We start from the raw sequence: 57,499 nt of genomic DNA on the forward strand, positions 1-57,499 counted from the left end.
AGAAATCTATGATCGCGCGCGAAGTAAAGCGTGCTAAAGCTGTCGCCAAGTACGCTGCCAAGCGCGCCGAGTTGAAAGCGATTATTGCGAATCCGGAAACTCCGGAAGAACAACTGTGGGAAGCCCAGGTTAAGCTGCAGAAATTGCCGCGTGACGCCAGTCCTGCTCGCCAGCGCAATCGCTGTCGTGTAACTGGTCGCCCGCACGGTGTCTACAGCAAATTTGGCCTGTGCCGCAACAAGCTGCGTGAAGCAGCGATGCGCGGTGATGTCCCTGGCCTGGTTAAAGCCAGCTGGTAAGCTACGGCAGAATTTAGGAGCATAAATTATGAGTATGCAAGATCCGTTGGCAGATATGCTGACCCGTATCCGCAACGCTCAGCTGGTAGGCAAGGTCGATGTTTCCATGCCTGCTTCAAAACTGAAGACCAATGTCGCTCGTGTATTGCAAGAAGAAGGATACATCGGTGGCTTTGCAGTCAGTGAAGACGCTCAGCCAGTGCTGACCATCGAGCTGAAATATTTTGAGAACAAGCCGGTTATTGCCGAACTTGATCGAGTAAGCCGTCCCGGCTTGCGTAATTACTCTGGTAAAGATGGCTTGCCATCGGTTCGTGGTGGTCTTGGTATCGCCATCGTATCCACCAGCAAAGGTGTTATGACTGATCGTGCTGCTCGCGCCGCTGGCGTTGGTGGTGAGGTTCTCTGCACCGTATTCTAACACTGGTTTAACGTTTGTAAGTTAACAGTAACAAGTAGTTTAAACGGGAATTCGTTATGTCACGAGTTGCAAATAGTCCGGTTGAAGTGCCCGCTGGTGTAACTGTTACCCTGGATGGTCAGGAGATTTCAGTTAAAGGCAGCAATGGTACATTGGCCCATACCATACATAGCAGTGTTGCAGTATCTCAGGAAGAAGGTGTCCTGAAATTCGCTGCTAAAGATGGCGCCAAGCAGTCTCGCGCATTGGCGGGCACCACACGTGCCCTGGTAAACAACATGGTTCAGGGTACAGGTCAAGGCTTCGAAAAGAAGCTGGTACTCCAGGGTGTTGGTTATCGTGCCAAAGCTGCGGGCAAAACTGTAGACCTGACTTTGGGTTTCTCCCATCCTGTCGTTTATACCCTTCCTGAAGGTGTAAAAGCAGAGAGCCCAAGTCAGACTGAGATCGTACTCAAGAGCGCTGATAAGCAGTTGCTCGGTCAGGTAGCCGCGGAAATCCGCGCATTCCGGCCACCAGAGCCTTATAAAGGCAAAGGTGTTCGCTACGCTGACGAGTTCGTCCATCGTAAAGAAGCTAAGAAGAAGTAGGGCCCAGGTCATGAACGCAAAGAAACAATCCCGTTTAAGGCGTGCGCGCCGTGCTCGTGCCAAGATCAGCGAATTGGGTGCCACACGTCTGTGTGTCAACCGCACTCCGCGACATATCTACGCACAAATTATTGCAGCCGATGGTGGCAAGGTTTTGGCCAGCGCCTCAACTTTGGACAAAGAATTACGTGATGGCAAGACCGGCAACAAAGACGCCGCTCAAGCCGTTGGCAAACTGATTGCTGAACGTGCCAAAGCTGCCGGTGTCTCTTCTGTGGCATTCGACCGCAGTGGTTACAAATACCATGGTCGCGTACAAGCTCTGGCTGACGCTGCGCGTGAAGCTGGTCTGGAATTCTAAAGGTTGAGATATGGCTTTTAACAAGAAAGAAGAACGTAACGAAGAAGGCTTCCAGGAGAAGCTGGTTCAGGTTAACCGGGTTGCCAAAACCGTTAAAGGTGGACGTATCTTTACCTTTACCGCCCTGACTGTCGTCGGCGATGGTAATGGCAAGGTCGGCTTCGGTCGCGGTAAGGCCCGTGAAGTGCCAGCCGCTATCCAGAAGGCGATGGAATCTGCCCGCCGCAACATGATCGAAGTCGAACTGAACGGCGACACGCTGCAGTACGCGACTACCGGTCGTCACAGCGGTTCCAAGGTTTTCATGCAGCCTGCATCCCAGGGTACTGGTGTAATTGCCGGCGGCGCGATGCGCTCCGTGTTTGAAATGGCAGGTGTCCAGAACGTACTGGCCAAGTGCTACGGCTCCACCAACCCGGTGAACGTCGTTCGCGCTACCTTCCAGGCGTTGAAGGAAATGGCTTCACCAGCGGGTATCGCCGCCAAGCGTGGCAAGTCCGTTGAGGAAATCCTGAACTGATTGGGCCTGCGCTGAGTGTTTGATGGTACTATGCCGCTCCGGCCAGTCGCCATCGAGGCAAACATCCAGTAACTATGCCGGTAATGATGAAAGGTTGGAAACACCATGGCTAAGAAAATGATTACGGTGACCCAGGTTAAAAGCACCGCTGGTCGCCTGAAAAACCACCAGGCCTGTGTGGCAGGTCTGGGTTTACGTCGCATTGGACACACAGTAGAAGTTGAAGATACTCCTTCCGTGCGCGGTATGATCAACAAGGTACAATACCTGATTAAGGTAGAGGGAGAGTAACATGCGCCTGAACACTCTGAGTCCTGCTCCAGGTAGCACTCACAGCAAGAAGCGAGTCGGTCGCGGTATTGGTAGTGGCCTGGGTAAAACCGCAGGTCGCGGCCACAAGGGTCTGAAATCCCGCTCCGGTGGTACGGTCAAGCCCGGTTTCGAGGGTGGCCAGATGCCACTGCAGAAGCGTCTGCCAAAATACGGTTTTACTTCCCGTGTTGGCCGCGTAACTGCCGAAGTTCGACTGGCTGAGCTGAACAATATCGACGCCGAAGTGATTGATCTGGAAGCACTCAAGCAAGCTGATGTGATCAACATCAACATGAAGCGTGCCAAAGTCTTTCTGTCCGGTGAAATTACCAAAGCAGTGACCGTTAAAGGTCTGGCTGTGACTAAGGGAGCCAAGGCTGCGATCGAAGCGGCTGGCGGTAAAGTCGAAGAGTAATCTCTCGATTGGACGAATAGCGAGGTACCAATGGCGACGGGCAACCTGCCATTAGGAAAGCAAAAAGGACTGGGCGAGCTTTGGGCTCGCCTTCGTTTTCTTTTTGTGGCGATAATTGTTTACCGGATCGGAACCCATATTCCTGTACCGGGCATCGATCCCGAGCGTCTGGCGTCATTATTTAACCAGAACCAGGGCACGATCCTGGGCCTGTTTAATATGTTCTCCGGTGGCGCGCTGGAGCGGATGAGTATCCTGGCCCTGGGCATCATGCCCTATATTTCGGCCTCGATTATCATGCAGTTGATGTCCGCCGTGACACCATCGCTGGAGCAGCTGAAGAAAGAGGGGGATGCCGGGCGTCGCAAGATCAGCCAGTACACCCGCTATCTCACTGTGGTGCTGGCGCTGGTACAAGGCATCGGCATGAGCGTGGGCTTTTCCGGCCAGGCGTATATGACCGGCTTTGCCTTTTACTTCGTCGCGGTAACGTCTCTGGTCACCGGTGCGGTGTTTATGATGTGGCTGGGCGAGCAGGTCACTGAGCGCGGTATAGGCAACGGCATCTCGATGCTGATTTTTGCCGGTATCGTGGCCGGTATGCCGAGTGCGGTCGGTCAGGCATTTGAGAGTGCGCGCCAGGGTGATTTGCATATCCTGCTGCTGCTCGGCATCACTGTATTGGCTATTGCGGTGGTCTGGCTGGTGGTTCGTATCGAGCGCGGCCAGCGTCGCATTACGGTCAACTACGCCAAGCGCCAGCAGGGTCGCAAGGTATTTGCCGCCCAGAGCAGTCACCTGCCATTGAAGGTGAACATGGCCGGCGTAATTCCGGCGATCTTTGCCAGCAGTATATTGCTGTTCCCGGCCTCGATCGCACAGTGGTTCGGCCAGGGTGGCGAAGGCATCGGTAGCGAAATACTGCAGGAAATGGCGCTGGCGATTGGCCCGGGCCAGCCGTTGAACTTTATCCTGTTCGCGGCATTGATTGTGTTTTTCTGCTTCTTCTATACGGCGTTGATGTTCAACCCGGCGGAAGTGGCCGATAACCTGAAGAAATCCGGAGCGTATATCCCAGGTATTCGTCCCGGCGAGCAGTCTGCCAAGTACATCGACAAGGTGTTGACGCGGTTGACTGTGGTTGGCGCGATGTACATCGCAGCGGTGTGTTTGTTGCCGCAGTTCCTGGTGGTCGCCACGAACGTACCGTTCTACCTGGGTGGTACATCACTGCTTATCGTAGTGGTCGTGGTAATGGACTTTATGTCCCAGGTGCAGTCGCATCTTATGTCTCATCAGTACGATTCACTGATGAAAAAAGCAAATCTCAAAGGCTATGGTTCAGCCCGTTAGGGTGCAGCCCGCTGGCCGTTGATTAAGGTGTAATGAGTCATGAAAGTTCGTGCTTCAATTAAGAAAGTTTGCCGCAAGTGCAAGATTGTACGTCGTAAGGGTGTAGTACGGGTTATCTGTGCCGCCGAGCCACGTCACAAGCAGCGCCAAGGCTAAAGTGATCTGTCTGCCGGGGCCGGTTTTTGCCAGCCCTGCAGCCAGGCCACTGTCTCAAAGCCGGAGTCGTTACTAAAACCCGGCCCAGCCAAGAGACATTGGCCCTCTAATTCACTGGTAACACTGGTAATTAGGCGGCCAAAATCAACCCTGCTGACTGAATCACGGGGTTGATCACAAGGGGGCGTTGACTGTCGTCAGAGGGGAAACTCTCTGGCTATTGCTTTTTGGGCGGAATGCCGTTATTCTTGCGCGCTTTTTCGAGGCGTACTGGATGGCGGTTTCTCGTCGTCAACGCTGCAATTTAAGATATACGTGGAGTAATCTGAATGGCCCGTATTGCTGGTGTCAATATTCCAGATAATAAGCATGCCGTTATCTCCCTGACCTATGTGTATGGGATCGGTCGCACAACTGCGAAACAAATTTGCGCTGCTTCTGGCGTTGCTGAGTCTACCAAAATTTCTGAACTCAGCGATGAGCAGATGGACGCTGTACGTGGCGAAGTCGCCAAGGTTGCAGTTGAGGGTGACTTGCGTCGTGAAGTTTCTATGAGCATCAAGCGTTTGATGGACCTGGGCTGCTATCGCGGTCTGCGTCATCGTCGTGGCTTGCCTGTTCGTGGCCAGCGTTCAAAGACGAATGCCCGCACCCGTAAGGGTCCGCGCAAGCCGATCAAAAGGTAAGCTGCGGAGCTGACGTTCCGGAGTCTCACAAGGTAAAGGTTAGGAAGAGTTGCTATGGCAAAGCCAAGTAATAAAGCAGTTAAGAAAAAGGTTAAAAAGACGGTAGTCGATGGTGTTGCACACATCCACGCCTCTTTTAACAACACGATCGTGACCATCACTGATCGTCAGGGAAACACCCTCAGCTGGGCAACATCCGGCGGTTCGGGTTTCCGTGGTTCACGTAAGTCCACCCCGTTCGCTGCGCAGGTCGCCGCAGAACGTGCCGGTGAAGCCGCCAAGGATTACGGCCTGAAGAACCTGGACGTGGAAGTTAAAGGTCCTGGTCCTGGTCGTGAATCTGCCGTTCGTGCGTTGAACAATGTTGGCTACAAAATCACCAACATCACTGACGTCACGCCAATTCCACATAACGGCTGTCGTCCGCCGAAGAAACGTCGTGTGTAAGGGGGCTTGAAGAAATGGCACGTTATATAGGACCAACATGTAAACTGTCTCGCCGTGAAGGAACCGATCTGTTCCTGAAGAGCGGGTCACGTCCACTGGATTCCAAGTGTAAAGTTGAAAATGCACCGGGTCAGCACGGTATTCGCCGTGGTCGTCTGTCCGACTATGGTGTTCAGCTGCGCGAAAAGCAAAAAGTTCGCCGCACCTACGGTATCCTGGAAAAGCAATTCCGCGGTTACTACAAAGAAGCTGCTCGTCGCAAGGGCGCTACTGGTGAAAACCTGCTGCAACTGCTCGAATCCCGTCTCGATAACGTCGTTTATCGCATGGGTTTTGGCTCAACACGCGCAGAATCTCGCCAGCTGGTATCTCACAAGTCGATCACTGTTAACGGCCAGACCGTTAATATCGCTTCTTACCAGTTAAAAGCCGGTGACGTTGTTGCCGTACGCGAAAAGGCCAAGAACCAATTGCGTATTCAGCAAGCGTTGACGCTGGCTGCTCAGCGCTCAGAAGTAGAGTGGGTTGATGTCAACTCGGACAAGAAAGAAGGCACCTACAAGCGTGTGCCTGATCGTGCCGACTTGCCAGCCGAGATCAACGAGAACCTGATCGTTGAACTTTACTCCAAGTAAGAGATAACTCATTAAAGGTGTGACAATGCAGACTGCTGTAAACGAGTTTTTGACACCGCGTCATATCGACGTCACGGAAATTGGCCCGACGCGTGCGAGAGTGGTTCTGGAACCGCTTGAGCGTGGTTTTGGTCATACACTGGGTAACGCGCTGCGTCGAATTCTTCTCTCTTCCATGCCCGGCTGTGCCGTGACCGAAGTCGAGATCGATGGCGTGCTGCACGAATACAGCGCTATTGAAGGTGTGCAGGAAGACGTAATTGAAATCCTGCTCAACCTGAAAGGTGTTGCCGTGGTAATGCACGGTAAGGACCACGCCGTGTTGACCCTGTCCAGCAAAGGACCGGGTGTGGTAACGGCCGGTGACATCCAGGTGGATCACGAAGTTGAGATCACCAACCCGGATCACGTAATTGCCAACATTACCGGTGACGTGGCGCTGAACATGAAGCTTACTGTTGCACGTGGTCGTGGCTACCAGCCAGCCGATGCGCGTCGCAATGATGAAGAAGAAACTCGTGCAATTGGCCGTTTGCAGCTGGACGCATCATTCAGCCCGGTACAGCGGTTGGCTTATCAAGTGGAAAGCGCTCGTGTAGAGCAGCGGACCGACCTGGACAAGCTGATCCTCGACCTGGAAACCAATGGTACTATCGATCCTGAAGAGGCTATCCGCCGCGCTGCCACTATTTTGCAGCAGCAGTTAGCTGTCTTTGTCGACCTGGAAGGCGAGAAAGAAGCCGAGCCGGAAGAGAAAGAAGAAGAGATCGATCCAGTATTGTTGCGCCCGGTCGACGACCTGGAGCTGACAGTGCGCTCAGCCAACTGTTTGAAGGCAGAGAACATTTACTACATTGGTGACCTGATCCAGCGCACCGAAGTAGAGCTGCTGAAAACACCGAACCTGGGTAAAAAGTCTCTTACCGAGATCAAGGACATCCTGGCCTCGCGCGGATTGTCACTCGGTATGCGTCTGGAAAATTGGCCGCCAGCCAGTCTCGCAAAAGACGACCGGTTAGCGTAAACAAGATTGTCACCGCCTGGATGTAGTCGGGCAGTGGTTTAAACAGGATTAGTTGCTCCGTGTGAACGGATCCAGCAATCGCAAAGTAAGGGTTTAGAGTTATGCGTCATCGTCATAGTGGCCGTCAACTGAATCGCAACGCCTCGCACCGTAAGGCCATGTTCAAGAACATGACCGTATCCCTGGTCGAGCACGAGCTGATTAGAACAACACTGGCTAAGGCTAAAGAGCTGCGCTCTGTGGCCGAACCACTGATCACACTGTCGAAAAACGACAGTGTCAGCAACCGCCGCCTGGCTTTCAGCCGCATGGGTAGCAAAGCTGCAGTGGGCAAGCTGTTCAACGAACTGGGGCCTCGTTACGAGTCCCGCCCGGGTGGTTATATCCGTATCCTCAAGTGCGGTCTCCGCGCTGGCGATAAGGCACCTATGGCGTACGTTGAGCTGGTTGACCGCCCAGTGGCTGCAGAAGCAGTTGAAGAAGATTGATTTCGGTCAGTTTTCACCAATAAAAAGGGCGCTTTAGACGGCGCCTTTTTTATTGCCCGCAATTTCTGTCACAACTTCTGCTGCACATCTTTCGCTCCCCAATGGTCAGCCGCAATAGCCAGCCCCTTTTGGCCAGCCCCTTTTAACCAGCCCCTTTAACCCGCCCCAATGGCCAGCGGCTAAAGCCAGCTGCTATAGCCAGCGCTCGCCACTGGCGTCATTCATTTCGATATGCTCGCCCCAGTGGGGTGGGTAGAGGCCGCGTTTGACGTAGGCGTGAAAGCTGGACCAGGGCCACTGGGCCGCGCGGCTGGCGAGGCCGTGCTTGACCGGGTCGAAGTGGACGTAATCCAGGTGCCAGTCTAGCTCTTCCGTCCCCTGCAGGGGGCGCTCGCAATAGTCCGGTTGCCATACCACGCTGCCGCCCCGGTAGTATTTGGCAAACCAGCTGTGCAACAAGCGCCAGCGGGTGGCGTGATCGCAGTCCCCGGCGGGCAACTCCCAGATGCAGTGCAGGTGATCGGGCAGCACGCAGATGGCGCTCAGGTTAAACGGGCGGCGGTCCATGGCGAAGCGAAAGGCAGAGCGCAAGAGCTGGATTTCATGGGTCCGGCACAAGACCGGCTGACGCTTGCTGGTGGCGAGGGTAAAAAAGAAATGGCTGCCGCCGGTGGTTGCTTGTGGTTGCACGGTGTCTGGTTGCACGGTGTCGGTCCAAATCCATTTGGGTTGGTCCACTTTACGGCAAGCCCGGTGCAGCGCCATCAGGCAAAAGTGTGATTGCGAACGCGCTATCCATACTGCGCATTACATAAGGTCAGGATTGGCACCGAACTACCGTTAATGCCATTGGCAGTGACCTATGCAGCTGAGGCATAATGGCCATTGACGATGGACTGTAGAAATTTCATGGATGGACGCGACTTGAATACTCGCTGGCAACAAACACTTCTACCCTGGCGCTTGCTGGCTGGGCTGGTACTGATGGCTATTTTCTGGGCTGGGCTCAAGGAAAAGCCACTGCCGCAGTACGTGGATCGCTTTGACCTTTGGGCCCACGGCTTGGGCTTTTTTCTATTGACCCTGGTGCTGCACATGGCTTTTCGCCGCCGGTCGCCCCTGCTGCTGACATTGCTGTGCCTGCTTGTGGGGCTGGCGATCGAGATAAGCCAGCACCTGTTGCCGACCCGCTCCTTCGACTGGATCGACTTTGCCATGGACAGCCTTGGCGTGATGGCCGGGCTAGTGGTCATGCTCTGTTGGCAACGCGGCGCGGCGGCGACTGCGGTCCGAACGCAGTGAGCGCGAGCCGTTTAGCCTACTCCGTCAAGGTGTCGAACTTGCTGTTGTTGTTGGCCTTATCTGGATTACCCGCTTGATGTTTCCGATTCCGGGAGAAGTCCCGCGCAATTAATCAAAGGCATAACAATTGCTTCGTAACCGCTGGACACACCGGGTGCGGCGGACAAAACAGGATTTTTCCGCCGCTACAGGCTAAAATCTCACCATTAGACCTTCATTTATGCTTACCTCAAAGGACTGCTCAATGATTATACCCGTCATTATGGCCGGCGGCTCAGGCACCCGCCTGTGGCCCATGTCGCGCTCGCTTTACCCGAAACAGTTTCTGCCGCTGGTGAATGACAGCACCATGCTGGAGGACACCTGCCAGCGACTGCAAGGGCTCAAGGCCAGTGCGCCGCTGGTTATCTGTGGTGAAGATCACCGTTTTACCGTGGCCGAGCAACTGCGCGAAGACGGCGAAAAGGCCCAGATTATTCTCGAACCGGCCGGTCGCAATACGGCGCCGGCAGTGGCGCTGGCAGCCCTGCAAGCGCAAAAACAGTCCAGCAGCGGTGACCCGCTGCTGCTGATCCTGGCCGCCGACCACGTGATTCGCGATGTGCCGGCGTTCCAGAAGGCGGTTATTACTGCGGCCAGTTTCGCAGAAAAAGGCCAGCTGGTGACCTTTGGCATCGTGCCTACCGGCCCGGAAACCGGCTACGGCTATATTCGCACCGGCGAAGAACTCTCCGGCTTGGCCCACAATGTCGCCGAGTTTGTGGAAAAGCCCAATCTCGCCACCGCCGAACAGTACGTCAGTTCCGGTAACTACCTGTGGAACAGCGGTATGTTTATGTTCAAGGCCAGCCGCTACCTGGAAGAATTGCAGTCTCACCGGCCGGAGATTCTCGCGGCTTGTGAACAGGCCATGGCCGAGACCCGCGAAGATGTGGATTTTGTGCGCCCCGGCAAGGACGCCTTCCTCGCCTGTCCGGACGATTCCATCGATTACGCGGTGATGGAAAAAACCGCCGATGCGGTGGTAGTGCCCATGTCCTGTGGCTGGAACGATGTCGGCTCCTGGTCGGCCCTGTGGGATGTCTCCAGCAAGGACGACGCCGGCAACGCCCTGCACGGCGATGTGCTCACCGTGGCCACCAAAAACAGCTATATTCGCAGCGACTCCAAGCTGGTCACCACCGTAGGTGTCGAGGACTTGGTGATCGTTGAGAGCGATGACGCCATTATGGTGGCGCACAAGGACCAGGTGCAGGACGTCAAGCAGATTGTCGCCCAGCTCAAGGCTGAGGGCCGCAGCGAGGCCCAGTTGCACCGCAAGGTCTATCGCCCCTGGGGTTACTACGACTCCATCGATTGCGGCCCGCGCTTCCAGGTCAAGCGCATTGTGGTGAAGCCGGGCGGCAAGTTGAGCCTGCAGATGCACCACCACCGCGCCGAGCACTGGATCGTGGTCAGCGGCACGGCGAAAGTGACCAAGGGTGAAGAGACTTTCCTGGTGACCGAGAACCAGTCCACCTATATTCCCCTGGGCGTCACCCACAGGCTGGAAAACCCCGGTGCTATCGCGCTGGAAATGATTGAAGTGCAGTCGGGCTCGTATCTGGGCGAGGACGATATTGTGCGCTTTGAGGATACCTACGGCCGCGGCTGAGGGCGTTTTTGCGGGTTATTAGTGTGCTGCCAGAGTCAGCCCAATAGCTGGGTAAGAGTCATCCCCGCGCAGGCGTTAGTCATCCCCGCGCAGGCGTTAGTCCTCCCCGCGCAGGCGTTAGTCATCCCCGCGCAGGCGGGGATCCACTGCTATGAACTTTATGGATCCCCGCCTTCGCGGGGATGACTTTAGAAAAAAATAAAGAAGGGGATGACTTTAGAAAATAAAGAAGAGGATGACTTTAGAAAATAAAGAAGAGGATGGCTGTAGAGAATAAAGAAGGGGATGACTGTAGAAAATAAAGAAGAGGATGACTTTAGAGAATAAAGAATAGGGTGATTCTAGAGAAGAAAAAAGGGGATGACGGCCGGAGGTAGTTACTACCTCCGGCCGACCTCAATCAACCCAGCGCTTCGTCCAGCGCCTTGTACAAGGCGATCATCTGGTTGTCGCTCATACCGTCAACCTGACCGGCAACATCCTGCAGCTTGGCTTTCAGGTCGCGGCGCAGGTCTTCGTTAGATACCCCGGTATCCAGTCCCTTCAGGCTCAGTTCGCTGACAATCATGCCGGCACCCACGGTGCCATTGGTGAGGCGGTCGATAATGATAAAGGCACCGGTAATGCGGTTGTCCTTGTAGCTGTCGAAAATCACCGGCGTATCAAAGCTGATATCGCACAGGGCAATCTCATTCAGGGCCAGGCCGTCCGCCGGGCTGGTTGCCATGGTGTTGACGTCGATCTTGTGCTCAATCGCGGCCACGCTGCCCAGTGACTTCTTACTGACAAACTTGATCGCGTACTGCTTGTGCAGCTTTAGCGGGTCTTCCGCCATCCAGATCACGTGCGCCTTGACGCCCTTGCCGACGTGGGGCAGGTCGCCTTTCTTCACCAGCATGTCGCCGCGGCTGACATCGATCTCGTCTTCCAGGGTCAGGGTAACCGCCTGTTGCACAATGGCCTCGGGCTGGTCGCCGTCGAAGGTGGAGATGGTCTTAACCTTGCTGGTCTTGCCCGAGGGCAGGGACACCACCTCGTCACCGGGCTTGATCACACCGGAGGCAATGGTGCCGGCAAAGCCGCGGAAATCCAGATTCGGGCGAATCACGTACTGCACCGGCAGGCGGAAGTTATCCAGGTTGCGGTCTTTGGCGATCTCGATATTTTCCAGCACGTGCATCAGCGGCTCACCGCTGAACCAGGGCATATGCTCGGACTTGTTCACCACGTTGTCGCCGCGCAGGGCGGAGATCGGCGCGAACTGGATATCGGGAATATCGAGGTCCTTGGCGAAGGCCATGTACTCTTCGACGATTTCGTTATAGCGCTCTTCGCTGTAGTCCACCAGGTCCATCTTGTTGATGGCGACCACCACGTGCTTGAGGCCCAGCAGCGAGACGATAAAGCTGTGACGCTTGGTCTGGGTCAACACACCGCGGCGGGCATCGATAATCACAATCGCCAGGTCGCAGTTGGAGGCGCCGGTGGCCATGTTGCGAGTGTACTGCTCATGCCCGGGGGTGTCGGCGATAATAAACTTGCGCTTGTCGGTGGAGAAATAGCGGTAGGCCACATCGATGGTGATGCCCTGCTCGCGCTCGCTCTGCAGGCCGTCCACCAGCAGCGCCAGGTCGAACTCGCCGTCGGTGGTGTTAAAACGCTTGGAGTCGTTTTTGATAGCCGACAGGTGATCTTCAAAGATCATTTTTGAATCGTGCAGCAGGCGGCCGATCAGGGTACTTTTACCGTCGTCGACGCTGCCGCAAGTCAGGAAGCGCAACAGCTCCTTGTTCTCGTGCATGTCGAGGTATTTGATGATGTCGGTTTCGACAAGTGATTTAGCTTCAGTCATAACATTCTTCCCACTCTATCTCTGCGCTGGGGTCGATCGCTCGGCGATCCACCCGGCAATAATTTGATTTCTGAATTGGCCGCCGCTTAGAAGTAGCCTTCCATCTTTTTCTTCTCCATGGAGCCGGCAGAGTCGCTGTCGATCACGCGGCCCTGGCGCTCGGAGGTCTTGGTCAGCAGCATCTCCTGGATAATCTCCGGCAGGGTAGCCGCTTCCGACTCCACCGCACCGGTGAGCGGGTAGCAACCCAGGGTGCGGAAGCGCACCTTCTTCATTTCCGGCACTTCGCCTTCTTCCAGCGGCATACGGTCGTCGTCCACCATGATCAGTACGCCATCGCGCTCCACCACGGGGCGCTCTTTGGACAGGTAGAGCTCAGGAATCTGGATGTTTTCCTTGTAGATATACTGCCAGATATCCAGCTCGGTCCAGTTGGAGAGGGGGAAGACGCGGATGCTCTCGCCCTTGTCGACGTTGCTGTTGTAGATGGTCCACAGCTCGGGGCGCTGGTTTTTCGGATCCCAGCGGTGGTTCTTGTCGCGGAACGAGTAGACCCGCTCCTTGGCCCGGGACTTCTCCTCGTCGCGGCGCGCGCCACCAAAGGCGGCGTCAAACTTGTAGTGATTGAGCGCCTGCTTTAGGCCTTCGGTTTTCATCACGTCGGTGTGCTTGGCGCTGCCGTGGGTGAAGGGGTTGACGCCCATGGCCACACCCTCGGGGTTGATGTGCACCAGCAGGTCGAAGTCGTACTCCTTGGCCATGCGATCGCGGAACTCGATCATCTCGCGGAATTTCCAGGTGGTGTCCACGTGCAGCAGCGGGAACGGGATCTTGCCCGGGTAGAACGCCTTACGCGCCAGGTGCAGCAGTACGGAGGAGTCCTTGCCGACCGAGTAGAGCATGACCGGGTTGTCGAATTCGGCCGCAACTTCGCGGAAGATCTGGATGCTCTCGGCTTCCAGCAGCTTCAAGTGAGTGAGTTTTTTCGGATCCATAGTGCCACCTGTTGTGTTTGTTACTTTGCTAATCCAGACGCTTAGAGTGCATGCAGACTGGTTAGATGTTTAAAATAAATGTTAATAATGAACGGTATTTGGTTGTGTAGTTAGTGCCTGTTCTTTCGTCTTGCTGCGCGTGTCTGTTTTTTCGTCATGCTGCGCGTGTCTGTTTTTTCGTCATGCTACATGTGCCTGTTATCTCGTCATTCCCGCGCAGGCGGGAATCCATTGCTCGATTAAACATCTGGATCCCCGCCTGCGCGGGGATGACGATACTTTGATTTTTGGTCCCCAATCCCCGCCTGTGCGGGGGTGACGATACTTTGACCACCGCCGCTGCACTGTTAAACATCAAATTGAATAATCAATTACCGCGGCTTTGGGTTTTGGTGCCGGGAGCAAACCCAGCTCCTTTAATTTATCAATCACAATATTGACCGCGTCGGTCATGGAATACTGCGAGGTATCGATCACCAGCTCCGGGTTTTCCGGCGCCTCGTAAGGGTCATCAATGCCGGTAAAGCCCTTTATTTTACCCGCTCTGGCCATGGCGTACAGGCCCTTGCGGTCGCGGCTCTCACACACCTCGATGGGGGTGGCCACGTGAATCTCTACAAACGCGCCCACCTCATCGATCATGCTGCGCACGGACTTGCGGGTGGCAGCGTAGGGCGCGATGGGGGCACAGATAGCGGCGCCGCCATTCTTGCTGATTTCACTGGCGACGTAGCCAATGCGCAGGATATTCAGGTTGCGGTGCTCCTTGGAGAAGGACAGCTCGCTGGAGAGATTCTTGCGCACCACATCGCCGTCCAGCAGGGATACCGGGCGACCGCCGATCTCGCGCAGCTTGACCATCACGCCGTTGGCGAGGGTGGACTTGCCGGAACCCGACAGGCCGGTAAAAAACAGGGTAAAGCCCTGTTTGGAGCGCGGCGGCAGGGTGCGATTGAGTTCATCGATCACTTCCGGATAAGCAAACCAGCTCGGCACCGACTCACCCTTTAACAGCATCTGCTTCAGTTCGGCACCGGAGATGTAGAGCCCGGCTTCACCGGACAGCAACTCGTGCTCCTCACAAAACTCGCCCCGCTCCTTGACGTAGCGCAGGAACGGCGCCTTCAAAACGGTGATCTTGAGCTCGCTCTGCAGTGACGCCACCAGCTCTTGGGCCTCGGTGGGGCCGTAGAACAAACCGCCGCGATTGTTGCGGCCGGGGCCGGCGTGGTCGCGGCCGACAATAAAGTGGCTAAAGCCGTAGTTCTGGCGAATGATGGCGTGCCACAGGGCCTCGCGCGGGCCGGCCATGCGCATGGCCAGCGGCAGCAAGCTGATCTGGGCGCTGTCCTGGGGGAAGTAGCCGAGGATCTTTTCATAGCAGCGCACCCGGCAAAAGTGGTCGATATCACCGGGCTTGGTCTTGCCCACCGCCGTGTGGATCACCACATTGGCCTGGGCCTTGGCCATCAGGCGCTTCATCATAATGACGTGGGCCTTGTGAATCGGGTTGCGAGTCTGGAAGGCAATGGCCTTGTCCCAGCCCAGCTCGTCAAACTTGGCGCGCAGGGCCCGCGGGTCGCGGCGGTAGTGAGCGAAGTCGTAGTGCAGCGGTGGCGTCACCCCGGTGAGAGTGCCTCCCAGGTACACCGGGTTGCTGTCGCGCAGCAGGGTGCAGACCCCCGGGTGAGTATCGTCGGTGGTCTTGAACACGTGCATGGCTTCCTGCTCGCGATCCGGTGTCCACAGGTCGGTAATCACCAGGTTGGCGATCACCACCCCCTCCGGGTCGCGCAGGGTGATCTCCTCGCCGATGCTGGTCTCCGCGGCAAACGCCTCGGTCACATCCAGGTTGACGGGAATGGGCCACAGGGTGCCATCGCTAAGGCGCATGGACTCGAGCACAGAGGTGTAGTCGGCCTGGGACAAATAACCCGTCAGCGGTGAAAACGCGCCGTTGAGCAGCAGTTCCAGGTCCAGCATCTGCCGCGCGTTCAAATCCCAGGAGCGGTTGGATTCGGCCTTCTGTTTCTCCTGCGCCAGTTGCTCACCCTCAACATAGAGGTTAATCAACGTGCCGCCGTGTGCGTTGCTGGTATCCATTATGCTCCCGGGCCTGTGCGATGAGTTTGTTGCTGTAATTGCGTGTACTTTATGCTAAATTAGATCTTCATTAAATCAGGATTAATTGAAGATTAATATCGATTTTATAGGAATAGATTTTATTTTCCTGGAATGGAGCCTCTTCAATTAAATAGGCTGGCTAGAGTCAATCCATTAACTGTGTATTATTTTAGCGTCATTCCCGCGGATTTTAGCGTCATTCCCGCGGACCTTAGCGTCATTCCCGCGGACTTTAGCGTCATTCCCGCGCAGGCGGGAATCCATAGAGTTCAAGCACCTACTGGATCCCCGCCTACGCGGGGATGACGTTCAAAAGCATAGCTTTCGGGGCGCCGAAACACCGCCTGCGCGGGAATGACAAAAAACATTTTTTTGGATGAACACTGGCTAGACTAAAAGTCTAGCCAGTTAATGAACCCCGGTTCACCGTTACGATATATAAGTATTTGGAGTTGAGGCCTGCCTCGACCACAGGCTCAACACTATGCGCTTCACCCTACGACATCTCCAGGTTTTTCTCGCGGTTGCCCGTGAGCAGAGCATCAGCCGCGCCGCGGCGGAGCTGCATATGTCGCAATCGGCCACCAGTTCGGCCCTGCAGGAACTGGAAAGCCGCTATAACACCCAACTCTTCGATCGCACCGGCAAGCGCCTGCGCCTCAACAGCTTTGGCAAAACCATCCGCAGCCGCGCCGAACGGCTGATGGCCCACGTCGAGGAGTTTGATCGCGAACTGCTCAACCAGGAAGACTTCGGCCACCTGCGGGTGGGCGCCAGCCTCACCATCGGCAACTACCTGGCGGTCAAATACCTGGCCGCCTACCTGCAGCAGCATCCCCAGGCAAAAGTGGAACTGAACGTCAGCAGCACCCCGGAAGTGGTGCAGCAGGTGCTCAACTTCCAGGTGGATATCGGCCTGATCGAGGCGGAAGTGCATCACGATGACCTGCGTCTGGAGCCCTGGCGGGAAGACAATATGCTGATCTTCTGCAGCCCCCAGCACCCGCTGGCGCGCAAGAAGAACCTCAGTGATGCAGACCTGCTGGCGGCGGACTGGATTCTGCGCGAGGCCGATTCCGGCCACCGGGTCACCTTTGACCGCTCCATGCAGGGCCTGCTGCCGGACCTGAATATCGTGCTGGAACTGACCCATAACGAAGCCATCAAGAATGCCGTCAAGGCCGGGCTTGGGATCGGCTGTTTGTCGTCCATCGCCCTGGTCGACGAGCTCGAGCAAGGGGTGCTGGTGCCCCTGCAGGCCGAGGGCCGCAGCATGCACCGCAACTTTTATTTCGTCATGCAGCGCAGCGCCGCGGTCAGCCAGGCGGTGGACTGGTGGTTGCAATTGTGCAACGACGAACAGATATAGGCGGGTGCTAGTGTAGTGCCTCGTATAACGTGTACATTCAGCAAGTCGCTAAAGGGCCAGATACTAGTGGTGCGGCATCCCGACGCGATTGCGAAGGAATATTGGGCATATTTCGAGCAAACGCAACGAAGTAGATGGCCCTTTAGCGGCTTGCCCTGCGGGTGGCTCTCAAATTTGCCACCACTGCGTTGTATTTCTTGGAAAGGTAGCCGACATTCCCGGCGAAATACGCCTTGTGGTGGCAATTTTGAGGGCCACTGAATGAACACGTTATACGAGGCACTACACTAGTGAACCCGTTACCAACACAGATTTTTGCCCTCGCGCCAGCGGCGACGTGGGGCGGCTTAGCAAGGAACACCCGTTAGATGGAAGAGTACGCCGCATATTACGTTGCCTGTAACCTGGTGGCCCTGGTGGCCCTGCTGGTATTCACCCGCATGCAGCCGTGGATGATATTCCTCGGCTCCAGCTGCCTGATGTATATGCTGGGGGTGATGCCGCTGGAAGAGCTGTTGTCGGGCTACACCAACCCCTCGCTGCTGGTGCTGGTGATGCTGTATTTCGTCTCCATTCCCATGGAGCGAACCTCGATGATGCGGCGCATGACCAGCTATGTGGCCTCGGCCTCAACCCGGCAGTCGGTGTTCCGGCTGGGCCTGTTCAGCGGCTGCTTCTCGGCCTTCGTCAACAACACCGCGGTGGTGGCGGCCATGCTCGGCCCGCTCACCCGCCAGCGCACCATCCCCGCCTCGCGCCTGCTGCTGCCATTGTCTTACGCCTCCATTCTCGGCGGCACCCTGACCCTGATCGGCACCTCCACCAACCTGATCGTCAACAGCTTCGTGTTGCAATCGGGCTTTGAGCCGCTGGGTTTCTTTGAATTTACCTCCATTGGCCTGCCGGTGTTTTTTATCTGCCTCGGGGTGATGACCCTGCTGGCGCCGACCCTGCTGCCAAAAAACAAACTGCAAGAGCAGGCCCAGGTGCAGGAGTACTTCCTGGAGCGGCGCATCATGCCCGGCTCGCCGCTGGCGGGGCGCTCGGTGCAGGAAAATGGCCTGCGCCAACTGGAGCGCATCTTCCTGGTGGAAGTGATTCGCGAGCACCACGTCATGGCGCCGGTGAGCCCGCAGGAAGTGCTGCAGGAAGGGGACACCCTGGTGTTTACCGGTGACCTGTCGGCCATCGAGCTGCTGGACGATTTCGACGGCCTGGGGGCGCTGGAGATGTTTGACCAGCAGGTGCGCGACAACCTGGTGGAAGTTATCGTTTCGCCCACCGCCGCCCTGGTGGGGCGCAGCATCAAGGAGGTGGACTTTCGGGCCCGCTTTGACGCCGCCGTGGTGGCGGTGCGCCGCGGCAACCAGCGCCTCGCCGGCGGCCTCGGCCAGCTGGAACTGGAAGCGGGCGACGCCCTGGTGTTGGCCGTGGGTGATGACTTCAGCCGCCGCCGCGATATCAGTGCCGACTTTATTGTGGTGGGCGGGGTCGAGTACAACCGGGTGCTGACGCGGCCGCGGGAAGTCGCCATTTTTGCCGCCTTTGGTGTGATCGTGGCGCTGGGCGCCACCGGCTTTGTGCCGCTGCTGAAAGGCTTGATCCTGCTGCTGGCGGTGCTGCTGTTTAGCCGCACCCTCACCCTCGAAGACCTGCGGGCGCGCTTTCCCTACCAGTTGTTTGTGGTGATTGGCAGCGCCCTGGCCCTGTCCCAGGCCATGTTTCAAACCGGCCTGGCGGATAACATCAGCCAGCTGGCCGGCGACATGTTCAGCGGATTATCACCGGTGGGCGCCCTGATCGGGGTGTTTATCCTCACCTGGCTGTTTACCGAGCTGGTCACCAATAACGCCGCCGCGGCCATTATGTTCCCCATTGCCATCGCCATCTCCGGCCAGTGGGGGCACGACTACCTGCCGTTCGTGATGGCGGTCGCCTTTGGCGCCAGCGCCAGCTTCCTCTCGCCCTTCGGTTACCAGACCAACCTGATGGTATACACCGCGGGTAACTACCGGGTGAAGGACTACCTCAAGTTCGGCTTGCCAGTTTTATTGGCCTACAGTACCGTGGCGCTGACCATGATCAGTTGGCTTTACCAGGTCTAGGGCCGTTAGTTGGCACTCGGCTAGAGGCTTATTTGTTGTCATTCCCGCGCAGGCGGGAATCCATAGAGTTCAAGCACTTACTGGATCCCCGCCTACGCGGGGATGACGTTCAAAAGCATAACTTTCAGGGCGCCGAAACGCCGCCTACGCGGGGATGACGTTCAGAAAGCGGCGTTTAAGAATAGAGACTAACTACCTTCCACGGATTGGGTATGACTTTTTTCGACATCAAACATCACGGCGCCGTCGACGGCGTCACCGGTTCCTGCCACGAACTGTCTCTGCGCCAGGGGCCGGGCATCCTCATTGACTGCGGCCTGTTCCAGGGGGCTGAGGTCTCCGGCAAGGGCGCCGGCGCTGAACAGCTGGCCATCGAATTTCCGTTCGAGCACATCGCCGCGCTGGTGGTGACCCACGTGCACATCGATCACGTCGGCCGCATTCCCTACTTGCTGGCGGCGGGCTTCAAGGGGCCCATCTACTGCACCGAACCCTCGGCGCAACTGCTGCCGCTGGTATTGGAAGATGCGATAAAAATAGGGGTGACGCGGGACAAGGCGCTGGTGGATAAATTCCTGCGGGTGGTCAAGCAGCGCATCAAACCGCTGCCCTACAAGCAGTGGCAAACGGTCAGCGACAACGGCAGCGGCAGCCTGCGCATCAAGTTCCAGCCCGCCGGCCATATCCTCGGCTCCGCCTACGTAGAGTGCGATGTGCGGCGTCAGGGGGAGCGCCACCGGGTGGTGTTTTCCGGCGACCTGGGGGCTCCCCACGCGCCCTTGCTGCCCGCGCCCGAGTCACCCTACCGGGCCGACACCCTGGTGATCGAAAGCACCTACGGCGACCGCCAGCACCAGGGCCGGCGCCAGCGCCGCCAGCAACTGCGGCAAGTGATCGAGCATGCGCTGACCGATCGCGGCGCGATCCTGATTCCCGCCTTCAGTATTGGTCGCACCCAGGAAATTCTCTACGAACTGGAAAGCCTGATCCACGACCTCAGCAAAAAGCGCCAGTTCAAGGACACCTGGCAAGACCTGGAAATCATCGTCGACTCACCCCTGGCCAACGACTTCACCGCCGTCTACCGCCAGCTCAAACCCTTCTGGGACCGGGAAGCCCTGGGCCGGGTCGAGCGCGGTCGCCACCCGCTGAGTTTTGAAAACCTCTACACCGTCGACGATCACGCCCAGCACCAGACCGCGGTCAACTACATCAAGAGCACCGGCCACCCCTGCGTGGTGATCGCCGCCAGCGGCATGTGCGCCGGCGGCCGCATGCTCAACTATTTGAAAGCTCTGGTGGAAGACCCGCGCACCGACATCGTCTTTATCGGCTACCAGGCCAAAGGCACTCCCGGCCGCGACATCCAGACCTACGGCCCCCGCGGCGGCTACGTCCACCTCGACGGCCAGCGCTTTGATATCAAGGCCCAGGTGCACTCCCTCAGCGGTTACTCCGCCCACGCCGATCAGCAAGACCTGCTCAAGTTTGTCAAACGCATGCGCTACAAACCGCAACAGATCCGCATCGTCCACGGCGATGACGAGGCCAAGGCCAACTTGAAGGAAGAGATGCAGGCGCTGGTGCCCGAGGCGGAGGTGTTGATACCGCGCGGGTAGTTAATGGTTTTGTTTTAAGGTCATTCCCGCGCAGGCGGGAATCCAGTTAGAGCAGAAGCTTATGGATCCCCGCCTGCGCGGGGATGACAACAAGACAATGGTGCTACCTGCTACCTGCTACCTACCCGCGCCGCGTTTGGCCTCCCCAGCGCGGCAAGAAATTCAACGGCGAGCGCAGCATTAAACTCACCAATTCATTCTGGCGGCCGGTCTCGGTTTTGGCGAACACCCGCTTCAACAAATTGCGCGACGTCGACACCGTATGCCCCAGGCTCTCGGCGCAACTCTCCAGTGATTTGCCCAGCATCATCTGGTGGGCAACTCGCGACTCCGCTGGGGTCAGGTCGTAGAGCATGCGCATGCGCTCGATGGGCGCGTCAAAATCCTGCTCGTGATCCTGCACTATGACAATCGCGGCGGGGTAGGTGCCACCGCTGTTACCCACGGCAGAAATCGGGTTCACCATCACGCTGTAGGAGCGCTTGCCAGAGGGGCGTGAGATCAACAGGTCGCCGCCCATCATGGGCACGTTCGGGTTTACGGTGGAATCAATAGTGGACTTGAGCAGGTGACGCAGCTGCTTGTTTTCCGAGCTGATATTGGCGCTCAAGTGGGTGTTGTGCAGCGCCAGGCCATCGCTGGCAAAGACCATCTGCTCCGCCGCCTGGTTGACGTACATAACCTTTTGCTGGTTGCTGAACACAATCACGCCGTAGGGAATGACCTTGAGCATTTCCCAGGCCTGGCTCTGGTGCAGATGCAAATCGTTGGTCTGTTGCTTTAAGCGGAAGGTGCGCTGCAGGTGCGGCATCACATGGCGAAACAGGGTTTGCTGGGACGCCTCGTAATTGCCTTGCGAGCGCTCGCGCATAAAATTGGCAGTGAGAGAACGGTTAGAGCCGTGTTCGATAAACAGGCAGTTGGCCTGCTCCAGCCCTTGGGGCTTTAAAAACCCGCTGTAGAAATTGGCGCTGTGCAATCTCTCACCGGGCAGAATGTCCTGGGTGTAAGCGATGCTGCCGGTCACCGGTTGCGGCGTTAAGTGGCTGCAAAAATCCCGGTGAAATTCCGAACTGCGCTCGAAGTGAGTCAGCGTCTCGGTAGAGGCGCCATAACTGCTGACAAAACCTTTTTGCGCGGTAGTGTCGTCCCGGGAAAAAATACCGCCGACAGTGCTGTCGGTTAATTGCGCTAACTGCTGGACAAATTGGTCCAGTGCGCCCTGGTTGACTGATGCATCGTAAAGCGTATCAATCAAATTTACGTAGCGTGATTCCATCACACGTTGCTCCCTTACCTTAAATGGATTCCTGCCGGTATTTCTTCCGTTTAGGTTCTTCCGTGACCGCCGCTGTAGCGGGTTATAGTGCTAGCGTTTTTCAGCTTGGCTTCAGCAAACTGCGCTGCACTATACCCGTTATTACGTCCCGCATCTAACCCATTTGGGTCATGAATTCACCCTTTTGGGTGAATTGTTTTTGCCGGTCGGCGGCTGCGCATCTGAATGGTGCGCGACAAGCATGCTTGCACAAACTTGTTACGGTTTTCTTATGGTGTCGGATGAAAACTGACCCAATTGCGTTAACCTGCCAATTGAGCAGCAATCGATGTGCCACGGAGGGCATTTAGGTAAGAAATTTACAAAAGAATTTCAGGCAGGGCAGTTTGCTTTTTGCGCGGCGGTGGTTAAATAACCAGTGAGCCAGGCCCGGTCAGCACCAGCTTGACCAGTTCCGATTGGCGTTTGGTGTGGGTCTTCTGGAATACCCGCTTTAACTGCGAGCGCAAGGTTTCCCGGCTTACGGCATTGCTCAGGGCGAGCTCGGTAAGGGTTTTGCCGTCGGCCAATTGCGTGGCCAACGCCGCCTCGGTAGCGGTGAGATCGTACAGCCGCTCGAGAATATACTCCTGGGTGTTTTGGCGTCGCTCCGGATCAAAAATAACCACCAGCGCCCGGCCGTTGCTGGCTGCGACGGTGCGTGAATCCAGTTTGTTGGCGTAGCTGCTGACACTGAGAGAGAGGGGTGGTTTGCCCAGGTTGTTGCGGGAGATTGAAATAAAACCGTCGTTGACCGCGCCTTTGATGTTGGCGGTTTGAATGCAGCGGGCGACCAGCTTGTTGAGCTTCTCGGTTTCTTCCTCACGTTCGCTGCGCAAGCGGCCGTCACTAAGGCTGATGCCGCCACTGGTTTTCAGCAGCTGTTTGGCGACGGGGTTGGTAAACACCGCCTTGCCGGCCTCATTTAACAGCACGATACCAATGGAAAACTGCTGGTAGCGCTCCTGGGTGACATCGTGCAGCAGGGTCAGCTCGTCCAGGTAGCGGTTTATTTCAAAGGCCTGTTTTATGTGCGGGATCAACAGGTGCAGGGTGGCCAGCTGCTGGGGTTCAAACTCGCCGCGGCCCTGCTTGCGGCAAAAGCTGAGAAAGCCGTAGCTGGATTTCTTCAGGTGAAAGTAGGCGGAAGCGCCCTGTTTGACCGCGTAATAATCGTACAGCCGCTTGCTGCCATTGAGCCGGCTCAAGTGCGGGTCGAGCTCGGTATGCCCGTAAACACGTTCGGGGTCGCGGCTTAAGGTGGTGTTGATCCAGGGCCGAAAAAAACTGTTGTAGTCAAACGTCGGTTGGGAATAGGTGGGGTGGTCGTCGGTTTCCGGCGGCGTAACCACCATAAAGCTGACCTCGCGCGTGACCCGGTCACCGAGCACTATGGCGCCCAAGTCGGCGTCGATATGATGGGCAATGGTATCCAGCACCATGTGCAGGCGGGTGGCATCCGTGGCAGCGCGGTAGATCTCGCTGATCAGGTTTGAAATTGTTTGGCTATGTTCCATCAACACTACGAGCGATCCTTCGTATTTATTCGACAAGAAGCTGGACAGCAGGAGAATGGGCCAGTTTGTGGGGCTTCTACGATTGCAGAATACGAGCTCGCAGGGATGCGGTCATGATCCATTTGGGATATGGCTGAAGAAGGGGGTATTGCGGGGCAAACAGCAATTTTGGCTATATAAAAGCCGGGCCACGTGTTTGCACAAGTGGCCCGCTGCTCGCAAAGGTTAAACGCTAACGAGCAACCTTACTGCGTTAGACCTTGTTGCGGCGGCGGCTGGCCAGCAGGCCGGCCAGGCCGAGGCCGAGCAGGGCGATGGAGCCGGGCTCCGGTACCACGGCGGCGCTAAGGCTGGTCAAGCTGAAGGTGATTTCGTCAAAGTCATCGTACACCTCCACATTGTTGATGTACTTCCAGCTGTCCTTGCCCAAATAGCCAATCATGGTTGCCTGCGCGTTGGTCAGTGAAAACACCTGCTCAAGGCTGCTGCCGTTGATAAAGTCAATGCCCACAGGATCGAGCAGGCCCACGTAGAGGTAGGAGTGCTCGCCACCGAAGTTACCGTTGCCGTCGTCGTAGTCTTCGTATTCGTCATCACCTACCTGGAAATCGTCACCGATGCCGCCGTGGTCGTCCAGCAAATAGACAAAGTCCCAGGAGGAGGGTGAGCTGGGGGCAAAGCCGGTCACAAAACCGCTGTCTTTACCGAGCCCCAGGTCATTGCCGTAGAACGCTTCCCCCGGCGCGCCGCCGCCAAAGACACCATAGTATTCACCCGGCGCCTTATTGGTATTGATAAACAGTGAGCCTGAAATCAGGTCGCCGAGGTTGTAGTTGCCGGTGTTGCTGGCGATAACATTGTCAACCACACCCTGGTATTTCACTTCAATGATCTTTGCCTGGGTAATGGTGCTGACGCTCAACAGCGCGAAGAGCGATAGCGATTGAATAACTGTTTTCATGGTAGATCCTCTTGCTGAAACTGAATAAAACGAAAAGTCCAAACTGGTTGCCGGGTTGTCAGTCGTTACCGGCTGCTCCCAGGCGGTGTTATCTCTCGATCAACAGGGGCGCGCACTGAACTTCCCGGAGCGCTCAAGCACTGCCTGCTAGCATGGTAGTCAGCGTATATTTTTTAAAAATTGTGAACCTGGTCACAGAGTAGTGGCGCGCCAAGACGGCTGCATGTACCATTTGGGATATGCCAGCAGGAAAACTATTTGCTCCCCCGCTCAAAATGTTCACTCATCACCGCCAGCGCCAGCAGCACCATAAATAACGCCGCGTTGGCCGGCACCTGCAAATTAAAATCCACTGACGAATGAATCATCAGCGCCAGGATGCCCATGGTGCTGGCAAAGGCCAGGCCTTGCATCAGCTTGTCGCGGCGTTTGAACAACGCCGTGAGAGAAGATTTTAGGGCCAGCACAACAATCAATCCGAGCAGCACAAAACCCACCAGGCCAAACTCGGCAGCAAACTCCACGTAGTCATTGTGGGCGTGATCATAGTAAGTACGAATCCCGCTGCTGCTGTATTGCGGGTAAACGCTGTAATAGCTGCCGGCGCCAATGCCGGCCAACGGGTAGTCGCTGACGATGGCAAGGCTGTCGCGGGTGACGTCGACCCGCTGTTCCGTGGTGGTGGTGCCCTGCAGGCGATCGACTACTTTTTCGACGCCGAAAAAATTCCCGACGATCAATAAGTCGACAAGCAACAGGCTGCCAAAAAATATCATGCTGCCGCGGGTCACACGCCTGCGGGCAATCAGGTAGAGCAGCCCACAGATCAACAGGCTGCTAAAAAAGGCACTGTTGCCCATGCGCGAATGGGTCAACACCAGGCCGATCACCATAATTGCCAGCGCCAGCCGGATCATGATCTTGGTGCCCAGCAGCGAACGCAATAAACGCCTTGCACTATCGCGCCAGTTGATGGCGCTGCGGGTGACCATCTCCCCCAGCATCAGGCCGATACCCAGGGCCAGGCTCATTTCCAGGTAGCCCGCCAAATGATTGCGGTTAACAAAGGTACCGGTGGCGACGCCAAGATAAGTGTACTTTTCGTAGAAGAAACCGTACTCCAGCCCGGTGAGTGTCATCAATGAACCGTAGGCGGCCTGGAACAAGCCGCTGAACACAATGACCAGCAGTAACTGCTTGAGCCGCTTGCGGTTAGTGACCAGCAATAGGGTCAGGCAAAAAATAAGCAGGTAACACAGGGTGTTGGTTGTGGCTTCCCGGGTGGCTTGCGGATTGAGCGACAGGCTCGGGTAGGAGTTGGCGGCGCTGTGCACAGCAAAGGCATTGGGAGACAAAAGCTCCAGTAACGGCAGCGGCAGGGGCCAGCTCTGCATGCTCACCCACAGCAGCAGCAGCGCCAGTGGCACCAGCAGCGGCCAGGCCTTGAGGAAAACAGCACTGACGCCAACCCGGCCGCGCAAATATTGCACCAGCCACACCAGTGACAGGCTGAGCACCGCGATCTGCATAATTGCCAATGACCAGGGGCGATTGCTGCCCAGCGGCAAAGGCAGCCAGGCTAACAGCACCAAAAGCCCGTAAAACAGAACTTTATCTGCAGCAGCACGAACCTGGGTGTGGGGTTGGGAGATAGCAGCGGTGAGCATCACGTTCCGGATTCAGTGTTTTCGAGTCCCGAAAAAAAGCCCATAGGTTATATGGGCTGTAGTAAGAGAGCTCAAGTAGCCAAAATTCAAAAGCTAATTACCGTAAATCAAATTGCGCGAGCGTAAACCAACCGACAAATCAGTCCGGGCTGGCACATTCAGGGTGGCCCACGCGTTTACCGGGCTTGTTGCAGTCGTGCCCATTACCCTTGCCGTTACCGTGCGCGGTGTGGCCCCTAACGTAATCAATTGCCTCGCCAAAACCAGCCGTCTCGCCATAATTAGTGCCGCCTGCGCTCACACCCACAGACAGTAACAATGCTGCCGCCAGTGCGCTTATCTTGAGTTGCGTTTTCATGGTGCTTACTCCGTTGAATCCAGTGAATTCCGTCAATCACAGTTTTACTCAAAACAAAACCCCACGCAAAGGCTAGTGTGGAATTGCTGCACCCGTTTGGGTGAAGCGGCGGGCAAATACTTTTTCAAGCCAGGCTTGTAGCCTATATGGGCTACGGAATTAGCCGTTAGTTGCTGCACCCGGCACTTGGCTTCCAACTAGCGCCCTCATTCTTTCCCGCCTCGCCGCCAAGCAATTCTCAGAAATTTGCGTTGATTCACATTTTAACCGCCTGTTCAGTCGAGGTTTTAACCCGTTTGGGTCAGCGTATACCCCATTACATCGGCTACGCCCAAACCGTGACCCAAGTGGGTCACGCTGCAACCCCTGCCGATATTTAAAACTAACAACCACAGGCACCCTGTTCTGCGTTCTTTGCAGCACGAAAAGTTTTTTAGCTCACCCAGTCTTGCTAACAGGCTTTAAACACAAGGAGTTCGTTACTCGATCATGGAAAGCACATCACTTCCACCCATTGAACTAGAGGCCAACGGGTTTATCCCGGTCAAGCGCCTGTTTCGCTACCACGACACACTTATGGTAAGAGCGCAGCTCTATATCAGTATCGTCGCAGCCGTAGTCTGCCTGTTGGGTTTGGCTTACTGGCGCATCGGCGAAGTGGACATTCTCTACCGTCAATTGGCGGTACTGGTGGCCCTGTTGATGTTTATCATCTACAAGCTGTTCGGCGTGTTTCGGCAATCCCGCGGTCGCCTGCTGGGCACCATACAGCTGGCTAAGGCCTGGTCAGTCACGGTGCTGCTGGTACTGACCCTGGGCTTTATCACCAGGACCACCGACGAATTCTCGCGGCTGGTGATTGGCGGCTGGGTTGCACTGGGCTTTTTAGTGCAAATGGCCGGCTACCTTGTGTCTTTCCGCTTGTGCCAAAGATTCCACATGCACTTTTGCGACCCGGTGCCCACCCTGGTGGTGGGCTCACACTGGCTGGCCAAGCATCTGGTGGAAAGCCTGAACAAAAACACCTGGCTGCCCGACGAAGTTGTAGGGGTAGTGGACAACAGTTACAAAGGGCGAGATAACTGGGATAACGCCCTGGCGCCCTGGCTTGGCAGCACCCACGATATTGTCGATATCGTCAAACAAAAGAACATTCGCCGCATCTATATCGCCCTGCCGCTCAGTTGCTCCGACATGATCGAAACCATCTACAAGAAGCTGGTGGATCACAATGTGGATATTATTTGGGCGCCGGACATCTTCGCCCTGAAACTTCTGAACCACGGCGTGCGGGAAGTGGCTGGTGTACCCCTGTTGACCCTTTCGGAATCACCACTGACCCGGGAAGGCCAGGCCTTTGTCAAGTCGGCCATGGACCACAGCATCGCCTTGATGATGCTTATAGTGTTAAGCCCGTTGATGCTCGCCACCGCCATTGCGATCAAGCTGACTTCCCCTGGCCCGATTATCTACAAGCAAAAACGCCACGGTTGGGATGGCCGCATTATCGAAGTGTGGAAGTTCCGCAGCATGTACGTGCACAAGGAAGGCGAAAACACCGTTACGCAGGCGACCAAGACCGACCCGCGTATCACCAAAGTAGGCCGGTTTATTCGCCGCACCTCAATCGATGAATTGCCGCAGCTGTTTAATGTGCTTAGCGGCAGTATGTCACTGGTTGGCCCCAGGCCCCATGCAATTCAGCACGATGAGTTTTACACACAGCACATCAAATCTTACATGATTCGTTTGCGCATTAAGCCGGGCCTGACTGGCCTGGCCCAGGTAAACGGCTGCCGCGGTGAAACGGAATTTGTAGAAAAAATGGAAAAGCGGGTTGAGTACGATATTGATTATATTAACCGCTGGTCGATTTGGCTGGATTTGAAGGTGCTGATAAAGACGCCGTTTACTTTGTTGAGGAAGGATATTTATTAGTCAAGTGCTAACGCGGTCTGATCAATTCTGCAGACTCGCTGTTGCTAGATTAGAAAAATCGACATTCTGAGGGTGTATAAGTGTGCATATACATATGAACTAACAAAATCGAAAAAGTGTGGCTAACAGGTAACTAACCATATTTCCTGGTTCACTTTAATAATCTACAGTTATCGGTTGTGCTCCTCATGAGGGCCGGTTGGTCGATCTCAGTCGTTACAAAAACTGTAAAAGTAAATAGTTTTCGCTCGGGCTTGTCTTGTTGGTCAAAAATACGAGTTGATTGGATGACTGAGTTGCTCCGATTGCGACAACCATTTATCGAGATTTTTTTGTGCAAAACTTCGCCGCTATGAACCCTAGCTTTTCGACATGAAGTTGACGGTATGTCCACTGACATCAAGCTGAGCTATTTTGCTAAGGTTTTCGGATTGGCAGTCCAGTGTAAGAAAGTAGAAGCATATGTCAAAAGTACCTTTAAAAATCGCTAGCATAGCCTCTATGTTATTTATAAATGTATTAAAAGGTCTGTTGTTAATGTGTGAGTGCCAATGCAATAGAATGTACAAATTGCTTAGGCTAATACCGATTCATTAGCGGATGAAATTGATTGTCGGATACGAATACATTTCGAAAAGAGACTGAAAATTTTATTGAGCAGTTTATTGATTGCTCTAAGCGAGGTGCGTATGTCTTTCTATGCTTTAAAAATACGATTAAATCAGTTGTCCGTTTGGTCCTCACTTTTGTTCAGGTATGTATTTCCGTTAGATAGCGGTTTAGTGGTAGTTACTGGGTTTCCAAAAAGCGGGACTACGTGGGTTTGTCAGTTGGTCGCGGCAGGCCTTAGTTTTAGATTCGATAATAAGCCTATACGACCGTACCTTCGAAATGCTGTTATTCATTGTCATAGATCAATAAAGTTTCTTCACTCTGGGTTTGGTAGAAAGAAAACAGTTATTTATGTTGTTAGGGATCCTCGAGATGTAATACTGTCAGCGTACCATGCAACTATTGATAGTAGGCATAGAGTTAATAATGTAAACGAACTTACTCGAAAGGTGAAAAATCTACTTTTAGATGTTGAGAGCTTTGAGGGAGATCGGTCTAAGATAGAATTTGTGAAAGCCGCCGTAAAAAGCTTTCCTGGTAGCCCTTTGCCTTGGGGTGAGCATGTTGATCAAGCTCTATCGAAAAAATGCGTAGTAATAGTCCGGTATGAGGATATAGTTGCAGGTAATAAGGATGAGTTGAAAAAAATATTTAATCTAATGGGGAAAGACCTAAGTGATCAAGTAGTTACTGCGATATTGGATGATTACCACTTCGATAGAAAACGAAATGAAACAAAGGGAGTAAAATCACAGAGTGGATACTATCGATATGGGCGCTCGGGAGGACATAAAAAAGATATGCCGCAGGAGGCTGTCGCGTTAATAGAAGAAAAGTTTGAATCGCAAATGAAGATCTTTGGGTACTTATAATATGAGTGTGTTTTTCTTAAAAGCACTCGGTGCAATAGGTGCTCTATGTTTTGCGCTTTTTGCAAAAAAAGTTTTGCCAATAGATGTTGTTGCAGATGTATTTTTAGCGTACTCAATTGTAAATATTTTGTCGGTCGCATATCGATTTGGTAGTGAGGCGGCATTGCTAAAAGTAATACCGTTATTGAATGAAAGAAAAGACTATCAATCAATAAGATACTATGCCGTACTAAGTTGCCGAAAGGTTTTCTATATCTTTATTGTGTGTGTAACTATTTGTGTAATATCAGGGGTATTCTTTTCAATTAGTTACACATATTATTATTCTATCACCCTAGCATTACTATGGTCATTGTTGTATGTGCTTGGAAATATTTTTCAAAGCATAAATAGACCGGTGCTCGCAATTTTCTGCATGAATATAAGTCTACCGTTTGTTTTTTGTTTATCGTTAACAGCATATTATTTTAATTTTATAAGTATAGCTCGTGAAATATTTTTGCTAACCGGATTATGTTTGCTCATTTTTCTGTTGGCAGCGATTAGAGTTTATATCCAAGTAATTCCCACCGTTATTGGTGACCGCAGCGAAATTCAATGTAGTGAAGATTATACATATATTAGTCGAAATACTTTCTTAGGCTCTGTATCACAGCAAGTAATTCAGTGGTTTACCCCTTTAATCGCAGGAGTGTACTTAGAGCCCGAAGCATCTTCTGCTTATTTTTTCTCACAAAGGGTTGCGTTTTCCGTTGGTTTTCTTCTTGTGGTTGCGAATTTTAAAATATTACCTTATGTCTCATTAGCGGTTGCAAAAGGGAATATCTATTTAGCGGTTCTAGAGCTAAAAAAAGCAAATTTTATAGTGGCGCTGCTAGGACTTATTTGTTTGATCGTGATTGGGTTTTCTGCTGGCGTCATATTGGATTTTGCAGGCTATCGTGCAGATGGCCTTGAGAAGGTGCTAATTGTTTTGCTGGGAGCACAGTTATTCAATGTTTTGACTGGTAGTATTTCAAATTTGTTGAATATGGTTGGGTTGTCTAAATATGGAATGTTTGCAATCGTAATATCGTCATTAGTTAACGTGGGATCGTGTGTCTTGCTAATAAATTTTTGGGGTGAAATTGGACTGGCTGTTTCTGTAGTAATATCTGTTGCGGTTTTAAATGTCACTCAAGTAATAATTCTTTATTGGAAAGAAAAAATATTGTTTAGTCCGTTTCTCATTGGGGGGAAGGGTCTTGCTCGATAGTAATTATGGTTTTCTTTGGTTTCTTATGCTCGCTATTGGTATTAGCGTCAATTTTTTTTGTATTGTTAGGTTTAAGCGTTTTGATCTGCTTTCGTTAAGTGTTGCGTTTATACTTGTGCAAATATTTATTTTTTTGGGTGGGTTCATAGTATACGCATTATTAAGCGATGATTTTTTTAACAGCCTAAGTTTTCCACTGTATGTATTGAATCGTCTTTTATTTGGTTTGTTTATATTTACTTTCGGTGTGCTTTGGGCGGGAAGAAAAGGAGGGCTTCCTTCGTTTTCTCTTGGTGTTGGGCTTGTAAGCCTAAACCCTGGGTTTGTATTTTTGTTGGCCATGGTTTTTTTAGTTGCTAGTGTGAGTCTGATTGGGGTTTCGGATATTATGCAGCGGGATGTTTATGAGACGGGTCAGAGTGTGAGTAATAAGTCGCTTAGAGCACTAGCCGAAATGCTGACACCTATAGCACCCTTCATGTTGGGATTTGTTTACGCAAAGGGCCCGCAGAGCCTTAAGGTTGGTGCCGTAATCATTTTCTCTCTTTACTTACTTTATTATATTGGTATGACTACCAGGTTTTTGGCGATCACGCCACTTCTCTTTGTTGTTGGTGCATGGTTTGCTAATCCGGAATGGAAGAATAAGGGGCGATGGTTGCTATTTGCCGTCGTGTTGTTCCCGTTGCTTCTGTATATACCGCTTAATAGTAGAGCTATGGATGAACAAGGTATTATTCCAGTAACAAATTGGCTGTTTAATGGGGCAGGAAGTCAATTTGGTATTGGTTATGATAGTGTTTGGTTTCGAATGCTAAGAAATTTCTTTCATGGGTTTTACGCTACTACAGAAACTTTTTCAAGTTGGCCAAGTATTCCGATTAAGTACTTTTGGGTAAGCGTCAATCCTCTGCCAGGAAGCGTTGTTGGTTGGTATGACTTAGCTCTAGATTTACGTGTAAATAAATTTGTTCCATTTAATGTTTATGGAGAGTTGATGGGGCGCGGGTATTTTTTGAGTTGTCTATTTTGGTTGGTGCTAGGCTTTGTTTTTGCTTCGATTGATATAAAAACTAGAGATGTAGATATAAATGCAATCATACGAATCTTGGCTTATATGAGTGTGATGATGTTTGTCATGCTTTCATTTCAATATAATTTAAGGTCTGCAGTTAGATTTATCTATATTTCGATATTTTTTATTACCATGGGGCATTTATGGGGGAGGTGGAGGCATGTATGAAGATTTTAGTTTTAACAAACGGGTTGTCTAGGAACGCTGGAGGGCTTTTTTACTCGGTAAGAAACTTATCAATTGAGATCAATAAAATCGAGGGTTTTGAAGTTGAGGTCGTTGGTTTGAAAGATGAGTATTTCGATGAAGATTATAGATCTTGGGATGGTGTTAAAGTAAGGGCGTTTAGAAGTATACGATTTTTTAAAAAATTTGATTTTTCCTTGAGCTTATTCTTTTATGTTCTTCGGTCAAGGGCTGATTTAATTCATTTGCACGGTGTTTGGAACTTTGCTTCTCTGACGCTGTTGGTTCGATCCTTGATCAGGAAAACAATATATGTAGTGTCACCACGTGGAATGCTTGATGAATGGATTTTTACGAAAAATCCATTGATTAAATCACTATATTGGCGCCTTTTTGAGCGTAAATTAGTCACTAATTCATGTTTTGTTCACGCTCTTAATAGAAGTGAGGCTAGTTCTGTAAAAAAGTTACTGCCATCGGTAAGCGTTGTTGTAAGTCCCAATGGAGTTGCTGGCTTAGCCAAGCTCGATAGAAACTTCGAATCAATAGAAAAGAAAATGATTTTTATTGGAAGAATTGATCGTAAGAAAGGAGTTCTAGAGTTAATTTACGCATGGTCAAAAATTTCTCAATACAATAACTGGTCTCTAGATATATATGGTTGGGGAAGTAGTAATTATATAGAGGAAGTTAAGGCCGCTATTAGTTCTTTGAAAGTCAATAATGTAAGGCTTTATGGTTCATTGTACGGTGATGAGAAAGTAAATGTTTTAAATAATTCTGACGCGTTTATATTGCCGTCTTTCAGCGAGGGGCTTCCCATGGCCGTACTTGAAGCTTGGGCTTATGGGCTGCCAGTTTTAATGACAAGGGAATGTAATTTGGAAGATAGTTTTGATTGTGGGGTGGCATTTAAATTGAGCTTAGGGGATGGGCTACATCAAGATATTTCGCGCTATTTGAATGCAAACCAGGAATTTCAAATGGAGATGTCAAAAAAGGCGTTAGCTTATGTAGAAAAGAGGTATTTGTGGTGTGAGATAGCCAATCAATTTTCTCGCTATTACTTGGAAGCAAAAGCAGCAGACAAATAAATAATATGGAATCTGGATGTAAAAAAGTCTTGCTTTTATAAGAGTGGCGAGAGGAACTATTGTGGATTTTTGTATAAAATATACTGCGTCTGATTAAATCCTGACTGAGTAATAAAGGGGCTTTATAAAAGGTAAAGCCAGAATTTATCTGCGCATTTTTATCTTTTTATTATACACATTTTGTAACTCATTTGGTTCACGATCTAATAGAGTTTTATCAGTACCCTCAAGAGCACTGAGATTCAATGGCAGTTTTTATTGTCGATAGTTTATACGGCTTCGGTATTTGGGGTAATGGCTTCGTGACAATATTGGCTTATGACTTAAATTGTTTGGCCGAACTGATTGGAATGGGTAAGTACGCTGGGAAGTTGCCTCGATGGCACGATAAGATGTATAGCGTATTGCATATCTTTGAAGCATTGATTGATCCCAAAAAATGGCAAGCGAGTAAATCTTACTGAGCCTGTCATTATACTAAAATGCGTTTTTTGATGCTGTGGTTCAGCATTAGACCATCTTATTGCTTGTGCGGTCTAGCATGTGAATCCCGCTGTTACTTGTAGCGAGATTTAACTCGTCTAGTGTTGTGCTATTGATTAGCAAGTTTCACTGGAGTGCAGTAGCTATTATCTTTATGGGGGGCTGCTCGCTCTGTAGTCAACTTATACAATTTTCAGAGAAGCTAACTGGTACGAAGTCGGCATTTCGAACTTGCAGATTAGCGATTGATAGTATGTTTGGTCTAGGAGTTATTTAGTTTCATGAGGTTGCGGCTTCCGCCAAGAAAATCTAAATGAAGAATTAAAGTATTTGTTATATTTGAAAAGTAAACAAAAGTTTGTTTTCAACAGTTAAAGCCCTTGATCGCTCACAGAGCCTAACGGTAGTAATTTGAAACGAAATTTAATAAATAGTTTCTGGTGTATATTGCCAGCTATTTCAATTTTTGCAGCAGCAGATGGCTAGATTAGTGATCAAGCGGTATGTTTATAGGCGTCTCCGGAAGTTAACTCAATATATTGTTTGCTGCGAGGCTTGATAGTTGTGGTCAAGAAAAAATCTAGCTTACACTCACCTGTATTTAGTCTTCGCAATAAGGCGGTTAGGGTTATTTGGGGGCTAATATATAGTACATTTTTTAGATGGAGCCCTCCGCCGCTATTTGGGTTTCGCCGCACTTTACTTCGATGTTTTGGCGCTAGGGTAGGCGCCAATGTTCTCGTTTATCCAACAGCTAGTGTCTGGTTACCTTCCAATCTTGCGGTGGGGAACGGAGCGACGTTGGGGCCAAGTGTGAAGATTTACAATCAGGGGGTTATAAAAATTGGTTCCAATGCCATTATCAGTCAAGGAGTCCACATGTGTGCAAGCACACATGATTACAACGACCCGCTTCACCCGCTGATTTTGGCACCAATTACCATTGGCGCTAATGCTTGGATCTGTGCTGATGCATTTATATGCCCCGGTAGTGCTGTAGGCGAAGGGGCGGTTGTTGGTGCCCGGGCTGTGTTAACAAAAGACGCGGCCGCTTGGGGGGTTTATGCAGGCAACCCCGCGGTAATGATTAAACATAGAAAGGTATTTTCTGATGACAGCAATGTTTGATATTGGCATTGTTGGTGCGGGGATCGCAGCTAATGCACTTCTAGAGGAAATTGTCCGTGTACCTGGTATTAGAATCGCAGTATTTTATGGCGGCAGCGAAACTGAGAGAGTTGATAGCAAGGATACAGTCACAGAGAATCATCACCCTTTAAGGGAGTGTAGCAATGCAGTCTTTGGAGGGACTTCAAAAACATGGGGCGGGCGTTGTGTTGACTACGACGACATAGATTTTATAGATAGAAGCTATATAAATGCAAAGTGGCCCATAACCAAGAGCGATTTAAAGCCCTTCTATTCTAAAGCATGTGAGTTTTTAGAGATTGGCAATCCTGAATTTAGTGCTGTTCGAGAAAGCGCCTGTACAGTCCAAGAGCATGGTTTTACTACTACTAAACTTGAAAGATGGAGCTTGCCTCTTCGTATACAGTCGCGCATGAAAGCTATAGGTAAGTGGGAAAATGTGACTCTAATTGGAGGGTTTCATGTAGCCAGAATTGAGTCGGTTTCGGATGGGTATAGATTAATATCATCAAAAGAATCACAGTCAGCGATAGTATGTAAGATATGTGTAGTTGCTGCTGGTGGGTTAGGCTCTACAAAGCTAGCAATTAATTCAATGAGAAATGAGGCGTTCCCTCTCCTTGGTAAATGCTATCAGGGACATCTGTCAGGAAAAATTGCTAATATTATCTTTAATCAGCCTGCCTCGGTAGATTATGGGTTTCGTAAGGATGGTGAGGTTTATACGAGGTGGCGGTTCCAGCCCACTGCGAAGCATGTATTAGATAATAAATTATTAAATTGCGCGCTTTGGGTCGATAACCTGCCTTTATATGACCACAAGCATGGCAACGCAATTTTATCATTTGTGTACCTTTTGTTTTCCGTGCCTATCCTCTCAAGATTTTTAGCGCCACCATCTATTCGCAAAGCTTTGCTTGGTGCGCAGAAGTGTTTATATAAGGCGCATATTCGTAATGTTTTTACGGGTTTTCCATCCGTTATATTTTTTGCAGTACCATTTTTTTTTAAGCGATATGTTTTTAGAAGGAAAATACCGGGGTTCTTCTTATTTTCACCCGGTGGGAAATATGCACTTCATTTCCACTCTGAGCAAGAGCCTCGATTAGATAATGAGATTATAAAAAATGAAAAAGATTATTTTGAAATAAAGTATAGCTTTTCAGATACGGATTGCGAGTCGGTACTTAGAACTCACAAGTTGCTTGAGAAATACTTGGTTGAATTAGGAATAGGTCGATTAGAATATTTTTCTGACGATGAGAAAGAGCTTAAAAATTTGATGAAAAAAAAATGCCAAGATGGTATTCATCAGATTGGTACCACTCGTATGGCTGAGAGTAAAAAAGATGGCTTTGTTGACAGCGATCTTCAGGTGTTTGGCTACGATGGTTTATATGTGCTGAGCTCAGCGGTTTTCCCTACATCCAGCCAAGCCAATCCCACTTTTCTTTTAGTAGTATTGGCAAAAAGATTGGGTGCATTGCTAAGTGCAAAAGTTATGAGTGGTGAAAATGTATATTGATAAGGTTGGTCTTGGTTGCGCCTCGATGTTAGGGCGGTATGGAAGGTCGGATTCTACCAGAATTTTGGAGCATGCTTACGGGAAAGGTATTCGTCATTATGATGTCGCGCGGTCGTATGGTTATGGCGAGGCCGAAGCATTGATCGGCAAGGTTTTGTTTAAGAAAGAAGGTGTTTTAATTTCAACAAAATTTGGGGTTTTACCTTCTCGAAGAGCTAAATATTTCTCCTTCGCTAAGCCTATCGTTAGGCCTTTTATTAAAAAAAATGTACCTGGATCGCTAGAGGTTAAATATCAAAATAGCAATATTATTGACAGGAATCTTTTGCTGAATAGTCTAGATAAATCTTTAAAAGAGCTTAGACTAGACTCTCTACATCGCCTGTATATCCATGAGCCTGCAGCTAATTGGGTTTTAAGCCATGACTTATTTGATGCTCTCGAATCCATAAAGCAATCGGGAAAAATTGAACAGTGGGGAGTGTCAGGATATTTAGATTCTGTTAATGAAATAGCAAAAAATGAAACCAACGGACGAGTTGGTTTATACCAAACTAATCTCAATGTTTTATCCTATTCCCAGTTTAGAGAATTTATGGTTAATCCTATAGAGTCTGTGTTTTCGCCATTTCATCGTGGTTATGTGATTCAGGTTCTAGAAGCGTTTCGAAAAAATAAAAATTTTGTTAGGAGATTTGATGCAAAAAATAATGTAGGGTTTTTGTCTAGGTCTTCAGCTTTTTGGGCAATTTCTTTGCTGGTCGCTGTAACGAGATATAGAATTATTCTGGCTACCGATAAAATTATATCTCTTGATGAGAATTTAACTGCGGTTGATTACGGTCTTAGTATTGAGGCTGACGATGCTCTTTATGCAATTGAGCTAATGTGGGAGCATTCTCATGCTTAGTGTGGTTGTTTTAACCTATAACGAAGAGATCCATATTGAACGATGTGTTCGCAGTCTAAAACCCATCGCTAAGAACATTTTTATTGTGGACTCTTTTTCCTCGGACAAAACGGTTGATATATGTGAATCACTCGGGGCTAAAGTATTTCAGAGAGCATGGAAAAATTATGCTGATCAATTTCAGTGGGGGCTGGATAATTGTCCAATAGACACTGAATGGGTCATGAGAATGGATGCGGATGAATATATTGAGCAAGATTTGATAGATGAATTGCCGCGGAAGCTTGCCGAAGTGTCAAATGGGGTTGCAGGATTCTATATTCGTCGAAAATATTTTTTTCTCGGGCGCTGGATAAAACGCGGTGCTGTATACCCTCTAAATTTAATGCGAATTTGGCGGACAGGTCAGGGCCGAATTGAAAATCGTTGGATGGATGAGCATATAGTCTTAAGTGGTACAGGTATAACCGCGCAGCTTAATGGCCATATAGTCGACGATAATTTAAACAATACTCGCTGGTGGACAGATAAGCATAATAAGTACGCAGACAGAGAAATGATAGATATCCTGGATCGAAAATATCTGCTTTTTTCTTCTGACGACGCTTTAAAGTCTAATCAGGAGAGTTCGCAGGCGAAGATAAAACGCGTGGTCAAGGAAGGAGTGTACAACCGACTTCCAGTATTCATAAGGCCCTTACTCTATTTTCTATATCGTTATTTTGTTCGTCTGGGATTTCTGGATGGGGTGCGAGGTTTTGCGTTCCATTTTTTTCAGGGGTATTGGTACAGATCTTTGGTAGACTTAAGAGTATTTGAAGCAGAAAAGATCCTGTCTGGCGCTTCGGATAATAATGAACGTATTGCTCGATTAGAGGTGCTAACCGGACTATCGCTTCGATAACCCGCTTCATTTGTTTTGATACTATTTGTAGCCTGTTTGGTACACGAAATCATTGAACTATATAGGTAATCTCGACAGCGTGGCCTTTTTATTGCCGAATTTGATGTAATGAGTCCACATAAAGGATTCAGTAATTCAGGACGACGCTCCCGTGAAGATACTACTCTATGGTTTGAACTACTCTCCCGAACTTACCGGTGTCGGCAAATACACTGGCGAGCTGGGCAGTTGGCTGGCCAGCCAGGGCCATGAGGTTCACGCCGTTGTTGCGCCGCCTTACTACCCGGAATGGAAAGTCAATAAGTCCTACCGGGTCTGGTGGTATCAGAAGGAAGATATCGATGGCGTTGCCGTTCATCGCTGCCCGATCTATGTGCCCAGCAAGCCCCACACCCTGACTCGCCTCCTGCATTTGATCAGTTTTGCCTTTACCAGCCTCTTTGTCTTGCTAAGAAAGTGGTTCTGGAAACCTGATGTCATTATCGTTATGGAGCCCACCTCGTTTTGTAAGCCAGGCGCATTGATGTTGGGCAAGCTCACTGGCGCCAAAACGGTACTTCATATCCAGGATTTTGAAGTCGACGCCATGTTGGGGCTCTGCATGATGAATCTGGGCAGGGTAGAGGGCTTGGTGCGGGGCATTGATAATTGGCTGATTCGGAAATTTGACGTGGTCTCCAGTATCTCTCTCAGCATGCTGGAAAATGCCCGCCAAAAGGGGGCCGCAGAAGACGCGCTCTATTTATTACCCAACTGGTCGGATACGGATTTTATCAACGCCACTACCAGTGGTGACGCTCTGCGGGCGGAGTGGGGTTTTGCTGCCAATGACCAGGTGGTGCTTTACAGCGGCAACTTGGGCCAAAAGCAAGGGCTAGAGATTGTGTTGGAGGCCGCCGGCGCATTGCGCAACCGACCGGAGATCAAGTTTGTCCTGGTCGGTGCCGGTGGTAACCTGGAACGGTTGCAAGCCCAGGCCCAAAGCCTGAATCTTGACAACGTGTTCTTCGAACCGCTGCAGCCCTGGAGTCGCGTACCCCAATTGCTGGCTATGGCCGATATTCACCTGGTGGTGCAGCGCAAGGGTGCCGCGGATGTGGTGTTGCCCTCCAAGCTGACTAATATTCTCGCCGCCGGTGGCCACGCGCTGGTGACCGCCGAGGCGGAGACAGAGCTCGGGCGCCTGGCAAAAATGCACCCGCGCATTTACACCCTGGTGGAGCCCGAGAATCCGCCCGCTTTTATCTCTGCCTTGAGCGATATGATCTATGCCAGTATCGAGCGCCGGCAAGTCAGTAGCCCTGGCGCCAGAGCCGTAAACTCCGTTGCCCGGCGCTATGCAGAAGAGTATCTCAACCAGGACAATATTCTGGCCGCATTTGAGCAGGAATTGCTGCGCCTGGTCTCAGCGGAAGCCGATGTGGCAGAGGCAAATATCCAGGTCTAGCGTAGGCCAAATGGTTCATGTATCTACAGATGTAAATTCATACACTCATAGCCAAGATTTCATTACAACGATTCGAATTCTCCGCTATTGGAGAGCGGGGATCCTGGAGAGTGAGTGAGCATGCAACCGAATAAAAAAGTGGCGTTAATCACCGGAGTAACCGGGCAGGATGGTTCTTACCTGGCTGAATTCCTGCTGGAGAAGGGCTACGAAGTGCACGGCATCAAGCGCCGCTCTTCCATGTTCAACACCGAGCGGGTTGATCATATCTACCAGGATCGCCACGACGGCAATGTCAACTTTCACCTGCACTACGGTGACCTGACGGACTCCTCCAACCTGACCCGCATTCTCAGCGAAGTACAGCCCGACGAGGTGTATAACCTCGGTGCCCAGTCCCACGTGGCCGTGTCGTTTGAAGCGCCGGAATACACAGCCGATACCGATGCGCTAGGCACCTTGCGCCTGCTGGAGGCCATCCGCTTTTTAAAGCTGGAGAAGAAGACCAAATTCTACCAGGCCTCCACCTCGGAATTGTATGGCCTGGTGCAGGAAATACCGCAGAAAGAGACCACCCCGTTTCACCCCCGTTCACCTTACGCAGTGGCAAAAATGTACGCCTACTGGATTACGGTTAACTACCGCGAGTCTTACGGTATGTATGCCTGCAACGGCATACTGTTTAACCATGAATCGCCGCGCCGTGGTGAAACCTTTGTTACGCGCAAGATTACCCGGGCCCTGGCCAATATTTCCCAGGGGCTGGAAAAGTGCCTGTATCTCGGCAATATGGATTCGCTGCGCGACTGGGGCCATGCCAAAGACTATGTGCGCATGCAGTGGATGATGCTGCAACAGGAGCAGCCGGAAGATTTTGTGATTGCCACCGGCAAGCAGATTTCCGTGCGCCAGTTTGTCACCATGGCGGCGCAGGAGCTGGGGGTTACCCTCAAGTTCAGCGGCACCGGGGTTGATGAGCAGGCAGTCGTCACCCGGGTTAGCGGTGACAAGTGCCCGGGTATCGCGCCCGGTGATGTGATCGTCAAGGTTGACCCGGAATATTTCCGCCCCGCCGAGGTGGAGACCCTGTTGGGCGACCCCACCAAAGCCAAGCAGAAGCTGGGCTGGGAGCCGGAGATCACGGTCGAGGAAATGTGTGCCGAGATGGTGCAGTCAGATCTACAAGTTGCCCGCCAGCACTCGCTGTTGCGCGCCAACGGGTTTCATGTGAACGTGGCGGTGGAGTGATCTTTTTCCGCTTGATGGATGCAGACTGACTGACTATGGCTAAGAAACGAATTTTTGTCGCCGGCAACAATGGCATGGTGGGTTCGGCACTGGTGCGCCAGTTGCAGATCCAAAGCGGGGTGGAACTGGTGCTGCGCGAGCGCAGTGAGCTCAACCTGTTGAACCAGGCCGCAGTGGCCGACTTCTTTAATAGCGAGCAGATTGACCAGGTGTACCTGGCCGCGGCCAAGGTGGGTGGCATTCACGCCAACAACACCTACCCGGCGGACTTTATCTACCAGAACCTGGTGCTGGAGTGCAATATCATTCACGCCGCCCACAGCGCCGGTGTCAATGACCTGTTGTTCCTAGGCTCATCCTGCATCTACCCGAAACTGGCTGAGCAACCCATGCGCGAGACGGCCCTGCTCACCGGCCAGTTGGAGCCCACCAACGAACCCTACGCCATCGCCAAGATTGCCGGCATCAAGATGTGCGAGTCTTACAACCGTCAATACGGTCGCAATTACCGCAGTGTTATGCCCACCAATCTCTACGGTGAGAACGACAATTTTCATCCCGAGAACTCCCACGTTATCCCGGCCTTGATGCGGCGCTTCCACGAGGCCAAACTGGCGGACGCACCGGAGGTGGTGGTGTGGGGCAGCGGCACACCCAAGCGCGAGTTTTTGCACGTGGACGATATGGCCGCCGCCAGCATCTATGTGATGAATCTCGACCGCGCCACTTACGAGGCCAACACCCAGCCCATGCTCTCCCACATCAACGTGGGCACCGGCGAAGACTGCACCATCCGCGAAATGGCCGAAACCATGGCGCGGGTGGTGGGTTACGAGGGCAAGCTGGTGTTTGACAGCAGCAAGCCCGACGGCGCGCCGCGCAAACTGATGAGTGTCGACCGCCTGGCGGACCTGGGCTGGCGCTACCGCATCGGCCTGGAGGATGGCCTGCGCGTCACCTACCGCTGGTTCCTGCGTCACCAGGATGATTTTCGGGGCTGAGTTAAGCCCCTTCCAGCCAGCCTGGTTATCGCTGCTCGTTATTAACCGCTAGCGTTTAATCCCCACAAAATGCACCACGGCTTCGGTGTCGGTGCTGTCAAACCCCGAGATGGACATAACCGTTTTGCCGCGGTCGAGTTGTGCCTGGTCGATGCGGATCGCGAAACCACACTGCTGTAACTCGGGGTCACAATAGTTGATGCGGCCAGTGATGCGACAGCCGGCATTGAGGTTGAGGTTGCCGCCGGTCAGGTTGACGGTGAACACGCCCTCAGGGACTCGGGCTTTGCAGGAGGAGGCGTTGCCAAGGATGGAACCGCTGGCATTGATTTTGATTTTGCAGAAATCCGTTTCTAAAAAGGAGGATTCCAGGGTATCACCGGAAAAACCGTTCAGGTACCAGATGCCGGCGAGATTGGCTTGCACGCAAACCGCTGCGCTCATATGGGAAAACGAGATAAAAAACAAAAGCAATAGTAGTTTTCTTGTTGCCGAAATGTAGTTATCCATTTGATTTTCTCCTCAGGAGTTAATCAAGGTCGGAGCAATCCCCTCCGTCAAAACTACATTGGCTATTATTGCAGGCTGTATCGCAAAAACTGTCGCCAATCTCAACTAATTCACACCCGGGCGCGCACCGACTCTGTTGCAGTTCGAGAATGACTTCCTGATCCAGGGAGTCACAGTCGCCATCGTCATAGTTGCACGTCGCCAGGTAGCAGTCAACGTCGCAAACCCCATTGCCGAGATCCTTCACCAGGCAGGCGGGGGAGCATTCAGCCTGGTCTACGGTTGTGCGCATATCCTGTGGCGCCTGTTGTTGTTTTTTGGCCCGGCGCTGCTCGCGCTTTTTAGCCGGCAGCTCGGCCATAACGCCGATGGGGCTGCCGTCAATATGGGCGGCTTGTTTGGCCTGCTGTTGGGTAACGGGCAGCAGTGGCCAGGCCTTTAGCTTGAGTTCGGTATTGATGCAGTCTGCGGAGTTGTTGCTGAGACTAAACATGGATTTTAGCGACACAGTTTGCATGGCGCTGTATTTCTCGATCTGCAGCAGTTCGCCGGAATGGGGTGATTGACCGATGCTGCCGGGAAACGGGTAGCTGAGTGTGGCCCCGGTCAATTGCGGATGAAAGAAGCGCCGGCCGCGGCAGTCTGGTTCGGTAAAATAGAGCCGCTCCAGCAGCGCAATGTGACCGCTGAGGGTTGCGCCAATCATATCGCCACCGTCCGTGATCAGCAGCACCCCCGGTTCGTAACCCGCCAGCCCCCGGATGCTGGTCATGCCGCCATAGAGCCCCAGTGTGTTGCCGGCGCGGTCGGTAATCACCGGCGCGGTTGGTGTGGCCGGCTTTTGTTTTTCTGTGGAGACCAACCCCTGCGCACCGGGGTGCTGGCTTGAGAGGCCGAGCAGTAGTAACAGGCATATTCGGTAACAGTACTTCATCTTGTGCGTACTCCCGGGCCGTGGCGCTTGGTGTGCTGGTAACGGTAGCGTAGTAAAAGTGTAATTTAATAATGGCATCTAATATAGCAAGTTGTCGCCTCCTGTTTTGACGCAGCGGACCCGGTCCCTTATCGTCACTGTGCTCGTCACTTTGGGCTTAAAACAGGGAATGGAAAAATGAAAATACAAACGGAAGTTGCAAATCGCCCCGCATACGGGCGCGGTGTTTTTTTTCTGGTGATGACTTTGGTGCTTATGCTGTGCGGATTCCAAGTCCAGGCAAAACCCGCCACCAGCAATGTCACTGTGCATTACACACTGGCGCCGGTTGACGACGGCAGCTGTACGATACGAGATAAAGACACCAATGAGGTGCTGGCGGGGCCGCTGCAGACTCACCGCGGCTCGGTTATGTTCAAGAAGTTGCCCGCCGATCTGCACTGGGTGTTGGTGCAATGTGAAGGTGGTCAGTATACCGACCAGGCCAGCGGCGAGCAGCAGGATGCGGTAATGTTGCGCACCTACGCCGATATTAGCGGCAAGAAGTCCTCGGTCTCTGTCACACCGCTCACTGAACTGGTGGTGCGAGAGCTCGAAATATACGGCCTCGATGTGGCCGCGGATTTCCTGGCGCTGCTGGCCAACCTGGCCGCGGCGTTTGGCTTGCAGGGCACCGACCTTGTGGCTACTGAGCCGCGGGACATGAATTTCCACAAGAACAATGGCCGGCCGCAGGATCGTTACGGCGCGATGCTGGCGGCCATTTCCCAGCTGCAAGCGGACATGGCGTCCAGCTCAGTGATTGATGCCATCGACCTGTTGAGTGGCGGCATCGCCAATAACGGTTTCTTCGATGACGAGTTTATCCGCAGTGCCCTGTTGGATGCGCTGGAAAATGCTCACCTCAATGATCGGCTCGCCAAAAACATCGGCTCAGATGATGAGTTTCATGAGTTGCATCATGAGATCCTGCTGGCGCCGCTGCTATCGCAAGTGGAATATGTGCACGCCGATCATCCCGATGCCGCAGTAGGGGAGGCGTTCACCAAAATCCAGGCCAATGAGCGGTCGTTGTTCGATGTTGTGGGCAAGCACCTGTCACTGCGGTTGAATATTACCCTGGGCGGAGAGCGCTGCCGGCTGCGCGATTTGCAGCATACACACACCAGCCACAGTGATTCAGAGCTGGACCTGCTCTATGCCCAGTGCCCTCCTCAGCCGGAAGGCACGGCCGACCTGGTAGTGATGGATGGGGAGCGGGTGGAAATCACGGTCCCAATCGAGGTGGTAGATTTCAATGCCCCGGCGCCGATGCTACAGAGTCGCAGCATGAGTTTTGCGACTGCGACTGCGGTCACCGGCAGCAGCACGGTTCATGGCCATATTAGCGCTGAGGCGCCCGGCGTTTTGAGCAATACCACCGGCGCGCATTCCTACAAGGCGGCGGACCTGGAAATCTTTAACGTCGCGGGCGTCACTGTGGAGTTGGTGGACCGCAATGGCACGGTGCTGGCGACCACGACCACCGACGATGCCGGTGCCTACCAGTTTGCCAATGCCCCGGCGGCCACGGATGTGGCGATTGTGGTGAAAGCCCATTTGCAAAAGCAGCGCACCACGCCCGGTGTGGGCCCGCAATACAATTTCTGGGTGCGGGACAATACCAGCAGCAGTCAGCCGCGCTCGCTGTACCAGGTGAAGTCGAGCTATGTGACCACGCTGACTGACGCCGGCAGCAGTAACACTATTGACCTGCGCGCCAAGATCGGCTTTGACGAAGCCGGGCATGTGACCAGTGAAGCCATGCGCCAGTCCGCGGCTTTCTCGATCCTCCGGGTTGTGAAAAGCTCGGTCAAGGCGCTGGAGAGTGCCAACCCCAATCTCGAGCTGCCGGAGTTAAACCTCTACTGGTCGGGCAAGAATATCGCCGTTAGCGGTGACAGGGCCAAAGGCCAGATCGATACAACCCACTACGATGCCAGCGGTTTGGCACCGGGTATCTACGTTCTGGGCAAGGCGGATGTGGATACGGACGAGTTCGATCGCGGGGTGCTGGGGCATGAGTTTGGCCACTATTTGCAAGCGCAGTTGGCGTTTTCCGACAGCCCTGGTGGGTCACACAGCGATAGTGAATTCAAGGATGCCAGCCTGGCGTTTGGCGAGGGTTACGGTACCGCACTGGGTGGGCTGCTTGCCGAAAGCAATATCTACTGTGATGCCTCTGGCTTGAAGCAGACCGATACCTATTGTATCGATTTGAACCTGCCCGTTGCCGCGAGCCATCCCAATGGTTTTTATTCGGAAGCCGCCAACATCCACCTGCTCTACGGTATTGGCAAGCTGCCTGGCAAGGGCGTTCCCGCTTTCTTTAACGCGGTATCTGAACTGAAAAACAATGTTCACTCGGCCACCGTGTTTGCGTTCTTGCACAACTACTTGAGTGCTAACCCTGACGTTGCTGGTAGTGTCGACCAGCTGATGACGGTGGCTAACATCAAGACATCGGACCCGTTCGGCACTCTGCCAGCCGGCACGGCGGCGGACCCGGCGATCAGTGCGACAGTTAACCAGGGTGAGGCAACGACCGGCGCAAATGATCTCGAGAAGATTTATCTACCCCTGGCGGTCAATAGCCCATCAGCCCCTGCTGCCAATAAGCCGGCCGTGGTGATAACTGCCAATGCGCCTTCATTTTGCATCAATCACAACTTGCAGGGCGCCAACAGTCACAACGGCCTCGGTATGAGCCGGCGTTTCAGTTTTACCCCCGCGTTTACCGGCGGCGTTGCCCTGCGAGTGGAAAACGGGCTTGGACATGAGTTCAGTATCCAGTCCTCGAGCTTTAGTGTGCGTGATGACGCCGGGGCAGACGTTCATGTTTGGGATTACAGTGGTCCTGACCAAAGCAACTACTATGGCGAAATTGACGTCACTGCCGGGCAGACCTACTCGGTGTTGTTTCATGTCTGGGAGCCCGATGTCATACCCAAGGGCAGCGCCTGTGGCTACAAGCCGGTGCTGGGCCGGATCTATTAGGGCTCGGTTGTTAGGGATTGATTGTTAGGGCTTGATTATGGCCAGCATGTTGTTTTTTGATTCACTGCGACGCCCGCTGAATGTAGTGAGACGACTCGCGCTGGGCACGCTGCTTTGTGTCGCCCTCGTCCCGGTTTACGCGGGGGAGGGCGATATTCCCTACGCCCGGGAGGCGGGCCAGTTAGAAGGTATCTGGCAGGGGGGCGCACCGCCCATCAACAAGCGTATGTCGGGCATCAATACCTACTACCGGATTAACTCGGCGGAGCAGCCGGAGCAGTTAGAAGTGCTGTTGCACTTTGAGGGCGCCGTGGCCAGTGATGCTTACGTGGAGATCAAAGCCATTGACGGCGCTGTTATTCAAGCGCCGGCCAAACACAGCCGTTGGAAATTAAAGCCCGGCGTCGCCTCTGAGATTTCGCTGCTGCTGCAGGTTCCCCCCCATGCCCCGAGCTACCTGGCGCTATACACTTATCAAAACGGCAAAAGCGCTGCACGCGCAATAGAACTTAAGGATCAGTGGCGTCGCAGTGATTGATTGTGATCAAGCTAAAACCTGAGTGGCCATCAAAGCCCGTGTTCTAAACAGGCGTTTTTAATGGCCGGGTAGCGGTCGGTAACCGCGCCGGTGCAGAGCAGGGGCCAGCCGTTGTATTGCCGCACCAGGTCGAGGATGGGTTTTGGCTGGCGCGGCAGGGCGCGGTCGATGGTGAGCAGGGCGCTTTCTTGGGTCGCTGGTTCCAGTGACTGCCAGGTTTCCAGGCTCAATTCCGTGACGAACAACTGGGCGTCGTAAAACCAGGGCCCGTATTTGGCGACATTCTGCAGGGCCTGCTGGTAGATGGGGCTGTGGAAGTGAAACAGCCGGTATTCGGCCAGCGCGATATCCCACCAGTAGTAAGCCCAGGTCGGCCTCAGTTTGGCGGCCTGCTGGTGGTGGTAGAGGGTTTCTCGCCCCAGCGCCTCGATGTCTTCGACGGTGAGGCTCTTGTCGTTCAGTTTGAAATCGTAAAGCCGGCCCAGGTTGGCGTAATAGACCGGGTTGCCGGGGGCGAGGGCCTGGGCGCGCACCGAGTTGTGCAACACCGCTTGCCATTGTTCGGGTGGCGGTACGAAAGTGGTTTCGGCACCGGCGTCTTCCAGGGCGTTGGCGCTGCGCTGCCAATCGTCCATCAGCTGGCTGGCGGGCAGGGCGTAGAGCCAGGCCATGCCTTCTTGCACCGCGCTGGTGAGCTTGTAGCCCAGCAACAGCATCAGCAACACCACGGCGCCGATGACCGCCGGTGATTTGCGCGTGGTTGGCAGTGCCGATGACCCGCGAGTGCGTTGGCTAGTGGGTTTCATAGGTGACTTGCTGCAGGTGTGCAATCAGGCCGCTGGTGTCCTCGTAGTTGTCCACCAGCTTGAGCAGGCCGATCAGTTCTTCCACCAGGCTTTTTTGCAGTGTGTGTTTGAAGCGGTTCCTGAATTCCTGGTAGGCCTCGTTGCGCGCGTCCTGGATGATGCCGGCGATTATGCTGCTGCGCACATCCATGGTTAGCGCTTGCTGCAGGCGCCGGGCGAGGTCCAGTTGCAGGCCATCGCCAAAGCTGCGGCGCATGCTCGGGAGCAGTTCTTTTTCCAGGTCGAGCAGCAGCTTGTCTTGGAGAAACTTCTCAATGGCGCCGGGCAGGGCCGCATCGATTTGCCGCTGGATTCGGTACTGCAGTTCATTGTCGGAGATGGCGTGGAAGCTCTGCTCGAAATCCGCCTGGGGGGCGGCATTTTCATTGCCCGCCGGAGCGCTTGGCCGGTAGGGTGGCGGCGCGCTTGCCGCCGGGTTCGCAGTTGCCGCCGGGTTTGGAGTTGGCGCTGGCTTCGGGGCTGCTGTAGGGGGCGCGATCGGCTGCGGCGCTGCGGCCGGCTGCTTTTTAAATTGCGACCGGACGATGGACAGTGGCAGCCGATTGACCATGTCATCCGCCGCCTTGTGGCCGACAATGGCGGTGGCGGCCTCCAGGCCTTCCCTCAGCATGGGGGCGCGACCGTTGAGATTGTGGGCGTCGGTGGCCAGTACGATCGGCGCGCCGCACTGCAGCAGCTGGATGGCCCGCTGGTACGCTTTGTCGCCAAAGCGGTTAGCCACGGAGGCGGCGGTCAGTTGCAGGATGCAGCCCATTTCAATAAAGGGGGTGATTTTATCGACGTTGCGCATCACGTCCTTGTTGCGCTCCGGGTGGGCAATAATCGGCCGGATCTTGTGGTCCAGTAGCCGTTGCACCAGGTTGTCGGCGCCGGGGGGCATGTGGCTGTGGGGGAATTCCAGCAGCATGATCTTGTAGCCGTCCAGCTCGCCCAAAAACGGCACCTGATCGCTTTCCACCAGTGACAGGGTCTCCGCGCCCAGTCGCACTTCTGCGGCGAAGCCGATGTGCAGCGGGATGCCCGCCTGCTTCAGGGCGCGGCGGAAGTTGGTGGTGTGGCGGGCGATGCCGGCCTTGGTGTTGTCGTGCCGGCCCGGGTGCAGGTGCGGGGTCATAATGGCGCAGTGGATGCCATTGGCCACCGAGGCCCGGGCCAAATCCAGGGCTTCTTCCATGGTGCCGGCGCCATCGTCTATGCCGGGCAAATAGTGACAGTGGAGATCAATCATAGTGTCTGTTCCGGCTTAGGCTGGTTGCGACTCATAGGACTCGTAGTATTTGCCATAGCCATAGTCACTGTATTTTTCGGCTTTGCGGATATCCAGTTGATTCAACACCACGCCAGTAATGGGGGCGTTGATGGTGTTGAGGTGGTCGAGGCCAACCTTGATCTGGTTGCGCGAGGTGGCGTCGGCTTTCACCACATAGACCACGGCGTCTGCCAGGGTGGAGAGCACCCGGGCATCGCTCACCGGCAGTACCGGCGGGCAGTCGATAATGATGCGGTCGTATTCGGCGCGCAGGGATTTCAGGGTGCTGTTGAGCTTGCGCGATGACAGCAGCTCCAGCGGGTTGTGGGGTATCAGGCCGGCCACCAGTACGTCGATCTGCTCGTCTTCCAGGTGCACTATGGCCTCTTCCAGGGTGGCGTTGCCGGTCACCAGCTCGGACAGGCCGGCGTGGTTGCGGGCGATGCTGAATTCCTTGCCAATACTGGGGCGGCGCATATCGGCGTCGATCAGCAGGACCTTTTCCATTTGGCCGAAGGCGTAGGCCAGGTTGACCGCGGTGGTACTCTTGCCCTCGCCGGAAACCGAGGAGGTCACCAGGATGGTTTTGTAGGGGGTGTCCAGGCTGGTGAGGGAAATGCCCGTGCGCACGGTGCGTATGGCCTCGCTGAAGCCGTGCTGCTTGCTGTCAAAAAACAGGTGGCCTGCGGATGACTCTTTGCCCTTCATTTTGACCAGCGGCACCATGCCCAGCAGCGGCTGTTTGATTTTTTCTTCCACGTCCTGGACGCTCTTGATGGTGTTGTCCAGCGCTTCCAGCAGGAAGGCGGCGGCCACGCCACCCATGAGGCTGACCATAAAGGCGAGCACCACGATCAGCTTTTTCTTCGGCTTGATGGGGTTGGTGGGTGTGATGGCCGGGGAGATGATGCGGGCGTTGGCCGACTTCAGGTCATCGGTTTGCGCGGTTTCGCGGATGCGGTTGTAGAACATGTCGTACAGGGCGCGGTTGCTTTCCACTTCTTGCTGCAGGGCGCGGAACTGGGATTCCTTGCGGCCAATATCGTGGTAGTTGCCTTTGGCGGCGGTCAGGGCCGCGCTGATTTCCTCTTCCAGGTTTAACGCGTCTTCGTAGTGGGTCTTGATCGACTCCATGACGCTGCGGGTTTGGCGGGCGAGGTTTTCATTGGCGGCCAGCAGCTCGGTTTGGGCGGCCAGCATCTTCGGGTGTTTGGGGCCGTAGCGCCGGCTCAGTTCTGCCACTTTGCTCTCGGCACTGGCAATGGCCTGGCGGAAGCTCTTCACCAGCGGGTCGCTCATGACCGCGGGCACGGAGCTCAGTTCGGCGGCGGAGGCGTTCTGCAACTGGCGCACCTGCAGGTAGGCGGTCTTGGCTCGGGACAGTTCGCTGCGCACCTGGATCAGGCGGGTGCTCAGCTCATCGATCTCTTTGGCGGGCAGGGATTGCAGCCCGTCCACATCGACAATTCGTTCCCGCTCGCGAAACTCCTGCAGGTTGGCCTCGGATTTTGCCAGCGCCTGCTTCAGGTCTTCGACCCGGCGGGTCATCCACGAGGCGGCGGTCTGGGTCATGTCGACCCGGGCATCCATCATGCTCTCGATGTAGGCGGTGGCGTGGGCATTGGCGATATTGGCGGCGAGCCTGGGGTCTGATGACTGGTAGTTCACGTACACCAGTTGGGTTTTGCGCACCGGTTGAATGCTGAGGTTGGCGAGATACTCGCCGGTGGCGGCGATGGCGGGGTCGGGCGCTGTGGTGTCGCCGCTGGGAGTGCTGGCGGACAAACTGAACGGCAGCAGTGAGCGCCAGTTGAACCCGCTTTTTTCTTCCGGTTTGAAGGTGGGGTGGTTGGTGAGGGCGAGGCTGTCCACCACCCGCTCGGCCAGCGGCCGGGATTTGAGAATCTCGAACTGGGTTTCATAGTATTGCTGGGCGCGGGTATCCAGGCCGTAGACTTCCTCGATGGAAACCACGTTGGCGTTTTGGGATTCGATCAGGATGGTGCTGGTGGCCTGGTAGATGGGGGTCATGGCCGACACCACCAGCATGGCGATCACACTCACTACCGCGGCGAGGCCCATAATGGGCCATTTTTTACGGTTGATGGTGTTCCAGTACTGGCGCAGGTCGATGACTTCTTCTCTGTTCCAGTCTTCCTGGATATGAGTTTGTCTCAGCGGAAATTCTCGAAAATCATTCATTAGAAGAAGCTTCTGTCGACGGTGATGATATCCCCAGGCAGGACGCGTTCGTTGCCGCGGATGCCGGTGAGGGTTTCGCTTGGGTTGCTGGCGCGCACCAGGGTGAAACGGCTGCGCGAGGCGCGTTCGGTAAAGCCACCCGCCAGGGCGATGGCTTTTTCAATGGTGAGTGAGGGCTGGTAGGGAAAGCCGCCGGGCCGTTTCACTTCACCGTTGATGAAAATAGGGCGGTATTCTTCGATGGATACGGTCACGTCCGGGTTGATCAGGTAGTCGCCGCGCAGGCCCTTGGTGATCAACTGCTCCAGCTCCAGCACACTTAACCCGGCCACGTTCAGCTCGCCGAGCAGGGGGTAGTTGAGGTTGCCGCTGTCATTGAGGGCGAAGCTCATGCTCAGGTCCGGCTCGCCAAACACCTGGATAACAATGTGGTCGCCGGCGCCCAGTTTGTAGCGCGAGTCCGATGGCTGCGCCAGGGCGCCGGCCGAGCCCGCTGCCAGCCACAGCGTCAGCGCGGTCAGCAGCAGGGCGATGAGTCTTCCTGGCTGCAGTGGTTGTGGGCGTGCAAAAAATGCCGCCAGCCGATTGTTTGCAAGTGTGGAAATCATAGAGGTTTGGCCCGTTACAGCGAGAGGTTGACGGAAAGCTTGTACAGTGTGCGATCGTATTGCAGCCGTTCCAGGTTGCTGTCGCGATCGCTGAAGTTGGCGCCCAGCTGCAAGGAGAGCCAGCGCTGCCAGCGGTATTTGACGGCTATGCCATAGCCCATGCTCTGTTCGTCGCGATCGTTACCGATAAAGGTTTCGTCGACGTAGCTGGCGTCAATTTTGGTGCCGATGCGATCGGTCCAGTCGTGGTTCCAGTGGATCTCGTAGCGGCGCACGTCGATAAAGTTGCCGTCGCCATAGGCTTCCTCTTCTTCCCGGGCGGCAATGATATCCACGTGGGAGTAGCTGCGCGGTGACCAGCGCATGTCCAGCTCCCAGTCGAAGCCGGAGAAGTCGCCGCGGGCCTGGTCATCAAATTCCCGCTGCACATGGCCGAGCTTGAGGGTGCCGTTGGTGAGTTCGGTGATGTCCCAGGTGGCGCCGAACAGGTAGTGCCGGGTCTGGCTGTCGAGGCTGGCGCTGCCGGGGCGGTCCAGCGCGTAGGCGTTTTTGCTGGCCCGCACTTCAAACAACAGCGAGGTGGCCGGCAGGGCCCGGTAGTAAAAGGTCGCACTGGCACCGGTACTGTCGTAGTCGCGATAACGGGTGCTGGCGCGTTCGTTCTGGTAGGCGACATCCAGGTAGTTGGCGGCCAGCACGATGCGGCCGATAGAGCCGCGGGAGCCGTAGGCGTATTCGCCTTCATACAGGGTCTTGTCGACCTGCAGCGGTGCGTCGATGGAGGGGTTCTCGGGGTCAAACCCTTCACTGGAGCCTGTGCCGCGCTCTTCGTGGTTCATGGCGTAGTTGGCGCTCAACAGGACGTGGTGGCGCAGGCCCAGGTTGAGGTCGGCGCCGGCGTTGAAGTTGTGGTCTTCGTAGTCATCGTCGCTGCTGTCCAGGTAGCGGCCATAGTCGCCGCTGTAGCTGAGGGCGTAGAGCTGGCCACCGGTTTCCAGCGCGGTGGATAGGGACGGTTTGACGTAGGTGACCCAGGAGTCCACCTCGTTGCTGGCGCTTTCGAAAATGTTGTCGTCGTAGGCCACCTCGGCGCTCAGCAACGGCAATATTGAAAACGGCCCCCGGGTAATGGTCGCCGGGCCGGTGTCATCCGCCGACTGCGCCTGCAGCAGTGCGCCATGGCTGGCGAGCAGGCACCCCGCAGCCAGGACGAGTGTTGATCGGATCTGATCCCTAGGCAAAGCAAACCTCCCTGGTGAGCGCTTTCTGCTATGGTCTGGTGTTCTAGGCTCTGTGCATTCGAGTGGCCTATGGATTCGTTACGCCGGCGCGGGAGTGCGCGCTGATAGTGGCGTGAGACTTTCTATATGGGTCGAGTCTAGCCCAGCGGGACGGAAAAGGTATGACCCAAATGGGTTATCAGGGTGGGGGTTTTTGGGCCCCGCGAAAATGGGGACGGAGGGATTATTTTTTGATCAGTTGATGTTGGTTATAGCGTTAGTGGGTGGCAGGCAACGGTGTTTATTGAAATAACTCTTCAATAAACACCCAGACTCTTCAATGTGACTCTTCAATGGACACCCACGTTAGCTCGGGGCTCTTATATGGACACCCATGCTAGCTCGGCGCGAAAATGGGGGCGGGATTATTTTTTGATCAATTGATGTTGGTTATAACGGTAATAGATAGCAGGCAACGGTATTTATTGAAATAGGGCTGGTAAAACCGTGGTCGGCCCCTGGTTCACTCATCGTCCAAATACAGGGTGAGCGCCCGTGTTAGAGACGACAGGAAGGCCACCTGTCTGCGGTTGCGAATCATGCGCAGTACGTACCAAATCAGTACATACATACCGGCGAGCCAAATCACCCCGACAATTCGGTTGATCCAGGCTGGGTCTAACAGGCCGTGCAGCAGTTCGGTAAACAGGTTGCCGGAATCATCGGCGGAAATCAGGCTTATCAACCCCCACCAGACGCTAATAGCACTCATCAACAGCGCCGCAGTACCCAGCAGTGAGCGACCCAGGATTGCCATGGGATGGTGATCGCCGGTAAGTCCGCTTAACTCCATCGCGGTCAACCTGTTGTAGCGGCGCAGTTGGCTTTTCTCATACTCTGGAAAGAAGCGCCACAAAGTTACCAGATTGCGAGCATCCTCATAGAGGGTGCTTTCAAATTTCTGGTACACCGCGGGCTGGCCGCGGTCGTCACGATAGTTGTCTTCCACGCCGGTGCGGATATGCCTGACGTCAGGGTGGTGTTTGGAAACCCGGTTTTCTGTTAGAAAGGTCCGTGCATCGCTAAGAAACTGCAGAAAATCTGCCGTTTGGCTTGTCTTTGCTGCGTGAGTCATGACGGGTTTCCGGGGCTATGTGCTTAGAACTGACCTTTAAACCAGCCCCAAATGCCGAGCGAAAAGTTGGGGAACAGGTTAATACCCAGAGCTGACTTTATCAGATAAAGCACCAGTAATCCGGTCAAGACCGATACCAGTAATACCGTGCCGATGGCGAGGGTCTTGGCGAGCAGTGATATTTGCTGCTCTGAGCGCGTCAGTTGGCGGCGGTTTTTGCCCAGTAAAATGACATAGTAGAAGCGTTTGGGCACCAGGGGGATGCGTAGCGTGCCCCTCAAATCGACGCTATGGTTACCCCAGGTCTTGGCGCCAAATACGGCTTTTATGTGGGCGAGTTGTTCTTCGTTAAAGCTTTCAGCGACCTCTTGCGGCACCCGCGACAGGAAATTGTTGATGACCGTTTGGTCTTCTGTCGCGAACTCGTGGTGCGGTTTGTTCATGTGTGTTTACTCTGAAATGTCCTTTGATTGTTAGTCTATGGCAGATTTCAGGTTTTTTCCGGGTTTAATTAGTGCTTCTTAAATGGACACCCATGTTTAGCTGCATCAATTGTTAAATGGACACCCATGTTAGCTCAAGATACATTATTGCCCTTTCGAGAGTTTTCGTAGATTCATACTGGCAAGGGACGCTGCTGATGAAAGTTGCATTCGCAGAAAGGGCAGTGCTCATGCCGGAAAAACGTTTAAGCCGACTGGAAGTCACCGCTTGAGGAGTGCGTTTTGAAATTACCCATAGACACATTTAAGACCATCATCGCCAATACACCGCTTATCTCCATGGACCTGGTGGTTTATAACCTCGCAGGCCAGGTGCTCCTGGGCGAACGGCTTAACCGCCCTGCCCAGGGAAGTTGGTTCGTGCCGGGTGGTCGGATTTTAAAGGATGAGCATTTTGACCAGGCATTCAAGCGTTTGACCCAGGACGAATTAGGGGTTGAATGCACGTTGCAGCAGGCTGACTTTTTGGGGCCCTTTGAGCATCATTACCCTGACAACTTCACCGGCACTGATTTTTCAACTCACTATGTGGTGCTCGGTTACAAGTTGCTGCTGGACTTGTCTCTGTCGGAACTGCCCTGTGCCCAGCATGGCAGCTACCAGTGGTTCGATCCGCAGGCCGCGTTGGCGTCGGACAAGGTACACCTGCATACGAAGTGGTATTTGGAGTAATCGACCAATTGCGAATAATTGCTGATTTCATTGCGAAATAGCTTTGTGTCACAATAGTCGTTGCATGGATGCAATGTGTATCCTTACGCTCAGTCAGTGATTTACAGGAACTACTACAAAACCAAGGATACAGCATGAAAAAACTCGGCCTGGGCATTGCTGCCCTTATCATACTGGTGGCGGCCGTCGCTCCCAAGTTCGTTGCCAGCTCCATCGACACCCAACTGCATGAAATAGTTACGCGGATTAGCGATCACCCCGGCTATGAGGCTGAATTGGTTGAAATCTCGCAAGGCTGGTTTGGCACCCAGGCCAAAATCAAGCTCACGGCGGATCTGGCTGCATTTGGAGCTGATGCCGACAGCCCAGCCTGGAAAGATATGTCGGAACTGGCGGTTATGCTGGACGTCAATGCTGGGCACGGTCTAATCTTAACTGGTGAACAGCCAGGCCTCGGATGGGTAGACTGGCTGGTGGTAATCCAGGGTGACGCTTTGCGCGGGCGCTTGGAATGGCCCGCGGAGCAGCCATTTTATCGCTTTTTAGGTACTACCGATCTTTTGGGTAAGACCCACTACCAAGATCAGATTTCAATGTTTAGCGCGCAGAATAGCGATAATACGGTTGAGTTTTCGTTTAGCGGTCTGAAGGGTACGGGGCTGGCCAGTAAGGAAGGTCTCGCGTACCGAGGCGTGGCTGATAGTTTTACGGTGGTGTCTGATCGGAGCGATTTCAAACTGCAGCAAGCCAGCCTGGATGTGACCATGGAAAGCGACTGGTTGGCCGCTATAGAGGAGGGCTTGTATAACTCTGCGGCCAGGTTCGATATTGCTCATATTGAAGTCAGCCAGATGGAGACCCAGCAATATGGCAAGTTGGATGGTATTTTTGTCACTTCGAACTCGGTTGTTTCTGCGGATAAAACCCTGGCTGATTTCAAGGTGAGTTATGGCCTCAAGGCGTTTGAAGTCAATCAATATCAGGGTTCGGATCTGGGGTTGGATGTTGAGATTAACCGTGTCAGTGCGGACTTCGTAAAAGCCTACCGGGAATTCGCGCAAGCGAACGTTGGTTTGCCGGCAGAAGAGTTGCAGGCAAATACCCGGCAGTGGCTTAATCAAAATCTGCTGGCTCAACTGCAGGTTAATCCAGAGGTCAAAATTACCAGTCTGCACGGTACCTTGCCCGAAGGTCAATTCAGCAGTAATGCGCGCGCTGGTGTGATCGATATTGATAGCCTGCCGGACACGCTGGAAGATAAGACTTTTGGCTTCGAGTATATGCTGGTCAATGGCAATGTTAGTGCCGAAGAGCAAGTGGTGGATTTGGTAGCGTCTTTGTTTATGTCTTCGCAGCTCAAGGCCAATCCACAAGCCGCAAATATGCCAGAGGAGCAATTCGCGCAGATTGTTGCGATGCAAACTCCGGTGATGATTGACAGTATGGTTGAGCGCGGCTTCCTGCAGAAAACGGCGACGGGTTACAGCGCGGACTTCAATATACAAGACGGCAAGGCGAAAATTAATGCGCTGGAAATTCCGTTGGCTCAGCGGTAATTCGCCGCAAGTAATTTGAAAAAGGGTAGCCAAAATGATCGAGCTTAAGTACCTCGTCGGCTACCCTGAAGACACTCTGAGGCAAGTTCAGGAGGTCATAGCTGACGGCAGGCTGAGCGACATTCTGCGCAAAAAGTACCCATCTACCCATGACGTACGTAGCGATAAACAGCTGTACGATTTCGCCATAAGCTTGAAAAACCGGTACATGAGTAACGCGCAA

54 protein-coding genes (2 of these 54 only partly in view) are annotated in these 57,499 nt (G+C 53.4%); 36 read left to right on the forward strand and 18 right to left on the reverse strand.

Going from position 1 to position 57,499, the window contains the following annotated elements; translation table 11 throughout:
* The 14 genes from rpsN to rplQ all read left to right on the forward strand — a co-directional run.
* Positions 1 to 299, forward strand: partial view of a 30S ribosomal protein S14 gene (rpsN, locus tag G8764_RS19780; RefSeq protein ID WP_166167148.1) — the 3' portion only. Its footprint begins 7 nt before the window's first position; only the last 299 of its 306 coding nucleotides appear in the window; the start codon falls outside the window, past its left edge; the stop codon is at positions 297 to 299.
* A 28-nt stretch (positions 300 to 327) separates the two neighbouring features.
* Entirely contained in the window at positions 328 to 720 is a 393-nt protein-coding gene (gene rpsH / locus G8764_RS19785) for a 30S ribosomal protein S8 (RefSeq protein WP_166167151.1), read from the forward strand.
* Positions 721 to 776: 56 nt separating this feature from the next.
* On the forward strand, positions 777 to 1,310 hold the full coding sequence (gene rplF, locus G8764_RS19790) for a 50S ribosomal protein L6 (RefSeq protein ID WP_166167154.1): 534 nt from the start codon (positions 777 to 779) through the stop codon (positions 1,308 to 1,310).
* A gap of 10 nt (positions 1,311 to 1,320) precedes the next feature.
* The gene (rplR, locus tag G8764_RS19795) at positions 1,321 to 1,671 is read left to right on the forward strand and encodes a 50S ribosomal protein L18 (RefSeq protein ID WP_166167157.1); all 351 of its coding nucleotides are present in this window, start codon (positions 1,321 to 1,323) and stop codon (positions 1,669 to 1,671) included.
* Positions 1,672 to 1,681: 10 nt separating this feature from the next.
* Positions 1,682 to 2,191: a 30S ribosomal protein S5 gene (gene rpsE, locus G8764_RS19800; protein WP_166167160.1), complete on the forward strand. Its 510-nt coding sequence runs from the start codon at positions 1,682 to 1,684 to the stop codon at positions 2,189 to 2,191.
* A 105-nt stretch (positions 2,192 to 2,296) separates the two neighbouring features.
* Positions 2,297 to 2,482: a 50S ribosomal protein L30 gene (gene rpmD / locus G8764_RS19805; protein WP_166167163.1), complete on the forward strand. Its 186-nt coding sequence runs from the start codon at positions 2,297 to 2,299 to the stop codon at positions 2,480 to 2,482.
* Position 2,483: 1 nt separating this feature from the next.
* A complete protein-coding gene (gene rplO / locus G8764_RS19810) occupies positions 2,484 to 2,918 on the forward strand; it encodes a 50S ribosomal protein L15 (protein ID WP_166167166.1) in 435 nt (144 codons plus the stop codon).
* A 30-nt stretch (positions 2,919 to 2,948) separates the two neighbouring features.
* The gene (gene secY / locus G8764_RS19815; RefSeq protein ID WP_166167169.1) at positions 2,949 to 4,271 is read left to right on the forward strand and encodes a preprotein translocase subunit SecY; all 1,323 of its coding nucleotides are present in this window, start codon (positions 2,949 to 2,951) and stop codon (positions 4,269 to 4,271) included.
* Between the two features lie 39 nt (positions 4,272 to 4,310).
* Complete coding sequence (rpmJ, locus tag G8764_RS19820; protein WP_166167172.1) at positions 4,311 to 4,427, forward strand: 50S ribosomal protein L36; 117 nt, start codon at positions 4,311 to 4,313, stop codon at positions 4,425 to 4,427.
* 329 nt (positions 4,428 to 4,756) lie between these two features.
* On the forward strand, positions 4,757 to 5,113 hold the full coding sequence (rpsM, locus tag G8764_RS19825; RefSeq protein ID WP_166167175.1) for a 30S ribosomal protein S13: 357 nt from the start codon (positions 4,757 to 4,759) through the stop codon (positions 5,111 to 5,113).
* 54 nt (positions 5,114 to 5,167) lie between these two features.
* Complete coding sequence (rpsK, locus tag G8764_RS19830; RefSeq protein ID WP_166167178.1) at positions 5,168 to 5,560, forward strand: 30S ribosomal protein S11; 393 nt, start codon at positions 5,168 to 5,170, stop codon at positions 5,558 to 5,560.
* 14 nt (positions 5,561 to 5,574) lie between these two features.
* Positions 5,575 to 6,195, forward strand: coding sequence for a 30S ribosomal protein S4 (rpsD, locus tag G8764_RS19835; RefSeq protein WP_166167200.1), 621 nt, complete (start codon positions 5,575 to 5,577; stop codon positions 6,193 to 6,195).
* Between the two features lie 25 nt (positions 6,196 to 6,220).
* Entirely contained in the window at positions 6,221 to 7,219 is a 999-nt protein-coding gene (locus G8764_RS19840; protein WP_166167203.1) for a DNA-directed RNA polymerase subunit alpha, read from the forward strand.
* A gap of 101 nt (positions 7,220 to 7,320) precedes the next feature.
* Positions 7,321 to 7,707, forward strand: a complete 387-nt coding sequence (rplQ, locus tag G8764_RS19845) for a 50S ribosomal protein L17 (RefSeq protein ID WP_166167206.1) — start codon at positions 7,321 to 7,323, stop codon at positions 7,705 to 7,707.
* 192 nt (positions 7,708 to 7,899) lie between these two features.
* Here rplQ and G8764_RS19850 read toward each other — a convergent pair whose 3' ends face one another.
* Complete coding sequence (locus G8764_RS19850) at positions 7,900 to 8,445, reverse strand: REP-associated tyrosine transposase (RefSeq protein WP_166167209.1); 546 nt, start codon at positions 8,443 to 8,445, stop codon at positions 7,900 to 7,902.
* A gap of 171 nt (positions 8,446 to 8,616) precedes the next feature.
* Here G8764_RS19850 and G8764_RS19855 point away from each other — a divergent pair, with 171 nt between their 5' ends.
* Positions 8,617 to 9,009, forward strand: coding sequence for a VanZ family protein (locus tag G8764_RS19855; protein WP_166167212.1), 393 nt, complete (start codon positions 8,617 to 8,619; stop codon positions 9,007 to 9,009).
* Between the two features lie 244 nt (positions 9,010 to 9,253).
* Positions 9,254 to 10,663, forward strand: a complete 1,410-nt coding sequence (locus G8764_RS19860; RefSeq protein WP_166167215.1) for a mannose-1-phosphate guanylyltransferase/mannose-6-phosphate isomerase — start codon at positions 9,254 to 9,256, stop codon at positions 10,661 to 10,663.
* Positions 10,664 to 11,063: 400 nt separating this feature from the next.
* Here G8764_RS19860 and cysN read toward each other — a convergent pair whose 3' ends face one another.
* The 3 genes from cysN to G8764_RS19875 all read right to left on the reverse strand — a co-directional run bounded on the left by cysN (position 11,064) and on the right by G8764_RS19875 (position 15,613).
* The gene (gene cysN, locus G8764_RS19865) at positions 11,064 to 12,515 is read right to left on the reverse strand and encodes a sulfate adenylyltransferase subunit CysN (protein ID WP_166167218.1); all 1,452 of its coding nucleotides are present in this window, start codon (positions 12,513 to 12,515) and stop codon (positions 11,064 to 11,066) included.
* An 86-nt stretch (positions 12,516 to 12,601) separates the two neighbouring features.
* Positions 12,602 to 13,543 carry a sulfate adenylyltransferase subunit CysD gene (gene cysD, locus G8764_RS19870; protein ID WP_341806427.1) on the reverse strand — a complete coding sequence of 314 codons (942 nt, stop codon included), beginning with the start codon at positions 13,541 to 13,543 and terminating at the stop codon, positions 12,602 to 12,604.
* 321 nt (positions 13,544 to 13,864) lie between these two features.
* Positions 13,865 to 15,613: a bifunctional sulfate adenylyltransferase/adenylylsulfate kinase gene (locus G8764_RS19875; RefSeq protein ID WP_166167223.1), complete on the reverse strand. Its 1,749-nt coding sequence runs from the start codon at positions 15,611 to 15,613 to the stop codon at positions 13,865 to 13,867.
* A gap of 505 nt (positions 15,614 to 16,118) precedes the next feature.
* On the opposite strand from G8764_RS19875, the gene G8764_RS19880 reads away from it, so the two are divergent.
* The 3 genes from G8764_RS19880 (at position 16,119) to G8764_RS19890 (ending at position 20,727) form a co-directional block, all read left to right on the forward strand.
* Entirely contained in the window at positions 16,119 to 17,003 is an 885-nt protein-coding gene (locus G8764_RS19880) for a LysR substrate-binding domain-containing protein (protein WP_166167226.1), read from the forward strand.
* 368 nt (positions 17,004 to 17,371) lie between these two features.
* Complete coding sequence (locus G8764_RS19885; RefSeq protein ID WP_166167229.1) at positions 17,372 to 19,108, forward strand: SLC13 family permease; 1,737 nt, start codon at positions 17,372 to 17,374, stop codon at positions 19,106 to 19,108.
* 212 nt (positions 19,109 to 19,320) lie between these two features.
* A complete protein-coding gene (locus G8764_RS19890) occupies positions 19,321 to 20,727 on the forward strand; it encodes an MBL fold metallo-hydrolase RNA specificity domain-containing protein (RefSeq protein WP_166167232.1) in 1,407 nt (468 codons plus the stop codon).
* A gap of 121 nt (positions 20,728 to 20,848) precedes the next feature.
* On the opposite strand, the gene G8764_RS19895 is transcribed toward G8764_RS19890, so the two are convergent.
* The 5 genes from G8764_RS19895 to G8764_RS19915 form a co-directional block, all read right to left on the reverse strand.
* Positions 20,849 to 22,009, reverse strand: a complete 1,161-nt coding sequence (locus tag G8764_RS19895) for a helix-turn-helix transcriptional regulator (protein ID WP_166167235.1) — start codon at positions 22,007 to 22,009, stop codon at positions 20,849 to 20,851.
* 404 nt (positions 22,010 to 22,413) lie between these two features.
* Complete coding sequence (locus tag G8764_RS19900; protein WP_166167238.1) at positions 22,414 to 23,562, reverse strand: helix-turn-helix transcriptional regulator; 1,149 nt, start codon at positions 23,560 to 23,562, stop codon at positions 22,414 to 22,416.
* 253 nt (positions 23,563 to 23,815) lie between these two features.
* Positions 23,816 to 24,523: a PEP-CTERM sorting domain-containing protein gene (locus G8764_RS22620; RefSeq protein ID WP_243748919.1), complete on the reverse strand. Its 708-nt coding sequence runs from the start codon at positions 24,521 to 24,523 to the stop codon at positions 23,816 to 23,818.
* Between the two features lie 254 nt (positions 24,524 to 24,777).
* On the reverse strand, positions 24,778 to 26,190 hold the full coding sequence (locus G8764_RS19910) for an O-antigen ligase family protein (protein WP_166167241.1): 1,413 nt from the start codon (positions 26,188 to 26,190) through the stop codon (positions 24,778 to 24,780).
* Between the two features lie 139 nt (positions 26,191 to 26,329).
* Positions 26,330 to 26,548, reverse strand: coding sequence for a hypothetical protein (locus G8764_RS19915; RefSeq protein ID WP_166167244.1), 219 nt, complete (start codon positions 26,546 to 26,548; stop codon positions 26,330 to 26,332).
* Positions 26,549 to 27,037: 489 nt separating this feature from the next.
* On the opposite strand from G8764_RS19915, the gene G8764_RS19920 reads away from it, so the two are divergent.
* From G8764_RS19920 to fcl, 12 genes are all read left to right on the forward strand, one after another.
* Entirely contained in the window at positions 27,038 to 28,486 is a 1,449-nt protein-coding gene (locus tag G8764_RS19920; RefSeq protein WP_207951989.1) for an undecaprenyl-phosphate glucose phosphotransferase, read from the forward strand.
* Between the two features lie 689 nt (positions 28,487 to 29,175).
* Positions 29,176 to 29,970: a sulfotransferase domain-containing protein gene (locus G8764_RS19925; protein ID WP_207951990.1), complete on the forward strand. Its 795-nt coding sequence runs from the start codon at positions 29,176 to 29,178 to the stop codon at positions 29,968 to 29,970.
* Position 29,971: 1 nt separating this feature from the next.
* Positions 29,972 to 31,225, forward strand: a complete 1,254-nt coding sequence (locus tag G8764_RS19930) for a lipopolysaccharide biosynthesis protein (protein WP_166167250.1) — start codon at positions 29,972 to 29,974, stop codon at positions 31,223 to 31,225.
* Positions 31,215 to 32,468, forward strand: coding sequence for a hypothetical protein (locus G8764_RS19935; protein WP_166167253.1), 1,254 nt, complete (start codon positions 31,215 to 31,217; stop codon positions 32,466 to 32,468). Before G8764_RS19930 ends, G8764_RS19935 begins: the two co-directional genes overlap by 11 nt.
* Positions 32,465 to 33,580, forward strand: coding sequence for a glycosyltransferase (locus G8764_RS19940; RefSeq protein WP_166167255.1), 1,116 nt, complete (start codon positions 32,465 to 32,467; stop codon positions 33,578 to 33,580). Before G8764_RS19935 ends, G8764_RS19940 begins: the two co-directional genes overlap by 4 nt.
* A gap of 1,296 nt (positions 33,581 to 34,876) precedes the next feature.
* A complete protein-coding gene (locus tag G8764_RS22365; RefSeq protein ID WP_207951991.1) occupies positions 34,877 to 35,191 on the forward strand; it encodes an LbetaH domain-containing protein in 315 nt (104 codons plus the stop codon).
* Positions 35,175 to 36,737 (forward strand): GMC family oxidoreductase, encoded by a 1,563-nt coding sequence (locus G8764_RS19950; RefSeq protein ID WP_166167261.1) that lies wholly within the window; start codon positions 35,175 to 35,177, stop codon positions 36,735 to 36,737. Before G8764_RS22365 ends, G8764_RS19950 begins: the two co-directional genes overlap by 17 nt.
* Positions 36,727 to 37,647, forward strand: a complete 921-nt coding sequence (locus G8764_RS19955) for an aldo/keto reductase (RefSeq protein WP_166167264.1) — start codon at positions 36,727 to 36,729, stop codon at positions 37,645 to 37,647. The genes G8764_RS19950 and G8764_RS19955 overlap by 11 nt, the downstream gene beginning before the upstream one ends.
* The gene (locus tag G8764_RS19960) at positions 37,640 to 38,551 is read left to right on the forward strand and encodes a glycosyltransferase family 2 protein (RefSeq protein WP_166167267.1); all 912 of its coding nucleotides are present in this window, start codon (positions 37,640 to 37,642) and stop codon (positions 38,549 to 38,551) included. The genes G8764_RS19955 and G8764_RS19960 overlap by 8 nt, the downstream gene beginning before the upstream one ends.
* Before the next feature lie 151 nt (positions 38,552 to 38,702).
* Positions 38,703 to 39,998: a WcaI family glycosyltransferase gene (locus tag G8764_RS19965; RefSeq protein ID WP_166167270.1), complete on the forward strand. Its 1,296-nt coding sequence runs from the start codon at positions 38,703 to 38,705 to the stop codon at positions 39,996 to 39,998.
* A 120-nt stretch (positions 39,999 to 40,118) separates the two neighbouring features.
* Positions 40,119 to 41,246, forward strand: a complete 1,128-nt coding sequence (gmd, locus tag G8764_RS19970) for a GDP-mannose 4,6-dehydratase (protein WP_166167273.1) — start codon at positions 40,119 to 40,121, stop codon at positions 41,244 to 41,246.
* A gap of 35 nt (positions 41,247 to 41,281) precedes the next feature.
* Positions 41,282 to 42,247, forward strand: coding sequence for a GDP-L-fucose synthase (fcl, locus tag G8764_RS19975; RefSeq protein WP_166167276.1), 966 nt, complete (start codon positions 41,282 to 41,284; stop codon positions 42,245 to 42,247).
* A gap of 48 nt (positions 42,248 to 42,295) precedes the next feature.
* Here fcl and G8764_RS19980 read toward each other — a convergent pair whose 3' ends face one another.
* Positions 42,296 to 42,757: a hypothetical protein gene (locus tag G8764_RS19980; RefSeq protein ID WP_166167279.1), complete on the reverse strand. Its 462-nt coding sequence runs from the start codon at positions 42,755 to 42,757 to the stop codon at positions 42,296 to 42,298.
* 19 nt (positions 42,758 to 42,776) lie between these two features.
* Positions 42,777 to 43,691, reverse strand: coding sequence for an LNR domain-containing protein (locus G8764_RS19985; RefSeq protein WP_166167282.1), 915 nt, complete (start codon positions 43,689 to 43,691; stop codon positions 42,777 to 42,779).
* A gap of 177 nt (positions 43,692 to 43,868) precedes the next feature.
* Here G8764_RS19985 and G8764_RS19990 point away from each other — a divergent pair, with 177 nt between their 5' ends.
* Both G8764_RS19990 and G8764_RS19995 read left to right on the forward strand, forming a co-directional pair.
* Complete coding sequence (locus G8764_RS19990; RefSeq protein WP_166167284.1) at positions 43,869 to 46,727, forward strand: SdrD B-like domain-containing protein; 2,859 nt, start codon at positions 43,869 to 43,871, stop codon at positions 46,725 to 46,727.
* A gap of 37 nt (positions 46,728 to 46,764) precedes the next feature.
* The gene (locus tag G8764_RS19995; protein ID WP_166167287.1) at positions 46,765 to 47,265 is read left to right on the forward strand and encodes a hypothetical protein; all 501 of its coding nucleotides are present in this window, start codon (positions 46,765 to 46,767) and stop codon (positions 47,263 to 47,265) included.
* Between the two features lie 29 nt (positions 47,266 to 47,294).
* On the opposite strand, the gene G8764_RS20000 is transcribed toward G8764_RS19995, so the two are convergent.
* From G8764_RS20000 to G8764_RS20030, 7 genes are all read right to left on the reverse strand, one after another.
* Positions 47,295 to 48,071 (reverse strand): hypothetical protein, encoded by a 777-nt coding sequence (locus tag G8764_RS20000; RefSeq protein ID WP_166167290.1) that lies wholly within the window; start codon positions 48,069 to 48,071, stop codon positions 47,295 to 47,297.
* A complete protein-coding gene (locus tag G8764_RS22370) occupies positions 48,058 to 49,359 on the reverse strand; it encodes a tyrosine-protein phosphatase (RefSeq protein ID WP_207951992.1) in 1,302 nt (433 codons plus the stop codon). Before G8764_RS22370 ends, G8764_RS20000 begins: the two co-directional genes overlap by 14 nt.
* Positions 49,360 to 49,374: 15 nt before the next feature.
* Complete coding sequence (locus tag G8764_RS20010) at positions 49,375 to 51,582, reverse strand: GumC family protein (RefSeq protein ID WP_166167293.1); 2,208 nt, start codon at positions 51,580 to 51,582, stop codon at positions 49,375 to 49,377.
* Positions 51,582 to 52,190 (reverse strand): polysaccharide biosynthesis/export family protein, encoded by a 609-nt coding sequence (locus tag G8764_RS20015; RefSeq protein WP_166167296.1) that lies wholly within the window; start codon positions 52,188 to 52,190, stop codon positions 51,582 to 51,584. Before G8764_RS20015 ends, G8764_RS20010 begins: the two co-directional genes overlap by 1 nt.
* Before the next feature lie 14 nt (positions 52,191 to 52,204).
* Positions 52,205 to 53,431: an outer membrane beta-barrel protein gene (locus G8764_RS20020; protein WP_166167301.1), complete on the reverse strand. Its 1,227-nt coding sequence runs from the start codon at positions 53,429 to 53,431 to the stop codon at positions 52,205 to 52,207.
* Between the two features lie 502 nt (positions 53,432 to 53,933).
* Entirely contained in the window at positions 53,934 to 54,545 is a 612-nt protein-coding gene (locus G8764_RS20025) for a hypothetical protein (protein ID WP_166167304.1), read from the reverse strand.
* 23 nt (positions 54,546 to 54,568) lie between these two features.
* Positions 54,569 to 54,988 carry a 3-phosphoshikimate 1-carboxyvinyltransferase gene (locus G8764_RS20030; RefSeq protein ID WP_166167307.1) on the reverse strand — a complete coding sequence of 140 codons (420 nt, stop codon included), beginning with the start codon at positions 54,986 to 54,988 and terminating at the stop codon, positions 54,569 to 54,571.
* Positions 54,989 to 55,270: 282 nt separating this feature from the next.
* Here G8764_RS20030 and G8764_RS20035 point away from each other — a divergent pair, with 282 nt between their 5' ends.
* The 3 genes from G8764_RS20035 to G8764_RS20045 form a co-directional block, all read left to right on the forward strand.
* Positions 55,271 to 55,720, forward strand: a complete 450-nt coding sequence (locus G8764_RS20035; protein ID WP_279538478.1) for a GDP-mannose mannosyl hydrolase — start codon at positions 55,271 to 55,273, stop codon at positions 55,718 to 55,720.
* Between the two features lie 134 nt (positions 55,721 to 55,854).
* The gene (locus G8764_RS20040) at positions 55,855 to 57,276 is read left to right on the forward strand and encodes a DUF945 family protein (RefSeq protein WP_166167310.1); all 1,422 of its coding nucleotides are present in this window, start codon (positions 55,855 to 55,857) and stop codon (positions 57,274 to 57,276) included.
* 34 nt (positions 57,277 to 57,310) lie between these two features.
* Positions 57,311 to 57,499, forward strand: partial view of a M48 metallopeptidase family protein gene (locus G8764_RS20045; RefSeq protein ID WP_166167313.1) — the 5' end (the start) only. Its footprint extends 318 nt past the window's final position; 189 of the gene's 507 nt are visible here — the first part of the coding sequence; the start codon lies at positions 57,311 to 57,313; its stop codon lies off the right edge, out of view.

This window comes from Pseudomaricurvus alcaniphilus, assembly GCF_011440395.1.
Lineage (GTDB): Bacteria > Pseudomonadota > Gammaproteobacteria > Pseudomonadales > Cellvibrionaceae > Pseudomaricurvus > Pseudomaricurvus alcaniphilus.

Excerpts from the sequence above, each read along its gene's own strand:
- G8764_RS22620 (WP_243748919.1), bottom strand. The coding sequence starts at position 24,523 with ATGAAAACAGTTATTCAATCGCTATCGCTCTTCGCGCTGTTGAGCGTC.
- rpsH (WP_166167151.1), top strand. The coding sequence starts at position 328 with ATGAGTATGCAAGATCCGTTGGCAGATATGCTGACCCGTATCCGCAAC.
- G8764_RS19880 (WP_166167226.1), top strand. The coding sequence starts at position 16,119 with ATGCGCTTCACCCTACGACATCTCCAGGTTTTTCTCGCGGTTGCCCGT.
- G8764_RS19840 (WP_166167203.1), top strand. The coding sequence starts at position 6,221 with ATGCAGACTGCTGTAAACGAGTTTTTGACACCGCGTCATATCGACGTC.
- rpsM (WP_166167175.1), top strand. The coding sequence starts at position 4,757 with ATGGCCCGTATTGCTGGTGTCAATATTCCAGATAATAAGCATGCCGTT.
- G8764_RS19940 (WP_166167255.1), top strand. The coding sequence starts at position 32,465 with ATGAAGATTTTAGTTTTAACAAACGGGTTGTCTAGGAACGCTGGAGGG.
- secY (WP_166167169.1), top strand. The coding sequence starts at position 2,949 with ATGGCGACGGGCAACCTGCCATTAGGAAAGCAAAAAGGACTGGGCGAG.
- G8764_RS19910 (WP_166167241.1), bottom strand. The coding sequence starts at position 26,190 with ATGCTCACCGCTGCTATCTCCCAACCCCACACCCAGGTTCGTGCTGCT.
- rpsE (WP_166167160.1), top strand. The coding sequence starts at position 1,682 with ATGGCTTTTAACAAGAAAGAAGAACGTAACGAAGAAGGCTTCCAGGAG.
- G8764_RS19920 (WP_207951989.1), top strand. The coding sequence starts at position 27,038 with ATGGAAAGCACATCACTTCCACCCATTGAACTAGAGGCCAACGGGTTT.
- G8764_RS19915 (WP_166167244.1), bottom strand. The coding sequence starts at position 26,548 with ATGAAAACGCAACTCAAGATAAGCGCACTGGCGGCAGCATTGTTACTG.
- G8764_RS19855 (WP_166167212.1), top strand. The coding sequence starts at position 8,617 with ATGGATGGACGCGACTTGAATACTCGCTGGCAACAAACACTTCTACCC.
- rpmJ (WP_166167172.1), top strand. The coding sequence starts at position 4,311 with ATGAAAGTTCGTGCTTCAATTAAGAAAGTTTGCCGCAAGTGCAAGATT.
- G8764_RS19860 (WP_166167215.1), top strand. The coding sequence starts at position 9,254 with ATGATTATACCCGTCATTATGGCCGGCGGCTCAGGCACCCGCCTGTGG.
- rpsD (WP_166167200.1), top strand. The coding sequence starts at position 5,575 with ATGGCACGTTATATAGGACCAACATGTAAACTGTCTCGCCGTGAAGGA.
- G8764_RS19950 (WP_166167261.1), top strand. The coding sequence starts at position 35,175 with ATGACAGCAATGTTTGATATTGGCATTGTTGGTGCGGGGATCGCAGCT.
- G8764_RS20040 (WP_166167310.1), top strand. The coding sequence starts at position 55,855 with ATGAAAAAACTCGGCCTGGGCATTGCTGCCCTTATCATACTGGTGGCG.
- rpmD (WP_166167163.1), top strand. The coding sequence starts at position 2,297 with ATGGCTAAGAAAATGATTACGGTGACCCAGGTTAAAAGCACCGCTGGT.
- gmd (WP_166167273.1), top strand. The coding sequence starts at position 40,119 with ATGCAACCGAATAAAAAAGTGGCGTTAATCACCGGAGTAACCGGGCAG.
- G8764_RS19875 (WP_166167223.1), bottom strand. The coding sequence starts at position 15,613 with ATGGATACCAGCAACGCACACGGCGGCACGTTGATTAACCTCTATGTT.
- rplO (WP_166167166.1), top strand. The coding sequence starts at position 2,484 with ATGCGCCTGAACACTCTGAGTCCTGCTCCAGGTAGCACTCACAGCAAG.
- G8764_RS19980 (WP_166167279.1), bottom strand. The coding sequence starts at position 42,757 with ATGGATAACTACATTTCGGCAACAAGAAAACTACTATTGCTTTTGTTT.
- G8764_RS19930 (WP_166167250.1), top strand. The coding sequence starts at position 29,972 with ATGAGTGTGTTTTTCTTAAAAGCACTCGGTGCAATAGGTGCTCTATGT.
- G8764_RS19985 (WP_166167282.1), bottom strand. The coding sequence starts at position 43,691 with ATGAAGTACTGTTACCGAATATGCCTGTTACTACTGCTCGGCCTCTCA.
- G8764_RS20015 (WP_166167296.1), bottom strand. The coding sequence starts at position 52,190 with ATGATTTCCACACTTGCAAACAATCGGCTGGCGGCATTTTTTGCACGC.
- G8764_RS22370 (WP_207951992.1), bottom strand. The coding sequence starts at position 49,359 with ATGATTGATCTCCACTGTCACTATTTGCCCGGCATAGACGATGGCGCC.
- G8764_RS19885 (WP_166167229.1), top strand. The coding sequence starts at position 17,372 with ATGGAAGAGTACGCCGCATATTACGTTGCCTGTAACCTGGTGGCCCTG.
- rplR (WP_166167157.1), top strand. The coding sequence starts at position 1,321 with ATGAACGCAAAGAAACAATCCCGTTTAAGGCGTGCGCGCCGTGCTCGT.
- rplQ (WP_166167206.1), top strand. The coding sequence starts at position 7,321 with ATGCGTCATCGTCATAGTGGCCGTCAACTGAATCGCAACGCCTCGCAC.
- G8764_RS19990 (WP_166167284.1), top strand. The coding sequence starts at position 43,869 with ATGAAAATACAAACGGAAGTTGCAAATCGCCCCGCATACGGGCGCGGT.
- G8764_RS20030 (WP_166167307.1), bottom strand. The coding sequence starts at position 54,988 with ATGAACAAACCGCACCACGAGTTCGCGACAGAAGACCAAACGGTCATC.
- G8764_RS19955 (WP_166167264.1), top strand. The coding sequence starts at position 36,727 with ATGTATATTGATAAGGTTGGTCTTGGTTGCGCCTCGATGTTAGGGCGG.
- rplF (WP_166167154.1), top strand. The coding sequence starts at position 777 with ATGTCACGAGTTGCAAATAGTCCGGTTGAAGTGCCCGCTGGTGTAACT.
- G8764_RS20000 (WP_166167290.1), bottom strand. The coding sequence starts at position 48,071 with ATGAAACCCACTAGCCAACGCACTCGCGGGTCATCGGCACTGCCAACC.
- G8764_RS20010 (WP_166167293.1), bottom strand. The coding sequence starts at position 51,582 with ATGAATGATTTTCGAGAATTTCCGCTGAGACAAACTCATATCCAGGAA.
- G8764_RS20025 (WP_166167304.1), bottom strand. The coding sequence starts at position 54,545 with ATGACTCACGCAGCAAAGACAAGCCAAACGGCAGATTTTCTGCAGTTT.
- G8764_RS19995 (WP_166167287.1), top strand. The coding sequence starts at position 46,765 with ATGGCCAGCATGTTGTTTTTTGATTCACTGCGACGCCCGCTGAATGTA.
- rpsK (WP_166167178.1), top strand. The coding sequence starts at position 5,168 with ATGGCAAAGCCAAGTAATAAAGCAGTTAAGAAAAAGGTTAAAAAGACG.
- G8764_RS19900 (WP_166167238.1), bottom strand. The coding sequence starts at position 23,562 with ATGGAACATAGCCAAACAATTTCAAACCTGATCAGCGAGATCTACCGC.
- G8764_RS19925 (WP_207951990.1), top strand. The coding sequence starts at position 29,176 with ATGTCTTTCTATGCTTTAAAAATACGATTAAATCAGTTGTCCGTTTGG.
- G8764_RS19960 (WP_166167267.1), top strand. The coding sequence starts at position 37,640 with ATGCTTAGTGTGGTTGTTTTAACCTATAACGAAGAGATCCATATTGAA.
- cysN (WP_166167218.1), bottom strand. The coding sequence starts at position 12,515 with ATGACTGAAGCTAAATCACTTGTCGAAACCGACATCATCAAATACCTC.
- fcl (WP_166167276.1), top strand. The coding sequence starts at position 41,282 with ATGGCTAAGAAACGAATTTTTGTCGCCGGCAACAATGGCATGGTGGGT.
- G8764_RS19890 (WP_166167232.1), top strand. The coding sequence starts at position 19,321 with ATGACTTTTTTCGACATCAAACATCACGGCGCCGTCGACGGCGTCACC.